The organism is Paractinoplanes globisporus DSM 43857, from assembly GCF_000379645.1.
Lineage (GTDB): Bacteria > Actinomycetota > Actinomycetes > Mycobacteriales > Micromonosporaceae > Actinoplanes > Actinoplanes globisporus.
The window spans coordinates 91,650-146,733 of sequence record NZ_KB903350.1; the positions used below are offsets into that span (position 1 = coordinate 91,650).

The 55,084-nt window shown below is 71.1% G+C and carries 57 protein-coding genes and 1 riboswitch (1 of these 58 running past the window's edge); of the genes, 11 read left to right on the forward strand and 46 right to left on the reverse strand.

What is annotated here, in order from left to right; translation table 11 throughout:
- Positions 1 to 433 precede the first annotated feature (433 nt).
- Together A3CQ_RS0144845 and A3CQ_RS0144850 are read right to left on the reverse strand one after the other, a co-directional pair.
- Positions 434 to 2,323 (reverse strand): FtsX-like permease family protein, encoded by a 1,890-nt coding sequence (locus A3CQ_RS0144845; RefSeq protein WP_245577652.1) that lies wholly within the window; start codon positions 2,321 to 2,323, stop codon positions 434 to 436.
- A gap of 5 nt (positions 2,324 to 2,328) precedes the next feature.
- On the reverse strand, positions 2,329 to 3,066 hold the full coding sequence (locus A3CQ_RS0144850) for an ABC transporter ATP-binding protein (protein ID WP_020517513.1): 738 nt from the start codon (positions 3,064 to 3,066) through the stop codon (positions 2,329 to 2,331).
- A 205-nt stretch (positions 3,067 to 3,271) separates the two neighbouring features.
- On the opposite strand from A3CQ_RS0144850, the gene A3CQ_RS56290 reads away from it, so the two are divergent.
- Positions 3,272 to 4,177: a helix-turn-helix domain-containing protein gene (locus A3CQ_RS56290; protein ID WP_020517514.1), complete on the forward strand. Its 906-nt coding sequence runs from the start codon at positions 3,272 to 3,274 to the stop codon at positions 4,175 to 4,177.
- 43 nt (positions 4,178 to 4,220) lie between these two features.
- Here the strand turns inward: A3CQ_RS56290 and A3CQ_RS0144860 are convergent, their stop codons facing one another.
- Together A3CQ_RS0144860 and A3CQ_RS0144865 are read right to left on the reverse strand one after the other, a co-directional pair.
- Entirely contained in the window at positions 4,221 to 5,225 is a 1,005-nt protein-coding gene (locus A3CQ_RS0144860; RefSeq protein WP_020517515.1) for an LLM class flavin-dependent oxidoreductase, read from the reverse strand.
- Positions 5,226 to 5,236: 11 nt separating this feature from the next.
- Entirely contained in the window at positions 5,237 to 5,926 is a 690-nt protein-coding gene (locus tag A3CQ_RS0144865) for a class I SAM-dependent methyltransferase (protein ID WP_020517516.1), read from the reverse strand.
- A gap of 35 nt (positions 5,927 to 5,961) precedes the next feature.
- On the opposite strand from A3CQ_RS0144865, the gene A3CQ_RS0144870 reads away from it, so the two are divergent.
- From A3CQ_RS0144870 to A3CQ_RS0144880, 3 genes are read left to right on the forward strand one after another with little or no spacing between them, the layout of a single operon-like run.
- On the forward strand, positions 5,962 to 6,708 hold the full coding sequence (locus tag A3CQ_RS0144870; protein ID WP_040434123.1) for an SDR family oxidoreductase: 747 nt from the start codon (positions 5,962 to 5,964) through the stop codon (positions 6,706 to 6,708).
- A gap of 13 nt (positions 6,709 to 6,721) precedes the next feature.
- Positions 6,722 to 7,048: a hypothetical protein gene (locus tag A3CQ_RS0144875; protein WP_020517518.1), complete on the forward strand. Its 327-nt coding sequence runs from the start codon at positions 6,722 to 6,724 to the stop codon at positions 7,046 to 7,048.
- Between the two features lie 10 nt (positions 7,049 to 7,058).
- Positions 7,059 to 7,427 (forward strand): MerR family transcriptional regulator, encoded by a 369-nt coding sequence (locus A3CQ_RS0144880; protein WP_020517519.1) that lies wholly within the window; start codon positions 7,059 to 7,061, stop codon positions 7,425 to 7,427.
- On the opposite strand, the gene A3CQ_RS0144885 is transcribed toward A3CQ_RS0144880, so the two are convergent.
- From A3CQ_RS0144885 to A3CQ_RS0144935, 11 genes are all read right to left on the reverse strand, one after another.
- Positions 7,403 to 7,615 (reverse strand): hypothetical protein, encoded by a 213-nt coding sequence (locus A3CQ_RS0144885; protein WP_020517520.1) that lies wholly within the window; start codon positions 7,613 to 7,615, stop codon positions 7,403 to 7,405. The two genes, A3CQ_RS0144880 and A3CQ_RS0144885, sit on opposite strands and share 25 nt — an antisense overlap.
- Positions 7,615 to 10,092, reverse strand: a complete 2,478-nt coding sequence (gene pheT, locus A3CQ_RS0144890) for a phenylalanine--tRNA ligase subunit beta (RefSeq protein ID WP_020517521.1) — start codon at positions 10,090 to 10,092, stop codon at positions 7,615 to 7,617. Before pheT ends, A3CQ_RS0144885 begins: the two co-directional genes overlap by 1 nt.
- 6 nt (positions 10,093 to 10,098) lie before the next feature.
- Positions 10,099 to 11,160 carry a phenylalanine--tRNA ligase subunit alpha gene (gene pheS / locus A3CQ_RS0144895; protein WP_020517522.1) on the reverse strand — a complete coding sequence of 354 codons (1,062 nt, stop codon included), beginning with the start codon at positions 11,158 to 11,160 and terminating at the stop codon, positions 10,099 to 10,101.
- 134 nt (positions 11,161 to 11,294) lie between these two features.
- Complete coding sequence (locus tag A3CQ_RS0144900) at positions 11,295 to 12,305, reverse strand: alcohol dehydrogenase catalytic domain-containing protein (RefSeq protein WP_020517523.1); 1,011 nt, start codon at positions 12,303 to 12,305, stop codon at positions 11,295 to 11,297.
- A 16-nt stretch (positions 12,306 to 12,321) separates the two neighbouring features.
- Complete coding sequence (locus A3CQ_RS0144905; protein WP_026206898.1) at positions 12,322 to 13,098, reverse strand: TrmH family RNA methyltransferase; 777 nt, start codon at positions 13,096 to 13,098, stop codon at positions 12,322 to 12,324.
- A 63-nt stretch (positions 13,099 to 13,161) separates the two neighbouring features.
- Positions 13,162 to 13,554, reverse strand: coding sequence for a 50S ribosomal protein L20 (rplT, locus tag A3CQ_RS0144910; protein ID WP_020517525.1), 393 nt, complete (start codon positions 13,552 to 13,554; stop codon positions 13,162 to 13,164).
- Positions 13,555 to 13,593: 39 nt separating this feature from the next.
- Positions 13,594 to 13,788, reverse strand: a complete 195-nt coding sequence (gene rpmI / locus A3CQ_RS0144915; RefSeq protein ID WP_020517526.1) for a 50S ribosomal protein L35 — start codon at positions 13,786 to 13,788, stop codon at positions 13,594 to 13,596.
- A gap of 55 nt (positions 13,789 to 13,843) precedes the next feature.
- Positions 13,844 to 14,434 (reverse strand): translation initiation factor IF-3, encoded by a 591-nt coding sequence (gene infC / locus A3CQ_RS0144920; protein ID WP_026206899.1) that lies wholly within the window; start codon positions 14,432 to 14,434, stop codon positions 13,844 to 13,846.
- A 324-nt stretch (positions 14,435 to 14,758) separates the two neighbouring features.
- The gene (locus A3CQ_RS0144925; protein WP_020517528.1) at positions 14,759 to 15,211 is read right to left on the reverse strand and encodes a PH domain-containing protein; all 453 of its coding nucleotides are present in this window, start codon (positions 15,209 to 15,211) and stop codon (positions 14,759 to 14,761) included.
- Position 15,212: 1 nt separating this feature from the next.
- Complete coding sequence (hisG, locus tag A3CQ_RS0144930; protein ID WP_020517529.1) at positions 15,213 to 16,055, reverse strand: ATP phosphoribosyltransferase; 843 nt, start codon at positions 16,053 to 16,055, stop codon at positions 15,213 to 15,215.
- Between the two features lie 45 nt (positions 16,056 to 16,100).
- Positions 16,101 to 16,364, reverse strand: a complete 264-nt coding sequence (locus A3CQ_RS0144935; RefSeq protein ID WP_026206900.1) for a phosphoribosyl-ATP diphosphatase — start codon at positions 16,362 to 16,364, stop codon at positions 16,101 to 16,103.
- Positions 16,365 to 16,441: 77 nt separating this feature from the next.
- Here A3CQ_RS0144935 and A3CQ_RS0144940 point away from each other — a divergent pair, with 77 nt between their 5' ends.
- From A3CQ_RS0144940 to A3CQ_RS0144950, 3 genes are read left to right on the forward strand one after another with little or no spacing between them, the layout of a single operon-like run.
- Positions 16,442 to 17,314 (forward strand): ABC transporter substrate-binding protein, encoded by an 873-nt coding sequence (locus A3CQ_RS0144940; protein ID WP_020517531.1) that lies wholly within the window; start codon positions 16,442 to 16,444, stop codon positions 17,312 to 17,314.
- The gene (locus A3CQ_RS0144945; protein ID WP_020517532.1) at positions 17,311 to 18,159 is read left to right on the forward strand and encodes an amino acid ABC transporter permease; all 849 of its coding nucleotides are present in this window, start codon (positions 17,311 to 17,313) and stop codon (positions 18,157 to 18,159) included. The genes A3CQ_RS0144940 and A3CQ_RS0144945 overlap by 4 nt, the downstream gene beginning before the upstream one ends.
- Entirely contained in the window at positions 18,159 to 18,899 is a 741-nt protein-coding gene (locus A3CQ_RS0144950) for an amino acid ABC transporter ATP-binding protein (protein ID WP_020517533.1), read from the forward strand. The genes A3CQ_RS0144945 and A3CQ_RS0144950 overlap by 1 nt, the downstream gene beginning before the upstream one ends.
- A gap of 601 nt (positions 18,900 to 19,500) precedes the next feature.
- On the opposite strand, the gene A3CQ_RS0144955 is transcribed toward A3CQ_RS0144950, so the two are convergent.
- Entirely contained in the window at positions 19,501 to 19,761 is a 261-nt protein-coding gene (locus A3CQ_RS0144955) for a hypothetical protein (RefSeq protein WP_157297114.1), read from the reverse strand.
- Between the two features lie 896 nt (positions 19,762 to 20,657).
- On the opposite strand from A3CQ_RS0144955, the gene A3CQ_RS0144960 reads away from it, so the two are divergent.
- Positions 20,658 to 20,921 (forward strand): hypothetical protein, encoded by a 264-nt coding sequence (locus A3CQ_RS0144960; protein WP_157297115.1) that lies wholly within the window; start codon positions 20,658 to 20,660, stop codon positions 20,919 to 20,921.
- Here the strand turns inward: A3CQ_RS0144960 and ribH are convergent.
- The 6 genes from ribH to rpe form a co-directional block, all read right to left on the reverse strand.
- Complete coding sequence (gene ribH / locus A3CQ_RS0144965) at positions 20,918 to 21,394, reverse strand: 6,7-dimethyl-8-ribityllumazine synthase (RefSeq protein ID WP_020517536.1); 477 nt, start codon at positions 21,392 to 21,394, stop codon at positions 20,918 to 20,920. The genes A3CQ_RS0144960 and ribH overlap by 4 nt on opposite strands.
- A 34-nt stretch (positions 21,395 to 21,428) precedes the next feature.
- Positions 21,429 to 22,634 (reverse strand): bifunctional 3,4-dihydroxy-2-butanone-4-phosphate synthase/GTP cyclohydrolase II, encoded by a 1,206-nt coding sequence (locus A3CQ_RS0144970; RefSeq protein WP_020517537.1) that lies wholly within the window; start codon positions 22,632 to 22,634, stop codon positions 21,429 to 21,431.
- On the reverse strand, positions 22,634 to 23,227 hold the full coding sequence (locus A3CQ_RS0144975) for a riboflavin synthase (protein WP_020517538.1): 594 nt from the start codon (positions 23,225 to 23,227) through the stop codon (positions 22,634 to 22,636). Before A3CQ_RS0144975 ends, A3CQ_RS0144970 begins: the two co-directional genes overlap by 1 nt.
- A complete protein-coding gene (gene ribD, locus A3CQ_RS0144980; RefSeq protein WP_020517539.1) occupies positions 23,227 to 24,282 on the reverse strand; it encodes a bifunctional diaminohydroxyphosphoribosylaminopyrimidine deaminase/5-amino-6-(5-phosphoribosylamino)uracil reductase RibD in 1,056 nt (351 codons plus the stop codon). The genes A3CQ_RS0144975 and ribD overlap by 1 nt, the downstream gene beginning before the upstream one ends.
- 133 nt (positions 24,283 to 24,415) lie before the next feature.
- A riboswitch (FMN riboswitch) is annotated at positions 24,416 to 24,605 on the reverse strand.
- A 91-nt stretch (positions 24,606 to 24,696) separates the two neighbouring features.
- Positions 24,697 to 25,707 carry a GGDEF domain-containing response regulator gene (locus A3CQ_RS0144985; protein ID WP_020517540.1) on the reverse strand — a complete coding sequence of 337 codons (1,011 nt, stop codon included), beginning with the start codon at positions 25,705 to 25,707 and terminating at the stop codon, positions 24,697 to 24,699.
- 46 nt (positions 25,708 to 25,753) lie between these two features.
- A complete protein-coding gene (rpe, locus tag A3CQ_RS0144990; protein ID WP_020517541.1) occupies positions 25,754 to 26,434 on the reverse strand; it encodes a ribulose-phosphate 3-epimerase in 681 nt (226 codons plus the stop codon).
- Between the two features lie 91 nt (positions 26,435 to 26,525).
- On the opposite strand from rpe, the gene A3CQ_RS0144995 reads away from it, so the two are divergent.
- A complete protein-coding gene (locus tag A3CQ_RS0144995; protein WP_020517542.1) occupies positions 26,526 to 27,374 on the forward strand; it encodes a septum formation family protein in 849 nt (282 codons plus the stop codon).
- Here A3CQ_RS0144995 and A3CQ_RS0145000 read toward each other — a convergent pair.
- The 19 genes from A3CQ_RS0145000 to pyrR all read right to left on the reverse strand — a co-directional run bounded on the left by A3CQ_RS0145000 (position 27,349) and on the right by pyrR (position 49,925).
- A complete protein-coding gene (locus A3CQ_RS0145000) occupies positions 27,349 to 27,996 on the reverse strand; it encodes a sulfotransferase family protein (RefSeq protein WP_020517543.1) in 648 nt (215 codons plus the stop codon). The genes A3CQ_RS0144995 and A3CQ_RS0145000 overlap by 26 nt on opposite strands.
- A 45-nt stretch (positions 27,997 to 28,041) precedes the next feature.
- On the reverse strand, positions 28,042 to 29,514 hold the full coding sequence (locus tag A3CQ_RS0145005; protein ID WP_020517544.1) for an RsmB/NOP family class I SAM-dependent RNA methyltransferase: 1,473 nt from the start codon (positions 29,512 to 29,514) through the stop codon (positions 28,042 to 28,044).
- Positions 29,515 to 29,599: 85 nt separating this feature from the next.
- Positions 29,600 to 30,526, reverse strand: coding sequence for a methionyl-tRNA formyltransferase (fmt, locus tag A3CQ_RS0145010; RefSeq protein WP_026206903.1), 927 nt, complete (start codon positions 30,524 to 30,526; stop codon positions 29,600 to 29,602).
- A 5-nt stretch (positions 30,527 to 30,531) separates the two neighbouring features.
- Entirely contained in the window at positions 30,532 to 31,089 is a 558-nt protein-coding gene (def, locus tag A3CQ_RS0145015; protein WP_020517546.1) for a peptide deformylase, read from the reverse strand.
- 63 nt (positions 31,090 to 31,152) lie between these two features.
- A complete protein-coding gene (locus A3CQ_RS56295) occupies positions 31,153 to 32,358 on the reverse strand; it encodes a cytochrome P450 (RefSeq protein WP_020517547.1) in 1,206 nt (401 codons plus the stop codon).
- A gap of 38 nt (positions 32,359 to 32,396) precedes the next feature.
- The gene (locus A3CQ_RS0145025; protein ID WP_026206904.1) at positions 32,397 to 34,619 is read right to left on the reverse strand and encodes a primosomal protein N'; all 2,223 of its coding nucleotides are present in this window, start codon (positions 34,617 to 34,619) and stop codon (positions 32,397 to 32,399) included.
- Positions 34,620 to 34,984: 365 nt separating this feature from the next.
- Positions 34,985 to 36,175, reverse strand: a complete 1,191-nt coding sequence (gene metK, locus A3CQ_RS0145030) for a methionine adenosyltransferase (protein ID WP_020517550.1) — start codon at positions 36,173 to 36,175, stop codon at positions 34,985 to 34,987.
- A 75-nt stretch (positions 36,176 to 36,250) separates the two neighbouring features.
- Positions 36,251 to 37,468, reverse strand: a complete 1,218-nt coding sequence (coaBC, locus tag A3CQ_RS0145035; RefSeq protein ID WP_020517551.1) for a bifunctional phosphopantothenoylcysteine decarboxylase/phosphopantothenate--cysteine ligase CoaBC — start codon at positions 37,466 to 37,468, stop codon at positions 36,251 to 36,253.
- Positions 37,469 to 37,680: 212 nt separating this feature from the next.
- Positions 37,681 to 37,944, reverse strand: coding sequence for a DNA-directed RNA polymerase subunit omega (gene rpoZ / locus A3CQ_RS0145040; protein WP_020517552.1), 264 nt, complete (start codon positions 37,942 to 37,944; stop codon positions 37,681 to 37,683).
- Between the two features lie 13 nt (positions 37,945 to 37,957).
- The gene (gmk, locus tag A3CQ_RS0145045) at positions 37,958 to 38,557 is read right to left on the reverse strand and encodes a guanylate kinase (RefSeq protein ID WP_040434126.1); all 600 of its coding nucleotides are present in this window, start codon (positions 38,555 to 38,557) and stop codon (positions 37,958 to 37,960) included.
- A gap of 32 nt (positions 38,558 to 38,589) precedes the next feature.
- The gene (gene mihF / locus A3CQ_RS0145050; protein WP_020517554.1) at positions 38,590 to 38,907 is read right to left on the reverse strand and encodes an integration host factor, actinobacterial type; all 318 of its coding nucleotides are present in this window, start codon (positions 38,905 to 38,907) and stop codon (positions 38,590 to 38,592) included.
- Between the two features lie 185 nt (positions 38,908 to 39,092).
- Positions 39,093 to 39,923 carry an orotidine-5'-phosphate decarboxylase gene (gene pyrF, locus A3CQ_RS0145055; RefSeq protein WP_020517555.1) on the reverse strand — a complete coding sequence of 277 codons (831 nt, stop codon included), beginning with the start codon at positions 39,921 to 39,923 and terminating at the stop codon, positions 39,093 to 39,095.
- A 223-nt stretch (positions 39,924 to 40,146) separates the two neighbouring features.
- The gene (locus tag A3CQ_RS0145060; RefSeq protein WP_020517556.1) at positions 40,147 to 41,556 is read right to left on the reverse strand and encodes an adenosylmethionine--8-amino-7-oxononanoate transaminase; all 1,410 of its coding nucleotides are present in this window, start codon (positions 41,554 to 41,556) and stop codon (positions 40,147 to 40,149) included.
- 25 nt (positions 41,557 to 41,581) lie between these two features.
- Positions 41,582 to 42,634 carry a quinone-dependent dihydroorotate dehydrogenase gene (locus tag A3CQ_RS0145065; protein WP_020517557.1) on the reverse strand — a complete coding sequence of 351 codons (1,053 nt, stop codon included), beginning with the start codon at positions 42,632 to 42,634 and terminating at the stop codon, positions 41,582 to 41,584.
- A 121-nt stretch (positions 42,635 to 42,755) separates the two neighbouring features.
- On the reverse strand, positions 42,756 to 46,070 hold the full coding sequence (gene carB, locus A3CQ_RS0145075; protein ID WP_020517558.1) for a carbamoyl-phosphate synthase large subunit: 3,315 nt from the start codon (positions 46,068 to 46,070) through the stop codon (positions 42,756 to 42,758).
- A 3-nt stretch (positions 46,071 to 46,073) separates the two neighbouring features.
- Complete coding sequence (gene carA, locus A3CQ_RS0145080; protein ID WP_020517559.1) at positions 46,074 to 47,180, reverse strand: glutamine-hydrolyzing carbamoyl-phosphate synthase small subunit; 1,107 nt, start codon at positions 47,178 to 47,180, stop codon at positions 46,074 to 46,076.
- Positions 47,177 to 48,439: a dihydroorotase gene (locus A3CQ_RS0145085; protein ID WP_020517560.1), complete on the reverse strand. Its 1,263-nt coding sequence runs from the start codon at positions 48,437 to 48,439 to the stop codon at positions 47,177 to 47,179. The genes carA and A3CQ_RS0145085 overlap by 4 nt, the downstream gene beginning before the upstream one ends.
- The gene (locus A3CQ_RS0145090; protein ID WP_020517561.1) at positions 48,436 to 49,359 is read right to left on the reverse strand and encodes an aspartate carbamoyltransferase catalytic subunit; all 924 of its coding nucleotides are present in this window, start codon (positions 49,357 to 49,359) and stop codon (positions 48,436 to 48,438) included. The genes A3CQ_RS0145085 and A3CQ_RS0145090 overlap by 4 nt, the downstream gene beginning before the upstream one ends.
- Complete coding sequence (gene pyrR / locus A3CQ_RS0145095) at positions 49,356 to 49,925, reverse strand: bifunctional pyr operon transcriptional regulator/uracil phosphoribosyltransferase PyrR (protein WP_020517562.1); 570 nt, start codon at positions 49,923 to 49,925, stop codon at positions 49,356 to 49,358. The genes A3CQ_RS0145090 and pyrR overlap by 4 nt, the downstream gene beginning before the upstream one ends.
- Positions 49,926 to 50,212: 287 nt before the next feature.
- Here pyrR and bldD point away from each other — a divergent pair, with 287 nt between their 5' ends.
- Positions 50,213 to 50,701: a transcriptional regulator BldD gene (bldD, locus tag A3CQ_RS0145100; protein WP_020517563.1), complete on the forward strand. Its 489-nt coding sequence runs from the start codon at positions 50,213 to 50,215 to the stop codon at positions 50,699 to 50,701.
- A 302-nt stretch (positions 50,702 to 51,003) separates the two neighbouring features.
- Here the strand turns inward: bldD and nusB are convergent, their stop codons facing one another.
- The 4 genes from nusB to aroB all read right to left on the reverse strand — a co-directional run bounded on the left by nusB (position 51,004) and on the right by aroB (position 53,559).
- Positions 51,004 to 51,414 carry a transcription antitermination factor NusB gene (gene nusB / locus A3CQ_RS0145105; protein WP_211216812.1) on the reverse strand — a complete coding sequence of 137 codons (411 nt, stop codon included), beginning with the start codon at positions 51,412 to 51,414 and terminating at the stop codon, positions 51,004 to 51,006.
- Positions 51,415 to 51,440: 26 nt separating this feature from the next.
- The gene (gene efp, locus A3CQ_RS0145110; protein ID WP_020517565.1) at positions 51,441 to 51,998 is read right to left on the reverse strand and encodes an elongation factor P; all 558 of its coding nucleotides are present in this window, start codon (positions 51,996 to 51,998) and stop codon (positions 51,441 to 51,443) included.
- A 68-nt stretch (positions 51,999 to 52,066) separates the two neighbouring features.
- A complete protein-coding gene (aroQ, locus tag A3CQ_RS0145115; protein WP_020517566.1) occupies positions 52,067 to 52,501 on the reverse strand; it encodes a type II 3-dehydroquinate dehydratase in 435 nt (144 codons plus the stop codon).
- On the reverse strand, positions 52,498 to 53,559 hold the full coding sequence (gene aroB / locus A3CQ_RS0145120) for a 3-dehydroquinate synthase (RefSeq protein ID WP_040434128.1): 1,062 nt from the start codon (positions 53,557 to 53,559) through the stop codon (positions 52,498 to 52,500). The genes aroQ and aroB overlap by 4 nt, the downstream gene beginning before the upstream one ends.
- A gap of 123 nt (positions 53,560 to 53,682) precedes the next feature.
- On the opposite strand from aroB, the gene A3CQ_RS0145125 reads away from it, so the two are divergent.
- Positions 53,683 to 54,528, forward strand: a complete 846-nt coding sequence (locus A3CQ_RS0145125; protein ID WP_020517568.1) for a Clp protease N-terminal domain-containing protein — start codon at positions 53,683 to 53,685, stop codon at positions 54,526 to 54,528.
- A 6-nt stretch (positions 54,529 to 54,534) separates the two neighbouring features.
- Here A3CQ_RS0145125 and A3CQ_RS0145130 read toward each other — a convergent pair whose 3' ends face one another.
- On the reverse strand, positions 54,535 to 55,084 hold the 3' portion of the coding sequence (locus A3CQ_RS0145130) for an NADP-dependent oxidoreductase (protein WP_020517569.1). Its footprint extends 407 nt past the window's final position; 550 of the gene's 957 nt are visible here — the last part of the coding sequence; its start codon lies beyond the right edge, outside the window — the gene reads right to left on this strand; the stop codon is at positions 54,535 to 54,537.

A 55,084-nucleotide genomic window follows, 5' to 3' on the forward strand; every position in this document is an offset into this window, starting at 1 on the left:
AACGGCTGAGCTGGCTCGCCATGGCCCAGCCCGTGCCTGGTCACGCACGCTGCGGCCCGTCACGGTCGGCGAACGGCTGAGCTGGCTCGCCATGGTCCGGCCCGTGCCTGGTCACGCACGCTGCGGCCGCACCCACCGCAACCACGCAGCGGCCCGGGCGGTGGCACGCCCAGCCCAGCCACCCACACCCCGCGACCGGCCGCACCCACCCGCGACCACGCAGCGACCCGGGCCGTGGCGCGCCTAGGCCAGCCACCCACCAAGCCGACGGCGCGCACCCTCGCTGCGGGCACGGGCGAAGCGACGCGAGGACCGGGCCGCGTGGGGAGTGCCGTGCGGCCCGCGGGGGCGTGCGGACCGCACGGCTGCCCCGCGCTGGGGGCGCGGGGCGGCTTGCGCAGCCGGGTCGGCAAGGGACCCCGGCCGCTGGTGGTTACTCGCGGGCCGCCAGGAGGGTGATGGGGGCGTGGCGGGTGGCGGACCAGGAGGTGATCAGGCTGGTGGCGCTTGTGACCAAGAGGGCTACGGCGCAGATCGCCAGCGTCAGGGGCCAGGGGATGGAAAGAGTGCCGTGGCCGGTTACCGCGGCGGTGGAGGTCAGGGCCGCGAGCAGGGCGCCGGCGGCGGCCACGCCGCCCAGGAGGATGCCGGCGGCGGTTACGGCGGAGGACTCCAGGAGGGCGGAGCGGATTACCTGGCGGCGGGTCAGGCCGGTTATGCGGGCCTCGGCGAACTCGCGGCGGCGGGCGGCGGCGCCTATCACGATGGAGTTGATTACGCCGATCAGGGCGTAGAGGCCGCCCAGGCCCATGATTACCAGCATGATTTTGTCGTTGGTGGAGGCTCGGACCTTGGCGTCCGCCTTCAGCCACTCATCCGTCGTGGAGACGGTGCCGAGGTGCGCGAGCGCGGCTCGGGCGGCGGCCTGATCGGTGCCGGGGCGCAGGGTGACGAAGGACAGGGTGTCGGCCTTGGCCAGCAGGGCGGCGGGGACCAGGCCGGGCGGGAGCAGGGCGTTGTCGCCGCCGGACATGGCGGCGGGGACCGAGGCGACCACGGGCACCTCGCCCAGGTCGAGGCCGGGGAGCTGGATCTTTACCGTGCCGTGGGAGGGGACGTCGCCGCCGGGGCCGACCGCGGCGGTGCGGCCGTGCAGGGCGGTGAGCGGGCCGGTGGAGTGGGCCGCGGCGTAGGCGGCCGGGTCGACCACGACGGCCGTGCCGGTCTCGGTTTCGGCGTCCTCGCCGTGGCCGGTGGTGAAGGTGGCGGGCAGCGAGGTCTCGGTGGAGGCGGAGGCCACGCCGGGGACCGCGGCGATCGCGGGGCCGGCCGGGCCGGTGGTCTCGACGACCAGGTCGGCGTGGGTCTGGCTGCGCATCTGGTCGATGCCGGCCGCGGTGAACGACGCGCCGGCGCCGGCCGTGCCGACCACGAGCGCGATCAGGACGATCAGCGGGGCGGCGACGGACGCGCTGCGGCGGCGGGCGTCCCACAGGTTGGCGCGGGCCAGTACGCCGGCGACGCCCGAGCCGGTCGGCAGCAGGCGGCCGAGTAGCGGGACCACCAGCGGGCTCAGCGCGGCTGCCGCGATGGCGGCGGGGAGCGGCACGTTCATCGCCATGGCGGGACCGCCGGCGGCGCCGCCGTGCGGGGCCACGATGATCAGAGCCAGGGCGCCGCCGAAGAAGATCAGGCCGGACAGCCAGCGGGTCACGGTCATCACGCGGGCCGCGTCGCCGGTCTCGCGCAGGGCCTCGAGCGGACGCACCCGGGCGGCGCGCCGCGCGGCGACCATGGCGCCGGCCACGGCGAGCACGATGCCGGTGCCGAACGAGACAGCCAGGATCCAGTCTTGCCACTCGCCGGTGAAGTTTTCCGGCACGAACCGCATGCGGCGCAGCATCCACGTCTGTGCGGACATCACCACCAGGCCGAGGGGGACGCCGGCGGCCGCGCCGAGGGCGCCGAGCAGCAGCGCCTCGCCGAGCAGGAGGCGGCGGACCTGGCCGCGGCCGGCGCCGACGAGCCGCAGCAGCGCGAGGTCGCGGCGGCGCTGGGCGACCGTGAACGCGAACGTCGAGCTGATGATGAAGCCGGCCAGGAAGGTGGCGATGCCCAGCACGATGCCGAGCATCGAGACGACGGCGGCGGTGCTGTCGGTGAACTCCATCCGCTCGGCGGCGCTCAGGCCGGCCGGCGGGTCGAAGGTGGCCGCCGAGATCAGCAGCAGGAGCGAGGACTGCACCAGCGCGACGCCGAGCGTCACGGAGAGGAAGGCGCCCACGAACAGCGGCCAGCGCTCGGCCAGCCCGGCGCGACTCATGCCCATCATCGCGCGGCCTCCCACGTGGCGAGGCGGTCGGCGACCTCGTGCGCGTTGGCCCCGGCCAGGTGGTCGACCACGCGGCCGTCCCGCAGGAAGACGACGGAGTCGGCCCGGGCGGCGGCCACCGGATCGTGGCTGACCATGACGATGCTCTGGCCCGCGTCGGCCATGTGGCGCAGCAGGTCGAGCACGACGCGCGCGGCCGAGGAGTCGAGCGCGCCGGTGGGCTCGTCGGCGAAGAGCACGTCGGGCCGGGTGACCATGGCGCGGGCGATCGCGACCCGCTGCTGCTGGCCGCCGGAGAGCTCGCGAGGGCGGTGCCGGGCGCGGTCGGCCAGGCCGACGGCGGCGAGGGTCTCGCGGACCTCGCTGCCGCGCGGGCGGCGGCCGGCCAGGCGGAGCGGGAGCGCCACGTTCTGCGCGGCGGTCAGCGAACCGATCAGGTTGAAGCTCTGAAAGACAAAACCGATGCGGGTACGCCGCAGCGCGGTGAGCTCGCCGTCGCGAGCGCGGGTGAGGTCGGTGTCGCCGAGCAGCACCTGGCCGGAGTCGACCCGCTCGAGGCCGGCCGCGCAGTGCAGCAGCGTGGACTTGCCGGAGCCGGAGGGACCCATCACGGCCGTCCAGCCGCCGCGCGGGAACGCGACGGTCACGTCGTCGACGGCGCGGACCGCGGCGCCGCCGCGGCCGTAGACCCGGCTCACCCCGCTGAGCGTGACGGCCGCGTCTGCCCTGGTCATGGTCGTTGTCGTCATGGGTTAAACGCTATTGAGCGCATCGGTGGAAGTCGCTACAGCGGGCCACCGTCTTCGGGGTAGTGCCAGCCCTACCCCGGCCCGCCTTGGTCCGAGACGTGACACCTGTCTGACTCCTCGCGCAGAGCACGTCACATTGCGTTGCCGAGGGTGCCCGGTGATACTTGGGGTCCCGCTATGAGGTGACTCCATGACGGACGATCTCTCCGGCCGGACAGCGTTTGCCGACGCCCTGGCCAGGCTCCGGACGAGCCGAGGACTGAACAAGAAGGCGCTGGCGCAGATGATGGGCTTCGACCCGTCCTACGTCAGCCACGTGGAGAGGGGCCGGCACCGGCCGACCCTGGAATTCGCCGCCCGCGCCGATGCCGTTCTGCACACGAACGGTGAACTCGCGGCGGCCTTCGAGGAATTCGTCGCCGATACCCAGTCGCCGGACAGCCCGACGCCGCGCACCACGCGCACGCCGGTGCACATCCCGCAGGGCCTGGTGGTACGCCGCGAGGAGGCGGCGCTCGACCTCGGCGACGACGGCTACTACCACATCCGCATCCTGCGGGACGTGCACAACGCGGGCGACCAGCCGGTCACCCGGTTCCCGGTGCGCATCGAGGCCGACGCGCACCCGGCCGACCCGCTGCGGTCCCGCACGTTCTACCGGGACAACCCGATCACGCTGGAGGAGCTCGACTTCCGGGCCACCTTCGACGGCGAGCCGGCCCGGTGGGAGCTCGTGAAGGACTGCGACGCCTACAAGAAGATCTACGTCTACTTCGAGCCGGCCGGGGTGCCGTCCCCGATCTATCCGGGACACTCCGCGACGATCGTCTGCGCCTACCGCGTGCACGCCACGAAGTGGGGCAACTGGTTCGAGCGGGAGATCCGCTGGCCCACCGAGGAGCTCTCGGTGCACCTGCGCTTCCCCGTACGGCTCGGGGTGAGCCTGACCGGGCGGGAGGTGACCTGGAGCGGCGACCGCAAGCTGCCCTCCGAGGTCACGTCCAGCACCCACGACGGCAGCACGCACTACACGTGGACCACGACCGTGCCGCCGCTGACCAACCAGTACCACTTCGACTGGCAGCTGGCGGCGTAAGAGCTCGCCGACACGGCCCACCCGCTGCCCGGCGGGTGGGCCACTAGCCTGCGCGCCCCAGGGCCGGGCCCAGCTTGGTGGCGACGTCGGTCAGGATCTGGACGTAATCGGCGTGGTCGAAGCTGAACGGGAGCGCGAAGGCCACCTCGTCCACCTCCCGGAACGCGGCGTGCGCGTGCAGCCGCTCGGCGATCTCGTCCGAGCTGCCCACGTAGTCGATCGAGAACAGCATGCGAGCCGGCCCCTGGGGCGCCGCCGTCCGCGGGGTGCGCTTCTCGACGTACGCCTCATATTTGGCTTTTTGTTCGTTGGTTGCCGAGTCAGTCGGTATGACCACCAGACCTTGGGATACGCGGGCCTCGGCGCCGGCCGGGTGGTGCGCGCGAAAGGTCTGAATGTGTGACAGCTGGATCTCCGCGAAGTCCGCCGCCTCCTCCGCCTTGACCACGCTGCTGGTCAGGAAGTTCATGCCGTGCTCGCCCGCCCATTGCGCGGAGCGGAGACTGGCGCCGCCGTACCACATCCGGTCGCCCAGGCCGGGCGAGAACGGCTCGACGCGGTTGGAGAACACCTCGAAGCCCTCGTCGCCGCTGAAGTCGGTGGCTTGCTCACCGCGTACGAAATCAAGAAGTCTTTGAACTCGGCGATAGGTGAAGTCCTCGGCGTCCGCCGTGTTGGGGTAGAGCGCGGCCTTCACCTTGTCGTAGTGCATCGGGGGGCCGATGCTCACGCCGGGATTGAGCCGGCCGCCGGAGAGGATGTCGACGGTGGCCAGGTCCTCGGCCAGGCGCAGCGGGTTCTCCCAGCCCAGCGGGATCACCGCGGTGCCCAGCTCGATCCTCGAGGTGCGCTGTGAGGCGGCGGCCAGCACGGCCATCGGGGAGGAGATGCCGTACTGGAGATGCCGGTGGCGCACCCAGGCGCTGTCGAAGCCCAGCTCCTCGCCCAGTTTGATGATCTCCAGGGTCGACTCGTGGCCGGGGCGCGGGTCGCCGCCGTCGAACAGGCCGATGGTGAGGAAGCCCAGCTTGCGCAGGGGTCGCGACATGGGGACGCCCTTCAGTTGATCGGCGACGCGGCGACCCACGTCCCGTCCGGGGTCAGGTAACGCTCGACGAACAGGCCGGCCTCGCGCAACGCCGTCTCGAACTGCGCGACCGTCAGCGGGCGGGAGCGGAACGTCTGAGTCCAGTGGGCGTCCGGGAAGTCGTACTCGACATGCACCTCGCGGACGCCGTCACCGACCTCCTCGGACGCGGTGACCCGGCTGTAGCCGTCGGCGATCGGGTTCTGGCGGGGGATCTTGGTGTGCCAGCCCGCGCCCTCGCGCTGGATGATCACCGTGCCGTCGGGTTCGACGTGTTCGCGGCAGACCCGCAGCATCCGCCGGCGGACCTCGACGTCGGGGGCGTGCACCAGGAACGAGCTGAGGAAGACGATGTCGAAGACCTTCTTGAGCGTCAGGTCCTCGATCGGGCTGAGGACCTTCCGCGCGCCGTCGACGGCGGCGAGCATGGCCGCGCTCTCGTCGACGGCGGTCACCTCGTACCCGAGCCGGGTCAGTGGCCCGGTCACCCGGCCGGTGCCGCACCCGAGCTCGAGCAGGGTGGCCGGCGGCGGGACCGCCGCCGCGATGATCTGCGGCTCGTCCCGTACGGGGAGCCGACGGTAGAGGTCGACGGCACAGCCGTCGGGGGTGAACTCGCCCGGACCGGTGCCCGTGTAGCCGGGCCGCTGTCGCTGCTGCACAAGATCTAGCGTGGCACGGATAGTACGGTTCGCGGGTGACGATCTTAGGCAGCGCTCTGGTGACGGGCGCCTCACGCGGCCTCGGCGCGCAGCTGGCCCGGCGACTCGCGGCCGACGGGTGGGCGGTCGCGGTGAACTTTCACTCGGACGAGTCCGGCGCGGCGCGGGTCGTTTCCGAGATCAAGGAGCTCGGCGGGCGGGCGCAGGCCTTTCGCGCCGACGTCACCGACGAGGGTGACGTGTCGCGGCTGGCCTCCGACGTCGCCGCCCGGCTGGGAACCATCCAGGTCGTGGTCGCGAACGCCACCGGGCCGCAGCCGCCGACCCCGGCCGACGAGGTCACCTGGCAGCAGCACCTCGACCAGCTGGTCTTCTTCGTGAAGAGCCCGACTCTGCTCCTGCAGGCCGCGCTGCCCGGCATGAAGACGCTCGGGACCGGCCGCTTCATCCACATCGGATCCGACATGTTCGAGCGGGCGCTGCCGGGCTGGTCGGCCTACAACGCCGCCAAGGGCGCGCAGATCGGCCTGGCCCGCACCTGGGCGCGTGAGCTGGGCCCGTTCGGCGTGACGACGAACGTCGTGGCGCCCGGCTGGATCCCGGTCGAGCGGCACGGCGAGATCACCGAGGCCAACAGCGGCGCCTACCGCGCCGAAATTCCCTTGCACAGGATGGGTACGCCCGCCGAGATCGCCGACGTTGTGGCCTTTGTCGCGTCCGACGCCTCTCGGTTCGTCAACGGCGAGCGGATTACCGTGAACGGCGGGCACACCATCGACTGAACGGGGTCCTGCAATGAGGCAGGCTTACGTGCACGGCGCGCTGCTCTCGAACGTGTCCGACGAGCGGGCCCCCGGCGGCGCGATCACCATGGCGCTCTGCGGGCGCGGGGAGCACGAGCCGCCCTGCCCGCTCGCCCCGCACCACACCGCCGTCACCCGCGAGGACGACTCCGTACGGCTGCGCATCCTCTTCGCGACCGAGCCCGACAAGGTCGACGAGGTGCGCGAACGCATCGACCACGCGCTGGCCGGCGGCGACTGGAGCCTGATCGAGTCGGGCTGCGCGAGGGTCGAGCCGGGCGATCGCGACCACGCCCGGCGCCTGCTGAAAACCCGCTAGCCTCGACGGCATGTCCTCCGCTACCTACACCCCCGGACAGGTCGTCGAGAAGACCGGTTTCAGCCTCGACACGCTGCGCTACTACGAGAAGATCGGGCTGCTCGAGAGCGTCGGGCGCACCTCGGGCGGCCGCCGGCAGTACCGCGACGACGACGTGGGCTGGCTCGAGATGCTGCGCTGCCTGCGCGACACCGGCATGCCGATCGCCCGGATGCTGGAGTTCGCCGAGCTCACCCGCGACGACGCGACGATCGCCGACCGGATTGCGCTGCTCGAGGAGCACGACCGGGACGTCGAGGAGCGGATCCAGACGCTGTTGCGGCAGCGCGAGCACGTCCGCAACAAGATCGCGTACTACCGGAGCGAGCTCCAGCGGTAGATCTGCCCGTCGCGGAGCTCGTAGCTGTCCGGTTCGGTCAATTCTTCTAGATGGGCGAAGACCTTGTTGCGGCCCCGGATCGTCCGGCCGCCCGAGGTCCAATGCAGGTAGGGATGCAGGAGCTGGACGAGCGCCGCCCGGTCGTCCCGGGCGGCGGCGTCCAGCACCTCGGCGATGATGGGATCCATCAGGCCCCGCGCAGCGTCGCCCCGAACTTCGACGCGACGGCAGCGACCGCCGCGTCCCGGGCGGCGAGGGCCTCCTCCGAGGTCAGCGTCCGGTCCGGCGCGCGGAAGGTCAGCTTGTACGCGAGCGACCGCTTGCCCGCCCCCAGCTGGTCCGACTCGTACACGTCGAAGAGCGCGACCGACTCGAGCAGCTCCCCCGCTCCCTCGGCCAGCGCCGCCTCGACCCGCGCGGCCGGCACGGCCCGGTCGAGCACCAGCGCCACGTCGATCAGCGCGGGCGGGAACGACGAGATCCGTACGCCCTGCACGACCGGCGCGGCCGGGATCGCGGTGAGGTCGAGCTCGGTCGCCACGGTCCGCTTCGGCAGCTCCAGCGCCGAGATCACGGCCGGGTGCAGCTCGCCCGCGTGCCCGATCACGACGCCGTCCACGGAGATCGCGGCGCACCGGCCCGGGTGCCACGGCGCGAGCTCCGCGGCCGCCACCGAGACCCGGTCGGCGGTCATCCCGGCCGCCTCCAGCGCGATGCGTGCCGCCTCGACCGCGTCCGACCAGGTCGCGGTCCGGCCCGGACCCCACCAGCCGGACGGCTCGATCTCGCCGGTCAGGACGGCGGCGAGGTGCCACGGCTGCGCCGGGAGGAACGCGTTGGCGGCCGCCCAGTCCGCGTCGCTGGGCCGCCGGTCGACGCCCATCGCCGGCGGCGGCGTGGTGGACCCGCCCGGCAGGAAGACCGAGCCGATCTCGTACAGCGCCAGGTCGCGCTGCCCGCGGCCGAGGTTGCGCTTGAGCGTGCCGAGCAGCGGCGCCAGCAGCGACGTGCGCAGCAGCGGCTCCTCCTCCGACAACGGGTTGGTCAGCCGCACGGCGCTGCGCCGCGGGTCGTCCTCGGGGTAGCCGAGCGCGTCGAACAGCCCCGGCGCCACGAACGGGTAGGACAGCACCTCGACGTACCCGTTCTCGGCCAGGGCCCGGCCGATTGTGCGCCGGCGGCGTTGCGCGGGGGTGACGCCGCTGCCACCGCGCGCGGGCGGCAGCAGGCTGGGGATGTCGTTGTACCCGCCGAGGCGGGCCACCTCCTCCACCAGGTCGATCGGGGCCAGCAGGTCGGGACGCCAGGTCGGCGGGGTGACCTCGAGCGGCTCGACCCCGGCGACCGTGCAGCCGATCCTCGTGAGCAGCTCGACGACCCGGTCGGCCGGGTAGGGCAGGCCGATCCGCTGCGCCGGCAGAGCCGGGTCGAGCAGGATCACCTCGGGCTCGCGCACGTGGTCGAGGTCGAGCACCCGCTCGTCGACGGTGCCGCCGGCGTGGGTCGTCAGGATCTGGACCGCCCGCTCCAGTGCGGCCAGCGTCAGGCTCGGGTCGACGCCGCGCTCCCACCGCTTGGCGGCCTCGCTGAACAGCTTGTGCCGGCGCGCGGTGCGCCCGACCATGACCGGGTCCCAGTGCGCGGCCTCGAGCAGCACGTCGACCGTGTCGGGCTGCCACTCGCTGGTCTCGCCGCCCATGACCGCGGCGAGCGAGATCGGGCCGGTGTCGTCGCAGATCACCATGTCCTCGGCGTCGAGCACGCGGGCCACGCCGTCCAGGGTGGTCAGCTTCTCGCCCGGCCGGGCCCGGCGCACCACGAGCGGGCCGCTGAGCCGGTTGAGGTCGAAGACGTGCATCGGCTGGCCGAGCTCGAGCATCAGGTAGTTGGTGATGTCGACCGGCAGCGAGATCGTGCGGATGCCCGCGGCGACCAGGCGGCGCTGCATCCATGCGGGCGAGGAGGCGTGCGGGTCGATGCCGCGCACGACCCGGGCCGAGAAGCGGTCGCAGCCGACGGTGTCCTCGACGGTCACGCCGTGCGGGGGCTCGGCCGTGCCGCCCGGGGCGGGAACGAGAGCCGGGTCGGTGAAGGCGGCCTCGAACGCGTACGAGAGCTCGCGGGCCAGGCCGCGCAGGCTCATCTCGTAGCCCCGATCGGGGGTGATCTCGACCTCGACCAGGATGTCGTCGAGCCCGACGGCCGGACGGGCGTCGGCGCCCGGAACGGCCGAGCCCGCGGGCAGCACGATGATGCCCGAGTGGTCGGTGCCGAGGCCGAGCTCGGCGGCCGAGCAGATCATCCCGTTGGAGTTGTGGCCGTACGTCTTCCGCGCGCCGATCTTGAAGCCGCCCGGCAGTTCGCCGCCGGGCAGGATCACCGCGACCAGGTCGCCCACGGCGAAGTTTCGGGCGCCGCAGACGATCTCCTGCGGGACGGCCTTGCCGACGTCCACGGTGCAGAAGCGGATGGGCTTCTTGAAGCCGGTCAGCTCCTCGATGGTCAGCACCTTGCCGACCACGAGATCGCCCTTGACCGTGGCGGCCTGGTCGACGATCGACTCGACCTCCATGCCCAGGTTGGTGAGCGCGTCGTCCAGCTGCTCGACGGTGAGGTCGGCGGGCAGCTCGACGTAGTCCCGCAGCCACGAAAGTGACGTCTTCATCGCGGCTCAGACCTCCATGCCGAAGTTCGCGGTGAACCGCACGTCGCCCTCGACGAGATCGTGCATGTCGCCGACGCCGTTGCGGAACATCAGGGTGCGGTCGACGCCCATGCCGAAGGCGAAGCCCGAGTACCGGTCGGGGTCGATGCCGCAGGCGACCAACACCCGCGGGTTGACCATGCCGCAGCCGCCCCACTCGACCCAGCGCGGCCCGTCCCGGTGCTGCGCGAACCAGACGTCGAACTCGGCGCTCGGCTCGGTGAACGGGAAGTAGTGCGGCCGCCAGCGGGTGCGCGCGTCGGGGCCGAACATCGCCCTCGCGAAGTGGTCGAGCGTGCCGCGCAGGTGGGCCATCGTGATGCCCTCGTCGACGACCAGCCCCTCGATCTGGTGGAAGACCGGGCTGTGCGTGGCGTCCAGCTCGTCGGAGCGGTAGACCCGGCCCGGGCAGACCACGTAGATCGGCGGCTGCCGGGTGAGCATCGAGCGCACCTGGCCGGGCGAGGTGTGCGTGCGCATCACGAGGCCGGGCAGGTCGACGTAGAAGGTGTCCATCGCGCCGCGCACGGGGTTGTCGGGCCCGATGTTGAGCGCGTCGAAGTTGGCCCACTCGAGCTCGAGCTCCGGGCCCTCGACCACGTCGTAGCCCATGCCGGCGAACAGGTCGCCCATGTGCTCCATGAGCGTGGTGATCGGGTGCCGGGCGCCGCGCGGCCGCCGATCCCACGGGAGGGTGACGTCGACCCGCTCCTCGACCAGCACCTTGGCGGCCCGCTCGACCTCGAGCGCGGCGTGCCGCTCGTCGAACGCGGCCTGGATCTCCTGCCTGACGAGATTCACCCGCTTACCGGCGTCGGCCTTGGCGGCCGGCGGCAGCGAGCCGATCTCCCGGCGGGCGAGCGAGACCGGCGAGCGGTCGCCCAGGTGGGCCGGCTTCAGCGCGCCGAGGGCGTCCAGGTCGGACGCGGCGGCGAAGTCCTCGCCGGCCCTTTCCACGGCCGACGAGAGAGCGTCGGGCGAAAGCAGGGCGGCCTGCTTGGGATCGTATGGATCATTGCGGTACGACATGGTCTCCCTCACACGGGCAGCACAGGCCGAATTTGGGCCTTCGGCAGTCTACGGAGAGGCGGCTGAGCCGCAGCCCGCCGGTCAGGGAGTCAAACGCGCAGAGTCAGATCCGGCGCCCGCGACCAGCGGGCCGGCTAAACAGCATCATCGGTTCCGACACGCTTGTCATGGTACCCGTTGATCGCGACGACCATGCCCCCGCCCCGCGCGGCCGGCTCGTCCATCGCCATCAGCGCGTTTCCGGCCTCCGCCAGCGGGATCACGGAGCCCACCAGGCGTCCCGGGTCGAGCCGGCCGTCGGCGACCATCGCCAGCATCGGCGGATAGTCGACCGCCGCCATCCCGTGCGAGCCGACGATCTCCAGCTCCCGCGAGACGACCAGGTCCCACGGCAGCGGCGCGCGGGCGTCGTCACCGAGCATCAGGCCGATCTGTACGTGCCGGCCGCCCCGGCGGAGACTGCACACCGCGGCCATCGCCGTGGCCGCGGAGCCGTAGGCGTCGACCGCGACGTCCACATCGACCGGCCGTTCGGCGACCGCGCCGAGCTCGACGGCCGCGGCCAGGGCGGCCGGCGACGGGTCGACGGCCACCACGCGGGCGCCGAGGGCGACCGCGATCATCACGACCGAGAGCCCGACGCCGCCGCAGCCGAAGACGGCCACCGTTCCCAGCGGCCCCCGCAGTGCCCGGAACGCGGTCGCGAACCGGCAGCCCAGGGCGGCCGCCGCGACGAAGTCGAGCTCGTCCGGCAGGTGCACCAGGTTGGTCGCGGCCGCCCGCACCACCACGCGCTCGGCGAACGACCCGTGATGGGTGAAACCGGGCTGCGTCTGCCGCGGGCAGACCTGCGCGTTGCCGGACCGGCAGTAGTCGCACGCCCCGCACCCGTTGACGAACGGCGCGGTTACCCGGTCACCGGCCGCGAAGCCGTCGGCGTCACTGGCGAGCACCACCCCGGCGAACTCGTGGCCGGGCACGTGCGGCAGCGCGACCGGGTCGTGCCCGCGCCACGCGTGCCAGTCCGATCGGCACACCCCGGTGGCGCGCACCTCGATCACGGCGCCGCCCGGCGGGCACTCCGGCTCGTCGAGATCCCGCAGCGCGACCGGCCCGCCGACCGAGTCGTAGACCAGAGCCTTCATCGGTACACCGGGGCCTTCATCGGTGCGCCCGGGCCGAGGCGTAGAGGCAGACGGCGGCGGCCGCGGCGAGGTTCAGGCTCTCCGCCCCGCCGTAGATCGGCACCCGCACCCGCCGGTCGGCCGCGTCCAGCAGCTCCCGCGGCAGCCCGTGCGCCTCCGATCCGAAGATCCACGCGGTCGGCGCCGCCAGCACGCCCTCGTCCAGCAGCGTGTCGAGGTCGTCGGCGCCGTAGCCACTGGTCGCGAGCACGAGCAGGCCGGCATCTTGAAGATCGCCGACCAGATCCAGCCCGGTGCGGACCACGTCGACGTGGAAGATCGATCCGGCGGAGGCGCGCACGCATTTCCCGTTGTACGGGTCCACCGCCTCGCCCGCGAAGATCACCGCACCGGCACCGGCGGCGTCCGCGGTCCGCAGCACCGTCCCCGCGTTCCCGGGGTCCCTGATCTCGGCCGCGACCGCCACCAGGCGTGGCCTCTTCGCCAGGGCCGCACCGAGCGTCACGTCGATCTGCTCGCAGACCGCGACCAGCCCCTGCGGATGCACCGTCTCGGTGAGCGCGGCGAGCGCCTCCTCGTCGACCGGCGACACCTGCGGCGCGAGCAGCGCGAGATCACCGTGCCGGGTCAGCGCGTCGCCGGTGCCGAACAGCTCCAGCACCACCCCCGCCGCGAGGGCCTCCCGGACGGCCTGCGGCCCCTCGGCCAGGAACCGGCCACTCTGATCGCGATCCCTGCGCCTCTGCAGGCGCCGGGCCGCGACAACCCGGGGCGTACGCGTCGTAAAAGTCATGACCTCTCGCAAAAGATCAGGCGCCCCCCGGATCCGGGAGGCGCCTGTCGGGTGACGCGTAGATCAGGCGGCCTGGGCGGCGGCGCCGCCGGTGCCCTCGGCCGCGACGGCGGCCCGCGCGACCTCGACGATCGCCGCGAACGCCGCGGCGTCGTTGACGGCCAGGTCGGCCAGGATCTTGCGGTCCACCTCGACCTCGGCCAGCTTGAGGCCCTGGATGAGGCGGTTGTAGGTCATGCCGTTGGCGCGAGCGCCCGCGTTGATGCGCGTGATCCACAGCTGGCGGAAGTCGCCCTTGCGGTCACGGCGGTCGCGGTACGCGTACTGCATCGAGTGCAGCACCTGCTCCTTGGCCTTGCGGTACAGCCGCGAGCGCTGCCCGCGGTAGCCGCTCGCGGTCTCGAGCAGGGTACGGCGCTTCTTCTGGGCGTTGACAGAACGCTTGACGCGTGCCATTTCGGTACTCCTAACAGGGGAACGTGTGTGGCGCGCGCGTCAGCGGCCCAGCAGCTTCTTGACTCGCTTGGTGTCGGCCTTGGCCACGGTGACCGTGCCGGTCATCCGGCGAGTGACCTTGGAGGACTTGCCCTCGAGCAGGTGGCGCTTGCCGGCCTGCTCGATAAGCAGCTTGCCCTTGCCGGTGACCTTGACCCGCTTGCCGGTACCGGTGTGGGGCTTGAACTTAGGCACGTAAAGCCTCTTTCTGATCTTTCCGCGCGACCGGCGGGACGGGCGGAAAAGCTGATTACTCTGCGGTGGTGTCTGGAGCGGCCGGCGTCGCGCCGGCACCATCGCCCTCGCGCGGCTCCCGGGCGGGCTTGCCCGCGACGGCAGCGGCCTTGGTCGCCCGATGCGGGGCGAGCACCATGATCATGTTTCGGCCGTCCTGCTTCGGACTGGCCTCGACGAAGCCCAGCTCCGAGATCTCCTCGCTGAGCCGGCGCAGGAGCCGGAAACCCAGCTCGGGGCGGCTCTGCTCACGACCGCGGAACATGATCGTCACCTTGACCTTGTCGCCCGCCTTGAGGAACCGGACGACGTGACCCTTCTTGGTCTCGTAGTCGTGCGGGTCGATCTTCGGACGGAGCTTCATTTCCTTGATGACGGTCTGCTGCTGGTTGCGCCGCGCCTCGCGGGCCTTCAGTGCGCTCTCGTACTTGAACTTCCCGAAGTCCATGAGCTTGCACACCGGCGGCCGCGCCATCGGAGCAACCTCGACCAGATCCAGATCTACGTCCGCGGCCAGCTGCAGGGCGCGCTCGAGCGGCACGATGCCGACCTGCTCACCCTCGGGACCGACCAGACGGACCTCACGTGCCCGGATCTGTTCGTTAATACGTGGTTCGACGCTGATGGGGCCTCCTCAGAACGTTTTGATCACGCCCCCGCGGTCCCCTACCGCGCGGGCGCTGCCAATGTCGGTCGGCCTCGTGCGCTCCCTGGTGCGGAACGCCGAGAAAGCAGAAGGCCCCGGCGCATGCCAGGGCCCGCTCGACCGGTCATCGGCGTCCTTGAGGACGCTCCCCGATCCTCGGTTATTCCCCAACCGAGGATCAGGTGACCGGACCCGGTCGCCTCAGGGGCGTCGGGTGGGAACCAGCGGGCTCCTCTTTCGCGCCCATCTCACAAGAAACGGGCGTGGTCGACTGCGGCAAGTCTATCAGGCGTTCACGGCGGCCGAATGCAGGGCCCGCAAAGAGCGCACCCCGTCGACCGCGTAGTCCTTGTCGGCCGCCTGCAGGGCGTGGATCGACACCTGCTCGTCGTTGGTCAGCTCGAGCTGCGCCCACGGCGAGTTGCGGTCGAATCGCACCGCCCGCACCACCGACCAGGGCAGGTCGTAGCCGCCCACCACGTTCCGGATCTTGACGTGCTCGGCGTCGGCGATCACCCGCGGCCGGCAGAACGCGAGGATGCCCAGGGCGATCAGGATGCCCAGTCCGATCATCGCGGTCTGGTCGCCCCGCTCGAACTGGCCCGAGTTGTCGAAGCCCTTCGAGCCGTGCAGGCCGAAGCTGATCGCGGTGAACAGCACCACGATCAGGCCGGCCGTGATCCCGGCGACCCAGCGAATCTTGTGCGGCCGATATGTCACCGTCTCCACGACCTTCACGCTACAGCCGGCAGTTCGCAATGTCCGTGACCAGGATGGCCCGGGCACCCAATTCGTACAGCTCGTCCATGATCCGGTGCACATCGCCCCGCTGGACCATGGCCTGCACGGCGACCCACCCCTCCCGGTGCAGCGGCGAGACCGTCGGCGATTCGATCCCCGGCGTCAGCGCGGTCGCATTTTCCAACAAATCCGCCCGTACGTCGTAAGCGAGCATCACGTAGGTGCGAGCGACGAGCACGCCCTGCAGCCGGCGGATCAGCTGGGCGGTGCCCGCGGGGGCGTGACCCGGACGGCCGATCAGGATCGCCGACGAGCGCAGCAGCGGCTCGCCGATCGTGACCAGGCCGGCCTGGCGCAGCGTGGCGCCGGTCTCCACCACGTCGGCGATGAGGTCGGCGACGCCGAGGCGGACCGCGTTCTCCACCGCGCCGTCGAGCCGCACCACGTCGGCCTTCAGGTCACGCTCGGCGAGATAGCGCTCCACCACGCCGGGGTACGCGGTGGCGATCCGCCGCCCGCCGATCCCGTCGGCCGAGGTCAGCGTCCCGGCCGGGGCGGCCCAGCGGAACGTGGCCCCGCCGAACGCGAGATCGACCAGTTCCTCCGCGGTGACGCCGGAGTCGACGAGCAGGTCGCGGCCGGTGATGCCGAGGTCGAGGTCGCCGCTTCCCACGTACGTGGCGATGTCACGCGGCCGCAGGTAGAAGAACTCGACGTTGTTCGGCTCGTCCCGGCAGATCAGGTCCTTGGGGTCGGTGCGCTGGCGGTACCCGGCATCGCGCAGCATCTGCGAGGCCGGCTGGGAGAGGGTGCCCTTGTTCGGAATGGCGATACGCAGCATGGACGTGCTCCTTCAGCTGTTGAGAAAGGACTGATGAAAGGCACGTCACAGATGTCGGTACACGTCCTCGAGGTCGAGACCGGTCGCGATCATCAGGACCTGGGCCTGGTAGAGCAGCTGGGAAATCTCCTCGGCGGCCCGTTCGGGGCCCTCGTGCTCGGCGGCCATCCAGGACTCGGCCGCCTCCTCGACGACCTTCTTCCCGATGAAGTGGACTCCGCGCTCCAGGGCCGCGACGGTGGACGAACCCTCCGGGCGCGTCTCCGCCTTCTCCCGCAGCTCGGCGAACAGCTCTTCGAACGTCTTCACGGCCGCCATTGTGACAACTCATCACGGGATCGATACGAACGACCCCAGCAGGTGAGACGTGCCCTAGGCTGCCGGTCATGGTCAGCCGAAACACCCTCACGACCGCGGGCGGCGCGGTCCTGATGCTCGCCGCCCTCGCGGCCTGCGCTCCCGCCGACGACGGCACTGCCGCCTCCCCCACCGCCTCGGCGTCCTCGGACTCCTGCCCCAAGGGTGCGCTGCAGACGAAGGCCGCCGGCAAGCTCACGATCGGCACCGACAACCCGGCCTACGAGCCGTGGTTCAGCGACAACAAGCCGAGCAACGGCAAGGGCTTCGAGTCCGCGGTGGCGTACCAGGTGGCCGAGCGTCTGGGCTATTCGGCCGCGAACGTGACGTGGGTCTCTGTGACGTTCAACAACGCGATCGCGCCCGGCCCGAAATCGTTCGACTTCGACATCAACGAGTTCTCGATCACCGACGACCGGAAGAAGGCCGTCGATTTCTCCTCGCCGTACTACCTGGTCCGGCAGACCGTGATCACGACCAAGGGCTCGAAGATCGCGAGCGCCAAGTCGATCGCCGATCTCCAGTCGGCCAAGCTCGGCGCCCAGGTCGGCACCACGAGCTACCAGGCCATCACCGACGTGATCAAGCCCAGCGCCAAGCCGTCGGTCTTCAACAACAACGACGACGCCAAGGCCGCGCTGGTCAACGGCACGGTCGACGGCATCGTGGTCGACCTGCCGACCGCGTTCTACATGACCGGGGCCGAGCTCAAGGACGGCGTGATCGTCGGCCAGCTGCCGCAGGTCGGGGTGCCCGAGCAGTTCGGCGTCGTCCTCGACAAGGACTCGCCGCTGACCGGCTGCGTGAGCGGCGCGGTCGACGAACTGCGTCAGGACGGCACTCTCGCCGTACTGGAGAAGACCTGGCTGGCCCAGACCGGCGGAGCCCCCGAGCTCCAGTGAGCGCGGAAATCCACCGGCCGAGCGACCTGCAGCTGGGACGGATCGCCTACCGGCGTGGGCAGGCGATCCGTTCCGTGCTGCTCGCGGCCCTGTCCACGGCGGTGCTCGGCACCCTGCTCGGCGTGCTGATCACCGGCGCGCCGGGCTGGGCGCGCGTCAAGCAGTCGTTCTTCGACTGGCCGATCGCCCGCGAGTACCTGCCCGAGATCCTCGAGGGGCTCTGGCTCAACATCCGGCTGTTCGTGGTCTGCGCCGTCTGCGCGCTCGCGCTCGGCCTGGTCGCGGCGGTGCTGCGCACGCTGCGCGGGCCGGTCTTCTTCCCGGTGCGGGCGCTCGCGACGGTCTACACGTACACGTTCCGCGGCCTTCCGCTGATCATCACGATCTACCTGTTCGCGTTCGGCGTCCCCGGCCTGCGGCTGCAGGGAACGCCGAACGTGGTTGTGCTCGGCGGCGCGGCCATCACGATCACCTACGGGTCGTACATCGCCGAGGTGCTGCGGGCCGGCATCGAGTCCGTGCATCCGAGCCAGACCGCGGCCGCCCGCTCGCTCGGGCTCAGCTACCGCCAGTCGATGCGCCACGTGGTGCTCCCACAGGCGGTGCGCCGGGCCGCCCCCGCCCTGCTCAACGACGTCGTGTCGATGCAGAAGGACGTGGGGCTGATCTCGCTGGCCGGTCCGATCGACGCGATCCGGGCCGCTCAGATCGCGTCGGCCGAGACGGCGAACTTCACCCCGTACGTCGTCGCGGGTGTGCTCTTTGTGCTTTTCGCCCTGCCGCTGATCGGGGTCACCGACGTCGTCACGCTGCGCGCCGCCCGACGCCAGAACGCGGGGAACTGATGCTGCTGACCTGCGCGGACGTCCGGAAGACGTTCGGTTCGGCCGTGGTGCTCGACGGGCTGGACCTATCGGTCGACGAGCACGAGGTGGTGGCCCTGATCGGCGCCTCGGGCTCGGGCAAGTCGACCCTGCTGCGCTGCATCAACCTCCTCACCGAGGTCGACGACGGCACGATCACGCTGGACGGCGAGGACATCACCAACCCAAAGATCAATCCCGATGTCGTACGGCGGAAGATCGGTCTAGTTTTTCAGTCGTACAACCTGTTCCCGCACATGACCGTGCTCGACAACATCACCCTCGCCCCCGTCAAGGTGCACGGAAAGCCACCCGCCGCGGCCCGCGAGCTGGCGATGGAGTGGCTGAACCGCGTCGGGCTGGCGGACAAATCGGGCAGTTACCCCGATGGTCTCTCCGGCGGCCAGCAGCAGCGAGTGGCGATCGTGCGCGCGCTCGTCAACTCCCCGAGGCTGCTGCTGCTGGACGAGGTGACCTCCGCCCTGGACCCGGAGCTGGTCGGCGAGGTGCTGACAATGATCCGCGACCTCAAGGGCGACGGCATGACCATGATCCTCGCCACCCACGAGATGGGCTTCGCCCGCCAGGTCGCCGACCGGGTGGCGTTCCTCGACAACGGCCGTGTGCTCGAGCAGGGCCCACCGGCGCAGGTGCTCGGCGATCCGGTAGAGGCCCGCACCCGCCAGTTCCTGGCCCGCATCATCGAGGCCGGCCGCCTCTGAGCCGCGGTCGCGCCGGCTTGCCATGGCCCGGCGCCCGCCTCGTCCCGGTGAGCGCCCTCCCTCACCGCCACCTCTGCGTCGCACCGGCTTGTCCGGCCCGGCACCTGCCCCGTCGCGGTCGGCTTGCCACGGCCCGGCACCTGCCCCGTCGCGGTCGGCTTGCCACGGCCCGGCACCTGCCCGGTCCCGGTCGGCTTGCCATGGCCCGGCACCTGCCGGGTCCCGGTGAGCGCCGCCCCTCACCGCCACTCTTGGCTGCGCTCGGCTTGCCATGGCCCGGCACCTGCCCGGTCCCGGTGAGCGCCGCCTGTCGCGCCTGGTTGCTTCGGTCAGCAATTTCCAAAGGGAGCGGGAATTGCCTGGATCGTATTATTGGCGGCCGGGGAATTGGCATGATCGAATACTTACCACCGCATTCTCGGGGCTGAAATAATTTAGGGGTGGGACAGCTGAGCTTCTTCACCCGGACCCAACTTGCCGTAATGCGCGATCGCACCCGGTCACGCCGCTATTCTCCCGCGGCCGAGCAATTTCGCCGCGAGCACGCCCGGCATCGCGCGTGGGGCCTTGCTCAGCGGCATGCTCGGAAGTGGCGTCGCCTTCATGGCAGTGACGCCGAGATGCCGAGCCTCGCGGTGGCGCAACCCATCCCCGCCGAGCGGCCGACCCGATCCACCGGCGAGCAGGCATCCCGGCCCACCACCGCCGAGCCGATCGCAAGCCCCGCCAACAGCCCGGCAGCCCAGCCCACACCCACCGCCCACGCCGCGAACGGCCAGACGGCCCAGCCCACTCCCACCGACGCGCACCCCGGCAACAGCCAGGCGCCCCAGCCCACTCCCACCGCGGACGCCGCGGGCAAGCAGTCGTCCCACCCCGCCGAAAAGTCCACGTTATATGCGGGCCGCGACACGTTCTTTTCGGGCGCTCGGCGGAGCCGGGCCATTCCCTCCCGGCATCACTCCACGAATTATTCTGGATCCCACGAAAGCATCTTGTGCAGCGTCCCTACGGGCCCGATGTCACATTCCCGTCGCCACCGAAAAATGGTATTTCGGGGCGTGCTGCCGCCGCAGAACGGCCCACCCCGCCGCGAATAATGCACGCGACGTCGAGGTCCCGAATAGCGCACGACAGGACGACGACGTCGGGCCGAGGTGTTGCGGCGCGCGTGCCGGCAACCGCATTCCACCGCGGCGCGCGTGCCGGCAACCGCATTCCACCGCGGCGCGCGTGCCGGCAACCGCATCCCACCGCGGCGCGCGTGCCGGCAACCGCATCCCACCGCGGCGCACGAGCCGGCAACCGCATCCCACCGCGGCGCGCGGGCCGGCAACCGCATCCCGCCGCGGCGCGCGAGCCGGCAACCGCATCCCGCCGCGGCGCGCGAGCCGGCAACCGCATCCCGGCGCGGCGTGCGGGGCGGCGACTACGTTGGGCCGGGGCGTTGCGGCGGGCCCGGGCGGTCGACACGGCCTCGGCGGCGCCGGGTGGCCGGCGGGGTTGCGGGGTCGGATCACGGACCGACACGGGCGTGGGCGCTCGGGTGGGTGGCACTCTGCATCGGCGGGCACGGGGGTTCTACCGCCACCGGGGGGAGGCGGCTCCCGAGCCGTGTCTCCGGGGGGCACCGCCATGCTTCAGTTAGTCGTTGCCGCGTGCTTAACGGCCGCGTCCGCTGGATTTGGGCCGGTGGGCGCGGCTGATCCGCTTGATTTTGATCTGCGGTCGGCGACCGTGGCCGGTCAGGGCGTTGCCGTGCGTTACACGGCCGACTGCCCGGCCGGGGTCACGGGGAGTTACTCGCTGGGGATCTCAGTCGCGCAGCGGACGGGGGCGCACGTGGCCGCCGCCACCGGCACTATCCGGGAGCCGTGTGGCCGCCGGTCGCGGGACATGGTGCTGCCGGCCGGCGGCGTGCCGTTCCGCCCCGGCGTCGCGTACGCCCAGGTGTGGGCCTGCGCCGGGGCGGGGTGCTTTCAGGTCGACCCGCTGGTGGTCGTCCCGATCGAACTCGCCTAGGGCTTCGACAGCTCGCGCAGGACCAGGGCGGCGTCCAGCGCGGCCACCGTGCTCTGCCAGCCCTTGTCCTCGATCGAGTCCTCGAGGCCGGCGCGGTCGCGGGCCTGGCCGAGGCTGTGGACCGTGAGCACGCCGTGGGCGACGGGGGTGTGCTCGTCGAGCGCGATCCTCGTCAGGCCCGTGGTGACGGAGTCGCAGACGTACTCGAAATGCTCGGTCTCGCCCTTGATCACGACGCCGATCGCGACGACCGCGTCGCATTGTCTCGCCAGGGCCTGCGCCACCACCGGAAGCTCGACGGCGCCCGCGACGCGGTGCACCACCACGTCCGATACGCCGCAGGCCTCGGCCGCCGCCTTGGCCCGCTCGATCATGTGATCGATCAGGTCGGCGTGCCAGCGCGCGCCGACGATGCCGAGCCGCAGCCCGGCCGCGTCGACCGTCTGCATGTGCGGATCACCGAAGCCGGCCATCTCTGCCCCCTTTTTCCGACAATTTCATCCTACGTCAGCCCAGGGCCTCAAACAGGTGGCCCATGCGGTCCCGCTTGGTCCGCAGGTAGCGCACGTTCTCCGGGTGCAGGCGCACGGGCAGCGCCTCGCGACCGGTCACGGTGAGCCCGTAGCCCTCCAGGCCGGCCCGCTTCGCCGGGTTGTTGGTGAGCAGCCGCATCGAGCGCACGCCCAGGTCGTACAGGATCTGCGCGCCCGTCCCGTAGTCCCGGGCGTCGGCCGGCAGACCGAGCTCGAGGTTCGCGTCCACCGTGTCGAAGCCGCGGTCCTGCAGCTGGTAGGCCTGCAGCTTGTGCAGCAGGCCGATCCCCCGGCCCTCGTGCCCGCGCATGTAGAGCACCACGCCCCGGCCGGCCTCGGCGACCCGCTGCAGCGCCGCGTCCAGCTGCGGTCCGCAGTCGCAGCGCTTCGAGCCGAAGACGTCCCCGGTCAGGCACTCCGAGTGCACCCGGACCAGCACGTCCTCGCCGTCGCCGATCTCGCCGAAGACCAGCGCCACGTGCTCGCCGTCGTCGACCAGGGCGCGGTAGCCGACCGCGGTGAACTCGCCGTGCTCGGTCGGCAGCCGGGTCTCGACGACCCGCTCGACCTGCTTCTCGTGCAGGCGCCGGTACGCCACCAGGTCGGCGATCGTGATCAGCGCGAGGTCGTGCTCCTTCGCGAACCGCTCCAGGTCGGGCCGGCGCTGCATGGTGCCGTCGTCGTTGACCATCTCGCAGAGCACCCCGGCCGGGCGCAACCCGGCCAGCACGGCGAGGTCGATCGCGGCCTCGGTGTGACCCGGGCGGCGCAGCACCCCGCCCGCCTTGGCCCGCAACGGGACCACGTGGCCGGGCCGCGAGAGGTCGGTCGGGCGGGTCTCCGGGGAGGAGAGCAACCGCAGGGTACGGGCCCGGTCGGCGGCCGAGATGCCGGTGCTGACCCCCTCGCTCGCGTCGACGGTCACGGCGTACGCCGTACCGCGCCGGTCCTGGTTGGTGTGGAACATCGGGGGGAGGTCGAGGCGGTCGGCCTCGGCCTCGGTGATCGGCGCGCAGATGTACCCGGAGGTGTAGCGCACCATGAACGCGACCAGTTCCGGCGTGGCCTTCTCGGCCGCGAAGATCAGGTCGCCCTCGTTCTCCCGGTCCTCGTCGTCGACCACGATCACCGGGCGGCCCGCCGCAATGTCGGCGATCGCCCGCTCAACGTCTTCGAACATCATCGGCTCCCCAGCATCTTTTCCACGTACTTTGCGATCACGTCGACCTCGAGGTTCACGGGGTCACCGGCACTCTTGGACCCCAGGACGGTCAGCTTGAGGGTGGTCGGGATCAGTCCGACGCTGAACGACTCGTCGTCCACCGCCATGACGGTCAGCGACACCCCGTCGACGGTGATCGAGCCCTTCTCCACCACGTACTTCGAGAGAGCCGGCGGCAGCGAGAACCGCAGCACCTCCCACTCCGACTCGGGCGTGCGGTCGAGGATCTGGGCGACCCCGTCCACGTGACCCTGCACCAGGTGACCGCCGAGGCGGCTGCCCACGGTCGCCGCGCGCTCCAGGTTGACCTGGCTGCCCACCCGCAGCGCGCCCAGCGACGAGCGGCGTAACGTCTCGCCCATCACGTCGGCGGTGAAGATGCCGTCCTCGTTCTCGATCACGGTGAGACAGACCCCGTTTACCGAGATCGAGTCGCCGTGCCGCGCGTCGCTGGTGACGACGGGCCCGCGTACCGCGATGACCGCGGAGTCGCCGCCCGCGTCGACGAGGCGGACGACCTCACCCAATTCTTCGACGATGCCGGTGAACATCAGCTCTCCTTTTGCCGGAGCGATGCGATGAAGCGCAGGTCGGGGCCGATCTGCGCGATGTCGGTGAGATCGAGTTCGATGGCGTCGGCGATGGTGCCGACGCCCGCGTCGACCAGCGCGGGCTTGCCGGCACCGAGCAGTTTCGGCGCGACGTAGCCGATCACCTGGTCGACCAGCCCGGCGGCCAGGAACGAGCCGGCCAGCGTCGGCCCGCCCTCCAGCAGCACCGAGCGGATACCGCGCCCGAACAGGGCGGCGAGCAGGGAGTTCAGGTCGACGCGGCCGTCCGGCCCGGCGCCGACCTCGGCGGTGGTGACGATCCAGGTGGGCGCCGCGACGTCGCGGACCCGAGCTTTTCTGGGCGTACGCCCCTGCGAGTCGACGACCACGCGCAGCGGCTGTTTGATGGCGAGTGTGCCGTCGCGCAGGTCGCGGACGGTCAGCTGCGGGTCGTCGGCGACCACCGTCCCGGCCCCCACCATGATCGCGTCCATCGTGCTGCGGAGCACGTGCACGTCGCTGCGGGCGGGCGCCGAGGTGATCCACTGGCTGGTGTTGTCGGCGGCGGCCGAGCGGCCGTCCAGGGTGGCGGCGAACTTCCAGGTCACGTACGGCCGGCCGCGCCGCACCGCGGTGAGCCAGGCGACGTTGCCCTGCTCCGCCTCCTTGCGGCGAACCCCGGTCTCGACCTGCACCCCCGCGGCCCGCAGCGTGGTGGCGCCACCGGCCGCGACCGGCGTCGGGTCGTCCACGGCGATCACCACGCGCCGGACGCCCGCGTTGATCAGCGCATGGCTGCACGGACCGGTGCGCCCGGTGTGGTTGCAGGGTTCGAGGGTGACCACGGCGGTGCCGCCCCGGGCCCGCTCACCGGCCTGGGCGAGCGCGACGATCTCGGCGTGCGGCCCGCCGGCGTACGCGTGGAAGCCCTCCCCGACGACCTCGCCCTCGGCGTCGAGCAGCAGGCAGCCGACGACCGGGTTGGGGCTGGTCGTGCCGAGGCCACGGGCGGCCAGCGCGATCGCGCGGCGCATCGCCTCGTCCTCGGTCACCATTCCGCTTACGTCCTCTCAGCGCGGTGCGGTCACGCGCCGAAGGAAGCGGGAGATAACGCCAGGAATCGGACAGCCGGGTACGCTTCGCGCACCCCGGTCGACGGCACGACACGCGCGCCCTCGGTCCGATCCAGCGCGCTGTCTCCCATCCGGACTGTCTGACCGTGTGGCTCCGCTTTCGCAGTGCCACTCGATCAACCGTCGGCCCTGGATTTTCACCAGGTCCACCGTCCGTCGATGACGACGTCCGGGTCGCGGGCTTACCGATGCATGCGCATCGGATCACCGCCGGTTCGGAATTTCACCGAGTCCCGCCAGCGCGTGGTGGGTCACCCACGAGTGTTGCACGGGCGGACGTTTTTGCCACCCTGTGCGCGAGCCATCTCACATCGCGGCCGGAAACCGCAGGTCAGCCTATTCGTCCGCCTCGGCCTCGCTGCGGCGGCGGTCGATCGCCACGTACGACCCGGGCTGCGACTTGGCCACCTTCTTCATCTCGGAGGCCACCGCGATCACCACCCGGGGGTCGGTGAACTTCCGGCCGTCGATCGTGGCCTGGGCGACGCCGATCGAGAGCGTCACGAGGGCCGCCCTGTTCTTGTTGCCGCGGCGGTCGGGGACCTCGATGTAGCCGCGCTCGGCGTCGGACGAGTCGTACAGCTGGTCGGCGGCCTGCTCGAAGTCGGTCACCGTGCGCTTCGTCAGCGGCAGGACCTGATCGGGCGTGCAGATGAAGACGAAGTCGTCGCCGCCGATGTGGCCCAGGAAGATCGAGGGCGGCCCGATCGAGGTCACCGCCTTGTGCAGGCTGCGGGCGAGCGCCGTGATGAACTCGTCGCCGCGGTCGAACCCGTACACGTCGTTGACGCTCTTGAACCGGTCGATGTCGATGTAGCCGACCGAGTACTCGCCGCCGGCCTTCATCCGGTCGGAGATCTCGCGCCGCACCCGGGCGTTGCCGGGCAGCCCGGTCAGCGGGGAGACCTCCCGGAACTCCTTGTTGCGCCGCAGCGTGGAGGCCACCCGGGCGATCAGTTCGGCGGTGTCGAACGGCTTGACCAGGTAGTCGTCGACGCCGGTGGTCAGGCCCACCACCTTGTCGACGGTCATGCTCTTGGCGGTCAGCATGATCACCGGGAGGGCGGAGGTCAGCGGCTCGGCGCGCAGCCGGCGGGTCAGCTCGACGCCGTCCATGCGGGGCATCATCCAGTCGACGACGGCCAGGTCGGGGCGGTTGTCCTGCATGACCTCGAGGGCGTGCTCACCGTCCCGGGCGCGGATCACGTCGTACCCCTGGATCTTGAGGTTGAACTCGACGAAGCCCGCGATGTCCTGATCGTCGTCGACGACCAGGATGAGATCGGGCCGCTCCTCCGGTTCCGGGCCCAGCTCGTCGACGTCGTCGCGCACCGCGCCGGTGCTCATCCGCTCTCCCCGCTGCAGGTCCCCGTTAAGGCCGACTTAAATCGGCTCAATCATGCGACGGACGGGCCTGTTCGGCCAGTGCGCGAAGGCGTCGAACCGCCTCGGCCGGGTCGGACGCGCCGTAGACCGCGGTGCCGGCCACAAATGCATCGGCGCCGGCCGCCGCCGCCTCCTCGATCGTGTCGGCAGCGATGCCGCCGTCGACCTCGAGCCGCACCTCGAGGTTCTTCGCGGAGATGCGTCGGCGCACGTCGCGCACCTTGTCGAGCATCTCGGGCAGGAATTTCTGGCCGCCGAAACCGGCCTTGATCGTCATGATCAGCAGCGTGTCGAGGTACGGCAGGAGCTCGAGGTAGGGCTCGACGGGGGTGTCCCGGTCGATCGCGAGCCCGGCTTTCGACCCGGCGGCGCGCAGCGTCTTGGCCAGGGCCACCGGGTTCTCGCAGGCCTCGGCGTGGAAGGTCACGTTGTATGCCCCGGCCTCCGCGTACCCCGGCGCCCAGCGCTCGGGGTCGGTGATCATCAGGTGCACGTCGAACGGGATGCTGACCGACTTGCGCAGGCTCTGCACCACGGGCAGCCCGATGGTCAGGTTGGGCACGAAGTGGTTGTCCATGACATCGACGTGCACCCAGTCGGCCGCGCCCTCGATCGCACCCACCTCGTCGGCGAGACGGGCGAAGTCGGCGGCCAGGATGCTCGGGGCGATGATCGGCTTAGCGTCCACGGGGGCAGTCTAGAGCGCGCGGACCGCCCTCCTCCGCCTCCTGTGGACAACCGATAGAGTGACCCGTCCGAGTGACCCGGGGAGGCGATCGATGCGGCGGCGGTGGCTGGTGGCCGTGGCGGGGGTCGCCGCTCTCGCCGGCTGCAGCGCCACGCCGAGCGGGGTCGACGGCGACATCACCGACGACTGGAAGCCGATGGCGGCGGCCACCCAGTTCAAGCCGCAGGGCGGCACCTGTCACTCCGACCTCGTGCAGAACGCGACCGCCGACAACGACGACCCGGTGCCGTGCTCCTCGTCGCACCTGGCCGAGACCGTGGCCGTGCCGGCGCTGGCCCAGCGGAGCGCCGCCCAGGCCTTCGCCGCGTGCTCGAAGGCGGCGACGGCGTTCCTGGGCGGCGACTGGCGCACCGGGTGGGTGGTGCTCCAGCCGGTGCTGCCCAGCAAGGCGGCCTGGACCGGCGGCGCCCGGTGGGTGCGCTGCGACGTCGCCGAGACGTCCCCGGTCGACGGGGCCCTGGTCCACCGCACGGGCAGCATGAAGGGCAGCGTCCGGGCCGGCGGCAAGCTGCGGATGGGCTGCGCCAACCCGACCATCGCCGGCGACACGGTCAGCCAGATGCACCCGGTCGCCTGCGCGAGCAGTCACACCGCCGAGTTCGCGGGGTTGTTCGCCACCAAGCGCGCCAAGTCGTCCGACCTCTCCGGCGAGGAACTGGCGAAGGGCTGCGACTCGGCGATCGCGAAGTTCACCGGCCTCGCCGACGACGACTCGCTGCCGAGCCGCATCGGCTGGCTGGGCTTCCCGCCCGACGACACGGCGTGGCAGATGGGCGACCGGGCGATCCGCTGCTTCCTGTGGCTCAACGGCGAGCGGATGACCGGTTCCTACCGCAACGCCGGTCCCGGGAAACTCAAGATCCACTACGCGCGGCGGTGAGCGTCATCCGTTCCTGAAGGTTCTGGTGGAACGCCGACTCGTCGTTGAGGCGCGGGAACGGAGTGGCCGGCGCGGGCACACCGAGGAACTCGCAGAGCGGCCCCCAGCCCTCGCCGACCGTGAACTCCAGCAGGCGGTCGGGGGCGATCTCGGCGCGTACGGCCGCATTGTGATCTTGGAAAAGCTGGATCGTCGCCTCGCGGTCGGCGAACCGCCCACCGAAAGTCCCGTCCCAGACCGTCTTCTCGGCCATCTCGCGGCCGGCGGCCATGGACGGCGGGAGCGACCCGTCCGTGGTCGCGGCGGTATAGATAGTCTTGAATGCGCTGTCGTACCACCGGTCGGGGTCGCGAACGGTCAGGATCACGCGCGCCCGCGGATGACGCGCGGTCAGCTCGCGCCAGAAATAGGCGCCCGGCCAATCGACAGTAGATCGATAATCGTCAAAGGCCGCATCGAGGCACGCCATATCGCCGTCCGCCGCGTGGGACAGCAGTGTGGCCCGCCACGGGTCGTCCAGCAGCGGCAACATGTGCATGCAGGGCCCGAATCCGAGCTGCTCGAGCGCCACCTTGAGGCTGAGTGTTCCGGTCCGGCCGAAGCCCACGCCGATCACATCCATGGCCCGGTTATACCCGAACCATCTCGATCCATTCGACAAAAATCGTCAAGAAGTACGGCGAAGGACCGCCAGGAACATCGCGTCGGTACCGTGCCGGTGCGGCCACAATTGCACCGTCGGACCGGCGCCGAGGCCGGGCATTCCCGGCGGCAGCAGGGGGCGCGCGTCGACGAAATCGACCTCCACGCCGCTGCGCCGCGCGCCCTCGGTCACCGTCACCTGCGTCTCCACCATGTGCGGCGAGCAGGTCACGTACGCGACCAGGCCGCCCGGGCGCACCGCGCGCAACGCCGCCACCAGCAGTTCCCGCTGCAGCTTCGTGAGCGCCGGAAGGTCGGACGGCTGCCGACGCCAGCGTGACTCGGGCCGGCGGCGCAGCGAGCCCAGCCCGGTGCACGGCGCGTCGACCAGGACCCGGTCGAAGGACTCCTCCGGCAGGTCGGGGTCGCGGCCGACCGAGCGCCCGTCCATCGGCAGGACCGTCACCGGCATGCCCTCGGTGGCGTGCTCGACCAGGCGCGCCCGGTGCTCGGCCACCTCGACCGCGGTGACCTCGGCGCCACGCAGCGCGGCGATCGAGCCTAGCAGCCCGGCCTTACCGCCCGGGCCCGCGCACAGGTCGAGCCAGCGCGTGTCCCGGCCCTCGATCGGGGCGGCGAGCAGCGCGGCCGCCACCAACTGCGAGCCCTCGTCCTGGACGTGGGCGCGGCCGTCGGCGATCGCGGCCAGCTCGCGCGGGGAGCCGCCGTTCAGGTAGACGGCGTACGGCGAGAAGGCCCCCGGCACGCCGCCGACCTCGTCGGCCAGCTCGATCGCGTCGGCCCGGCCCGGGCGCGCGCACAGGTGCACGACCGGGGCCTGGTTGTCCTCGATCAGCAGGCGGGCGGTCTCCTCGAGGTCGCCGCCGAGCGCCTCGGCGAACGCCCGCACGATCCACTGCGGGTGGTTGTGCAGGACGGCGAGGTTGCCGACCGGGTCGACGTCGTAGGCGGGGGCGAGCCGCTTGAGCCAGTCGTCCAGCGGCGTCTCGGTGATCGCGCGCATGACCGCGTTCGCGAAGCCGGTCGCGCCCGGGGCGACCGAGCGCACCAGGTCGACGGTCTGGTTGACCGCCGCGTGGGCCGGCACCCGGGTGTAGAGCAGCTGGTAGGCGCCCAGGCGGAGCGCGTCGCGGGCGGGCGGGTCGATGCGGGCCACGTCCCGCCCGGCGGCCGCCCCGACGATCAGGTCGAGGGTGCCGAGGGCGCGCAGCGTGCCGTAGGTGAGCTCGGTGGCGAAGGCGGCGTCGCGCCCGCTCAGCGCCATGCCCCGGAGGATGTCGGCGAGCACGAGGTTCGCGTACGCGTCATCCCGGTGCACCGCGGCGATCGCCTCGTACGCGGCCTGGCGGGCCGGATCGGACGGCGGCCGGCCGCCCCGGGGAGCGCGGCCGGTGCGGGAGTCCCGGCTGTAACCCGGACCCGCGGTGCCCTTGGGACGACCCGACCCGTGCGGGCGCCCCGCGCGATGGTCGCTCACGCTGTGCCCTCCTCGGGCATGCCCTTCCGGCCCTCGCCGGAAATGCCGTCGTCTGGTGCGGCTGAGTGCCGCTCGGTGCAGGCGGTCATACCAGCCGCTCCCCCGGCTGGATCCGCAGGCCGCGGGCCCAGTCGGTGGCCGGCATCGCCTTCTTTCCCGCCGCGCGCACCTCGCCCAGCGCGACGGCGGTGGTGGCCGTGCCGACCAGCACCTGGTTCTTTTCCACGAGCAGGTCACCATTCTTGAGATCGGGACCGTTGGCGATCGGGCGCACCGGGCCCAGCTTCACCCGCTCGTCGCGGAAGGTCGTCCACGCGCCCGGCGCCGGCGTGCAGGCCCGGATACGCCGGTCGACCGCGAAGCCGGGGTCGTTCCATCGCACCCGGGCGTCCTCGACGGTCACCTTCGGCGCGAAGGTCACGCCGTCGGCCGGCTGCGGATGAGCCACCGCCGTGCCGGCCTCGATCGCGTCCAGCACGGCCACGAGCAGGCCCGCGCCGTTCACCGCGAGCCGTTCGAGCAGGTCACCCGAGGTGTCGGACGGACGAATCTCCTCGGTCAGCGTGCCGTAGATCGGGCCGGTGTCGAGGCCCGCCTCGAGCTCGAAGACGGCCGCGCCGGTCACCTCGTCGCCGTGCAGCACCGCGTGCTGCACGGGCGCTGCCCCACGCCAGGCCGGCAAAAGGGAGAAATGAAGATTTATCCATCCATGCCGCGGGATTTCCAGGGCGCTCGGAGGCACCAGTGCGCCATAGGCCACCACCGGCACGCAATCCGGGGCGATCTCCGCCAGCCTCGCCAGAAACGAGGGCTCCCGCGGCTTCAGCGGCGTCAGCACCTCGATGCCGCGCTCGTCGGCCCAGGCGCCGGCGGGCGATCGCACCAGGTGACGGCCGCGGCCGGCGGGCGCGTCGGGACGGGTGACGACGGCGACGAGCTCGTGACGGGAGGCCGCGATCGCGTCGAGGCTGGGCAGGGTGACGGCCGGCGTGCCGGCGAAGACGAGGCGCAAGCCGGTCACCGCCCCAGCCCGAAGATGCCCCGGCCGTGCGGGCTCTCCTTGATCAGCGGAGGTTTCGCGGCGTCGTACCACTCGGCGGCGCGGATCTGCTTCATCGCGTCCTTGCGGGAGGCGGCGTCGAGCCGGTCGAGGAAGAGCACGCCGTCGAGGTGGTCGGTCTCGTGCTGCACGCAGCGGGACATCAGGCCGGTGCCGACCAGCTGGATCGGGTCGCCGTGCTCGTTGAAGCCGTTGGCCACGACGTTCTGCCGGCGCTTGGTGTCGATGTAGATGCCCGGGATCGACAGGCAGCCCTCCGGCCCGTCCTGCTCCTCCTCGTCGGGGAACGACAGAACCGGGTTCACGATGTGGCCCACCACGTCGTCCACGTCGAAGGTGAACACGCGCAGCCCGACGCCGAGCTGCGGGGCGGCCAGGCCGGCGCCGCCCTCGTCCTGCATGGTCTCGACCAGGTCGCGCACGAGGTTGCGCAGTTCCTTGTCGAAGTCCACGACGGGGTCGGCCGGCGTGCGCAGCACGGGATCGCCGAAGAGACGGATGGGCTGAACGGTCACGCGGCGGTACTCCTGACATTCCGGGGCGGCACCCGACCAGTCTACGGAGTGCCGATCCGGTCATCACGCCAGCGTGACCGCCACCTCGCGCCATCCGCGCAGGTTCATCCGCGGGCGCCGCCGCGGCCGGGCGATCAGCTCCATCCGCGGGAAGCGCCGCAGCAGGGCGGGCAGGGCGACCTGCGCTTCCAGCCGGGCGAGCGGCGCGCCGAGGCAGTAGTGCGCGCCGGCGCCGAACGACAGCGGCGAGGGTCCGGCGCGTCCCGGCTCGAAGACGTCCGGCCGTTCGTAGCGGGCCGGGTCCCGGTTGGCCGCGCCGAGCAGCAGGAGCAGCTCGGCGCCGGCCGGAACGCGCAGGCCGCCGATCTCGCATTCGGCGCCGGCATGCCGCGAGGTGAGCTGCACCGGTGAATCAATGCGCAAAACCTCTTCCACGTACGCGGGTGCCAGCCCCGGATCCTCGCGGAGCTTCCCGGCGTACGCGGGGTGGTCGAGCAGCAGGACGATGCCATTGCCGATCAGGTTCGTGGTCGTCTCGAAGCCCGCGACCAGCAGAAGCGCGAGATTGGCGAGCAGCTCGTCGGCCGTGAGCCGCTCGCCGTCCGCCTCGTGCGCCGCCGCGAGGGCGGTGACCAGGTCGTCCCGCGGATCGTCCCGGCGCAGCGCGACGAGATGCGCGAAATACTCGGTCAGCTCGTCGGCGGCCGCGTCGGCCAGCTGCCGGTCCTGCTCGTTCCAGTTCAGCTCGAGCACCCCCGTGAGCGCCGCCGCGAGCCGCCGGAACTGCCCGCGGTCCGCCTTGGGCACCCCGAGCAGAGCGGTGATCACCCCGATCGGCAACGGATAGGCCAGCCGACCCACAAGATCCACCCCTTGCGCGTACGCGCCGAGCGCGTCCAGCGCCTCGTCGACCTGCTCGGCGATGACCGCCCGCAGCGACTCCACCCGCCGCGCCGTGAACACGCCCGAGGCCAGCCGCCGCATCCGCGTGTGCCGAGGCGGGTTGGCCCGCAGCATCGAGTCGGCGAACAGCGCCACGGCCCGATACTCCCGCCACCCCGGCCAGACGGCGTCGAGCCGCTCCCCGTCATAGGTCACCATGCCGGTGTCCCGAAGCGTGCGATCCACCGCGTCGTACCCACCGACGAGAAACGCCCGATCGGCGAACTGCAGCACCGGCCCGTGCCCGTGCAGCGCCGCGTAGGCCTCGTTCGGGTCGAACTCCCCGGCCCGGGTCAACAACGCGTCAGCGGCCTCAAAGGCGTCCATCCCCCGATCCTCCACCGTTGCCGCAACCGCTCCCTGCCTCAGAAGATCGTCGCGGGATCCACCTCCATCCGCACCGCGAGGGTCGCTTTCTTGGCGCTGCGGACGGCGGCGGCCTCGTGCAGCGCGTGTGCCATCGCGGCGGCCTGCGAGCGCGACGTCCGGACCAGCATCCGCTCCTGGTCGTCGTCGGCCGGGACCGGCCCGAGCACCTCGGCCCCCGCGGGCAGCCGGGCCGCCGCGAGCAGCTCGGCCACCGCCTCGGGCTTGCCGGTGAGGCTCGCCATCCGCGCCGCTGGCGGAAAGCCCAGCTCCCGCCGCTCGGCCAGCTCCCGCGCCGCGAACCATCCCGGCTCCCAGCGGATCAGCGCCTGCACGGTGGCCAGCGAACCGTCGGCCACCACGACCACCCGGCCGCCCTGCCCGGCCGGCCGGGCCAGGGCCGACGCGTTCAGCCACCGGCGCATCGTCTCCTCGGCCGCGCGCAGGTCGGACCTGGTCAGCAACGCCCACGTGTCGAGCAGCAGCACCGCGCCGTAGCCGCCCTCGGCATGCGGCTCGGCCCCCGGCGTCGCCACCACCACGGCCGGCGCCTCCGGGACGGTGCCGAGGATCTCGTCGCGCCCGGAGGTGCGCACCGTCACCCCGGGAAAGGCTCGCCCGAGCTCCTCCGCGGTCCGCCGCGCCCCGGTCACCGAGGCTCGCAGCCGCCGGCCGCCGCAGGCCGGGCACTCATAGGCCGCGGAGACCCGCCCGCACCATCGGCAGGCCGGCACGTCCCGCGCCCCGGCCAGCGCGAGTGGGCCGGAGCAGTGTGGGCAGCGGGCGGGGGTGCGGCAGTCAGCGCAGGCGACGGAGGGCAGATAACCCCGCCGGGGCACCTGCACCAGGACGGGGGTTCCCGCTTGCAGCGCCTTGCGTGCCGTTTCCCACGCGAGGCTGGGCAGGCGCGCGGTGGCGGCGCCCGGGTCGCGGGCCAGCTGCGGATCGTCGCCCGTGGGCGCCACCGCCGGGGCCCGGGCTCGCAGCACCTCGCGGGTCGCTGTGATCTCCTTGGCCCAGCCAGTTTCCAGTAGTAGCTGGGCCTCGCCGGTTCGGGCGTGGCCTGCGACCAGCGCTGCGCAGTCGGCCAGGCTGGCCCGGGTCAGGAGCACCTCCCGGGCGTGTGGATAGGGCGCTCGCGGCTCGGCGTGCAGGTCGTCGCCGTCGTCCCAGATGACGACCAGCCCTAGTTTCTCGACCGGGGCCCACATCGCGGCCCGGGTGCCGACGACGACGGATACCCGATGCCGGCTGGCGGCTAGAAATCGTCGATAGCGCTCGGCGGGGCCTAGTGCGGCGTTCAGCGCTACGTGCCGCCCCTCGCCTAGCACCGTCCCGAGCGCCCGGTCGACTCGCTCCAGGTCGCGGGCGTCGGCCACGACGATGATTACTCCGCGGCCGGCGCGGACGGTGGCGGCTGCTGCTTCGGCTATCCGGGTGGGCCAGTCCTCGCCGGGCAGTGCGGCCCAGACGGCTCGTGCGGGCCGGCCGTCCTCCAGCGCGCGCAGGAAGGCGGGTCCGGCCGCATACGAATTCCACCCAGTCGGGTCGGGTGGGCGCATCTCGCCGGGCGTCGCGGAGGGATTTGAACCTGGGACCCCTTGACCCCCAGTCAGGATCGCGCGGGCGTCGTTGTCGCTGGCGCCGTCGTGACCGGCAGTTTCACGGCCACCGGGAATGTCATCGCCGCCAGCAGCATCATCGTGACCGGCAACGTCATCGCCGCCTACAACCTCGTCGCCGTCGGCCGCGTCATCGTGACCGGCTACGTCATCACCGCCGGCAACGTTGTCGCGATCGGCCGTCACTTCGGGAGGTGGCTCCGCACCCTTTGCTGCCTGCGTCTCGACTCGGGCGTGCCGGGGTGGCACCGCCAATCGCAGGACATCGCACAGATTTCCGGCATAGCGGTCGGCTACCGCCCGGGCTAGGCGCGCCACCTCTGGGTCGAGGACCCGCTCGGCGGAGACCACCTTGTCCACATAGGCCAGCTTGCCTTCGTGCGGGGAGGACTCGGCTCGCTCCAGCAGGAAGCCCGCCACCAGCTGGCCGGCGAACCGCACCTTTACCCGTACGCCTGGTTGAGCGGCCTCGTCGTCGGAGGTGGCGACCAGATAGTCGAAGGGGCGATCCAGGTGGGGCAGGGGTACGTCCACGCACACTCGGGCCACCGGCAACCGTTCGGCCGGTGTCCTGTCGCTGCGTGCGCTCTTGCTCGTCATCGCCCCATATTCTGCCCGGGTCGTATGACAGTTCCCGGCTCGGTCGGGAGGGGGTAAGACCGCGGGGCTCTGCCCCACACCCCGGCCATCACAAGAAGATCAGCCTGGCGGTTTGCTTGCGGTGGGTGGGGTGATCTCCTCGCGGCGGCTGCCGTAGGGGATCGCAAGAGTGGGTGGGACGCAAACACACCCCGTTTGCGTCCCACCCACTCTTGCGATTTGGCTTGGCTGCCGTCGCGAGGAGATCACCCCCGGGTTCCTCTGGGCGGCATTCGCCGCCAATCAAGAACAGCCAAGTCGTGACGTAAGGGACGCCTGTGGCAAAAAAGACGCCCCGGGGAGTCCCCGGGGCGCCTTTATGGCCGTCAGGCGGCGGCGTTCTTCAGGTCCTGTGCGCGGTCGGTGTTCTCCCAGAGCAGGTCGGGCAGCTCGCGGCCGAAGTGGCCGTAGGCGGCGGTCTGCTGGTAGATCGGGCGCAGCAGGTCGAGGTCGCGGATGATGGCGGCGGGGCGGAGGTCGAAGACCTCGCCGATCGCCTTTTCGATGCGCTCGACGGGGACGTTCTCGGTGCCGAACGTCTCGACGAACAGGGACACGGGGTGCGCCTTGCCGATCGCGTAGGCGACCTGGGCCTCGCAGCGCTCGGCCAGGCCGGCGGCCACGACGTTCTTGGCCACCCAGCGCATCGCGTACGCGGCGGAACGGTCCACCTTGGACGGGTCCTTGCCGGAGAAGGCGCCGCCGCCGTGGCGGGCGTAGCCGCCGTACGTGTCGACGATGATTTTGCGGCCGGTGAGGCCGGCGTCGCCCATGGGGCCGCCGATCTCGAAGCGGCCGGTCGGGTTGACCAGCAGGCGGTAACCCTCGGTGTCGAGGCCCAGGCCCTCGAGCTCGGGCGCGATCACGTGCTCGCGGATGTCGGGGGTCAGCAGGCTCTCGAGCGAGATGTCGGCGGCGTGCTGCGACGAGACCACGACCGTGTTGAGCCGGACCGGCTTGAGGCCGTCGTACTCGATGGTGACCTGGGTCTTGCCGTCGGGACGCAGGTACGGAATGGTGCCGTCCTTGCGGGCCGTGGCCAGGCGGCGGGCGAGCCGGTGGGCCAGCGCGATCGGCAGCGGCATCAGCTCGGGGGTCTCCGAGCAGGCGAAGCCGAACATCATGCCCTGGTCGCCGGCGCCCTGCGAGTCCAGGACGTGCTCGGAGTCACCCTCGCGCAGCTCGAGGGCGCTGTCGACGCCCTGGGCGATGTCGGGGGACTGCGCCCCGATCGAGACGCTCACGCCGCAGGACGCGCCGTCGAAGCCCTTCTTGGACGAGTCGTACCCGATACCCAGGATGGTCTCGCGCACGATGCTCGGGATATCGGCGTACGCCTGGGTCGTAACCTCACCCGCCACGTGGACCTGGCCGGTGGTGATGAGCGTCTCCACCGCCACCCGGCTACGCGGATCCTGGGTGAGCAGGGCGTCGAGAATGCCGTCGCTGATCTGGTCAGCGATCTTGTCCGGGTGGCCTTCCGTGACCGACTCGGAGGTGAACAGGCGGCGTGCCACGGTGCTCCTCAGCTGTTGGAAGTTCAACGTATCGCGAGAGTGTAGTCACCACGCTCGGACGCGGTCACCCAGGTGTTAGGTCACCTCGCCGTCGCCGACCAGGGACTTGTGGACGGCGATCGCACGATCCCAAATCATATCGGCCACATCGGCTTTCGGAAGTTCACCGAGAGTCGAGGTACTTCCGTCCGATCCGAGGATGGTCACGTCATTGTGATCGGCGCCGAACACCCGGTCGGCGCCCACCTCGTTCACCACGATCAGGTCGGCACGCTTCCTGGTCAACTTAGCTCTCGCGTTCTCCAAAGCATCCTGCGTCTCCGCGGCGAATGCCACGAGTACCTGACCGGGTCGTTTGTTCGCACCGAGTTCGGCGGCGATGTCGGGGTTCGTCACGAGGACGATCGGTTCGGGCGTACCGGAATCGGTTTTTTTGATCTTCTGGGGTGCCACGGCGGCCGGCCGGAAGTCGGCGGGCGCGGCCGCCATGACCACGATATCGGCGTCGGCCGCCGCCTTGACCACGGCCGCACGCAGGTCTTCCGTCGTACCCACTCGGGTGATCTCGACACCCGCCGGGTCGGGCAGGGTGACGTTCGCAGCGATGAGCGTCACTTTCGCGCCGCGCGCGGCCGCCGCCTTCGCGAGCGCGTAACCCTGCTTGCCCGATGACCGGTTTCCGAGGAATCGCACGGGATCGAGCGGTTCGCGCGTCCCGCCGGCGGTCACCACGACGTGCCGTCCTGCAAGATCGAATTCAAGACCACGATGGCGTACGCGGAGAGCAAGCTCATAGATCGACTCGGGCTCGGGCAGCCGCCCCTTGCCGGTGTCAGCGCCCGTGAGACGCCCCACGGCGGGCTCGATGACGATCGCACCGCGCTCACGCAAGGTAGCCACGTTGGCACGCGTCGCGGGGTTCTCCCACATCTCGGTGTGCATCGCGGGCGCGTACACGATCGGACACGTCGCCGTGAGCAGCGTGTTGGTGAGCAGGTCGTCGGCGATGCCGTGGGCCGCCTTGGCGAGCAGGTCGGCCGTGGCCGGCGCCACCACGACCAAGTCGGCTTTCCGACCGATCCGCACGTGCGGCACCTCGTGCGCGTCGTCCCACACCTCGGTGGCGACCGGCCGCCCCGACAGCGCGGCCCAGGTGGGCGCGCCCACGAACTTCAGGGCCGAGGCGGTCGGCACGACCCGCACGCCATGCCCCGACTCGGTGAACAGCCGCAGCAGCTCACACGCCTTGTACGCGGCGATACCACCGCAAACGCCCAGGACGACCTCAGTCATAAACGCAATGATCCCGCGCCCCGAACCGGGACGCGGGATCACCCGCAGCTTCTGTGACGGAGCAGGTTTGACGCGGGCGAGTCGAAAGCGGAAGACATCGCCCTGCGCGACCACCGCACCGCGGGGTTTCCGGGGGCTCGGCCCCCGGAGCAGGAATCAATCCGTAGCGCCGTCAGGTTCGCGCTTTTCGCGAACACACGGCACCCGAAGACTTACGGATTGTCGGTAGCCTCGGCGGTCAGGAGACCGGCGTTGATCTCGCGCATGGCGATCGAGAGCGGCTTCTCCTGCGGAGTGGTCTCGACCAGGGGGCCGACGTACTCGAGGAGGCCCTCACCGAGCTGGCTGTAGTAGGCGTTGACCTGGCGGGCGCGCTTGGCCGCGAAGATCACCAGCGAGTACTTCGACGAGGTCTTGTCGAGCAACTCGTCGATCGGCGGGTTGGTGATGCCTTCGGGGTTGGCTACGGTTCCCACTGTTCAGAGATCCTTAATGATCGGGAGCTTGCGCGGGGGTCAGAAATGACGAACCGAGCAATCCTACCAGCTCGTCCGCCGCACGCTCGACGAAGTCGTTGACCACCGTTCGGTCGAATTCCTTCTCGGCGGCCAGTTCCTCGTCGGCGTGGGCCAGGCGACGGCGGATCGTGTCCTCGTCGTCCGTGCCCCGGCCGACCAGGCGCCGCTTGAGCTCCTCGACGCTCGGCGGCGCGAGGAACACCAGCTGCGCCTCGGGCATCGCGGCCCGGACCTGGCGCGCGCCCTGCAGATCGATCTTGAGCAGGACCGGCTGGCCCTGGCTCAGCCAGCCCTCGACCTGGGCCCGGGGCGTGCCGTAGAGGTTACCGGCGAACTCGGCCCACTCGAGCAGCTGACCGCCGTCGATCAGCCGCTGGAACTCCGAACGGGTCACGAAATGGTAGTGCTCGCCGTCGGTCTCGTAGTCGCGCTTCTTCCGGGTCGTGACCGACACGGACAGCTTGATCCAAGGCGAGCGCGCCCGGATCAGCTCGATCACACTGTCTTTCCCGACCCCTGACGGGCCGGAGAGGACGGTGAGGCGTGCTGCCGGGCGCGCGTCGTCATCCATGCTCACAGGCTCATTCAACACGAGCCGGTGAGTCAGTTCGCAGCGAACTCCCCCAGGAGGGCCTTGCGCTGCTGGTCGCCGAGACCGCGCAGCCGGCGGCTGTCAGCGATCTTCAGCTTCTCCATGATCTGCGTCGCGCGGATCTTGCCGATGCCCGGCAGCGCCTGAAGCACGGCCGAGACCTTCAGCTTGCCGACGACCTCGTCCTCTTCCGCGCGGTCGAGCACGGCGGCGAGGGTGGTCTTGCCGGACTTGAGCTGTTCCTTCAGCTCAGCCCGAGCCTTGCGAACTTCCGCGGCCTTCTCCAGCGCTGCAGCGCGCTGCTCGGGGCTCAGTGACGGGAGCGGCACCAGTTCTCCTCAGGTCCCTATCGCGGCGGTAAGCGAATACCGGCGCTTCTGTGAAACGTGGTGTGCCAGGGAACCAAAGGGGCATGTGGTTCCCGGCGCGGGGAAAACTAGCGGTCAACGGCGCTTTCGGCAACGTGGGGGTACCCCCGTCCCGGTTGTCCGCCGGCCTGGTAAGCAGGCTCGAGTCACCCGAGAGCGGCCCGGCAGGCATCGACCGCGCGCTCCGCGGCGTCCCTCAGGGCCGACACGGAAGGTCCCGCGTTGAGAACTTCCCGTGAGTACGACGGCAGCACGTTACGCAGGCTTTCGCCGAAGACGGAGCGCAGGTCGGAGGGGGTCGCGCCCTGCGCGCCGAGCCCCGGAGCGAGCAACGGACCGTTCACTTGGGACAGGTCGTGACCGGTCCGTCCGATCGTCGCGCCGACCACGAGACCGAGGTTGCCGAGCGGCTGGGCACCCGCGTTGACCTGGGAAATCTCATCGATCACGGTCTGCGCCACGGTTCGGCCGTCCGGATTGACGGCATGCTGGACGCTCGCTCCCTCCGGGTTGGACGTCAGCGCGAGGACGAAGACGCCGGCGCCGTTGGCGGCCGCGAGGTCGAATGCCGGCTGCAACGACCCCACTCCGAGATAGGGACTCACAGTAATCGCGTCGGCACTCAGCGAACTTGAAGGATCAAGGTACGCGGAGGCGTACGCGGCCATCGTCGAGCCGATGTCGCCGCGCTTCACGTCCAGCAGGACAAGGGCCCCGGCCTCGCGTAACTGTCGGATAGTTGACTCAAGAATGCCGATGCCACGTGACCCAAATCTCTCGAAAAACGCGGACTGAGGCTTCACCACGGCTACCCGATCGGCCAGGGCGTCGACCACCGTACGGGCGAAGCGTTCCAGGCCGGCGACGTCATCGCCGAGCCCCCACCGGGTCAGCAGAGCCGCGTGCGGGTCGATGCCGACACAGAGCGGCCCCCGCTTCCCGATGGCGTCCGTGAGCCGCTGTCCGAAGGTCTCCATCGCTGCCATACCTCTTCCGTGTCGGATAGCCGCCACCGCGGCGGCGAGTCACGCGGTAATGCGAGCCGGTTCCATGTCTGTGGGTCGTCCCGGGGCGGTGCGGTTGGCGGGCCGCCGCCGCGGCGACGTCCCGGATGGTGTGAGTCGGGCCGCCCCCAACGGCGACGTCCCCCGGTGGTGTGAGTCGGGCCGCCCCCACGGCGACGTCGCCCGGTGGTGTGAGTCAGGTGACCGCGACCGCGGCGGCGATGCCGGCGGCGATGCGGGCCACGTCGTCGGCGGATGCCACGTAGGGCGGCATCGTGTAGATCAGGTCCCGGAACGGGCGCAGCCACACGCCGGCATCGACGGCGGCGGCGGTCGCCTTCGGCATGTCCACCGGGTGGTCGAGCTGGACCACGCCGATCGCGCCCAGGACCCGGACGTCGGCGACGCCGGGCGCCCCCCGCAGCGGCTCCAGGCCGTCCCGGAGACCGCTTTCGATCACCCGGACGAGTGATCGCCAGTTCGTGTCGCGCAGCAGCCCCAGGGAGGCGTTGGCGACCGCGCAGGCGAGCGGGTTGCCCATGAAGGTCGGCCCGTGCGCGAGCCCGCCGCCCTCGCCGGCCGAGATCGACTCGGCGACCGCCCGGGTGCACAGCGCCGCGGCCAGCGTCAGGTAGCCGCCCGTGAGCGCCTTGCCCACGCACATGATGTCGGGGCTCACCCCGGCGTGCTCCGCCGCGAAGAACTCCCCCGTCCGCCCGAAGCCGGTCGCGATCTCATCAAAGATCAAGAGGATTCCGTACGCCTCCGTCACCTCCCGGAGGACGCGGAGGTACTCCGGATGGTGGAAGCGCATCCCGCCCGCGCCCTGCACGACCGGCTCGACGATCACGGCCGCGACCTCGTGCGCGTGCTCCGCGACCAGCGCCCGGAGCGAATCGGCGTAGACCGGGTCGAACTCGGCCGGCGGCAGGTCGGCGAAGACCTGCACCGGCAGCACCCCGGTCCAGAGCGAGTGCATACCGCCGACCGGGTCGCACACGGTCATCGGGTGGAACGTGTCACCGTGATAGCCACCGCGCCAGGTGAGCAGCCGGCGCCGCCCGGCGTGCCCGCGCGCGAGCTGGGCCTGCAGCGCCATCTTGATCGCCACCTCGACGCTGACCGACCCCGAGTCGGCGAGGAAGACGTGCTCGAGCCCGTCCGGCGCCAGGTCGACCAGCGTGGTGGCCAGCTCGATCGCCGGCTCGTGCGTCAACCCGCCGAACATGACGTGGCTCATCCGCCCCGCCTGCTCGGCCAGCGCCCCGTCCAGCACCGGGTGCCGATACCCGTGGATCGCCGCCCACCACGACGACATCCCGTCGACCAGCTCCCGCCCATCGGCGAGCTTCAGGCGCACGCCCTCCGCGCTCTCAACGAGATAGGGCTCGCTCCGGCCCGGCATCGGCCCGTAGGGATGCCAGACGTGCGCCCGGTCCAGCCCGAGCAGCGTGCGCTCATCCCGGCCCGACGCGAGAGTGCGCTCGCCCCGGCCCGACGCAAGCGTGCGCTCATCCCGGCCCGACGCAAGCGTGCGCTCATCCCGGCCCGACGCAAGCGTGCGCTCATCCCGGCCCGACGCAAGCGTGCGCTCGTCCCCGCCCATCGCCCCCCTTCCCGACATTTCCGATTTATCTGGCGCGGCCGTCGCGGGCATCGGCGTGCTGGGGGCCGGCTTGCCGGGCCGCTGCTCGCGCCGCGCCTCGCACCAGGGCCGGACCGTGGTAGATGAAGCCGCTGTAGAGCTGCACCAGCGAGGCGCCGGCGTCGAGCAAGCGGGTCGCGTCGTCGGCGCACATGATCCCGCCGACGCCGATGATCGGCAGGCGGCCGTCCGTCTCGGTGTGCACGAAATGGACGACCTTGCGGGCCTTCTCGGTGAGCGGCCCACCGGAGAGCCCACCGGCCTCGGCGGCCCGGGCCTGGTCGGTCGCGGCCAGTCCGTCCCGGGCGAGCGTGGTGTTCGTGGCGATCACCCCGGCCGCGCCGTGGCTCAGGCAGACCTCGAGCAGCTCGGCGATGGCCGGCTCGGCGAGGTCGGGCGCGATCTTCACCAGCACCGGAACCTTGCCGACCAGCGCGGCGAGCAGGCCGGCGATCGCCGACTTGTCCTGCAGGGTGCGCAGGCCCGGCGTGTTGGGCGAGGAGACATTGACCGCGATGTAGTCGGCGTATTTGTGCAGCAGGCGGTACGAGGTCAGGTAGTCCTCGACCGCCTCCTCCAGCGGCGTCACCTTGGACTTGCCGAGCGAGACGCCCAGCGGCACCCCGACCGGACCCAGCGCCTCGAGGCGGGCCGCCAGCGCGGCCGCCCCGGCGTTGTTGAAGCCCATCCGGTTGATGATCGCCTCGCTGTCCCGCAGCCGGAACAGCCGTGGCTTGTCGTTGCCCGGCTGTGCGTGCGCGGTGACCGTCCCGACCTCGACGAACCCGAACCCGAGCGCCGGCCAGGCTCGCAGCGCCACGCCGTTCTTGTCCATCCCCGCCGCCAGCCCGACGGCGTTCGGAAACCGCACACCGAACACCTCGACCGGCGCATCGGTCGCATATCGCGAGGTCAGGAGACTCCGGGTCCGCTCCCCCAGCCGGGAGAGGCGCCCGAGCGTGAACTCGTGCGCCTTCTCCGCATCACCCCCACCGAGGCGGAAGAGAACCGGCCGGACCGTCCGCTCGAAGGCCGTCACGCCGCGCCCCCAAGCCGCGCCGCGCCCCCAAGCCGGGCCGCGCCCCCAAGCCGGGCCGCGCCGCCCGGACGCGCCGCTGCCGCGGCGGCGGGATACACCGTCGCGGTGGCGCGGGGCGAGGTCACTCGGAGCCCCGGAGGGCGGCGTGCAGCTCCTGCAGCGGGCGGACCGTCATGTCGCCGCGCATCAGGGCCTCGATGCCCATCACCGCGGCCGCCGCGCCCTGGGTGGTGGTGATGCTCGGGATGTCGGCGGTGACCGCCGCGCTGCGGATCTCGTAGCCGTCGGAGCGGGCGCTCGCGCCCGACCCCTGCGGCGTGTTGATGATCATGGCGATCTCGCCGGCCAGGATCAGGGCCACCGCGTTCTGGCCGGTCTCCTCGTAGTGCTTCGGGACGACCTCGCAGTCGATGCCGTGCCGCCGCAGCACCTCGCCGGTGCCGGCCGTGGTGACGATCGTGAAGCCGAGGTCGGCGAGCCGCTTGACCGGAAAGATCATCGAGCGCTTGTCCCGGTTGGCGACCGAGACGAAGATCTTGCCGCCGGTCGGCAGCGAGCCGTACGCGGCGGCCTGCGATTTCGCGAACGCCTGGCCGAAGCCGGCGTCGATGCCCATCACCTCGCCGGTCGACTTCATCTCCGGGCCGAGCAGGCTGTCCACGCCCTTGCCGGAGGGGGTACGGAACCGCTTGAACGGCAGCACCGCCTCCTTGATCGCGATCGGCGCGTTGGCCGGCGTCGTGCCGCCGTCGCCGTGGGGCAGCAGCACGCCCTCGGCCCGCAGCTCAGCGATGGTCGCGCCGAGCATGATGCGGGCAGCGGCCTTGGCCAGCGGGACCGCGGTCGCCTTCGAGACGAACGGGACGGTCCGGGACGCGCGCGGGTTCGCCTCCAGCACGTAGAGGGAGTCGTCCTTCAGCGCGTACTGGACGTTGAGCAGGCCGCGCACCCCGACGCCGTGGGCGATCGCCTCGGTGTAGCGGCGCACCTCGGCCAGGTGCGAGCCCGCGAGGGTGACCGGCGGCAGCGAGCAGGACGAGTCGCCGGAGTGGATGCCGGCCTCCTCGATGTGCTCCATCACGCCGCCCAGGTAGACCTCGCCGGTGGCGTCGCAGAGCGCGTCGACGTCGATCTCGATGGCGTCGTCGAGGAACCGGTCGACCAGCACCGGGTGGTCGGGCGAGATCTGGGTGGCCCGCTCGATGTACCCGGCGAGTGTCGGCTCGTCGTACACGATCTCCATGCCCCGGCCGCCGAGCACGTACGAGGGCCGCACCAGCACGGGGTAGCCGATCGTGTCGGCGATCGCCTTGGCCTCCTCGAAGCTGGTGGCGGTGCCGTGGTCGGGCGAGCGCAGCCCGGCCTTGCCGAGCACGTGGCCGAACAGCCCGCGATCCTCGGCCAGGTCGATCGACTCGGGCGAGGTGCCGACGATCGGGACGCCGGCCCTCTTGAGCCGCTTGGCCAGGCCGAGCGGGGTCTGGCCGCCGAGCTGCACGATCACGCCGACGACGCCAGGGCCGCCGGCCGCCTTGCCGGACGAGTCCTCGGAGTGGAACACCTCCAGGACGTCCTCGAACGTCAGCGGCTCGAAGTAGAGCCGGTCGGCGGTGTCGTAGTCGGTCGACACGGTCTCGGGGTTGCAGTTGACCATGACGGTCTCGTAGTCGACGCCGCGCAGCGCCATCACCGCGTGCACGCACGAGTAGTCGAACTCGATGCCCTGGCCGATGCGGTTCGGCCCCGAGCCGAGGATCAGCACCTTGGGCCGGGCGCTGGGGGCGACCTCGGTCTCCTCGTCGTAGGACGAGTAGTGGTACGGCGTGTTCGCCTCGAACTCGGCCGCGCAGGTGTCCACGGTCTTGTAGACCGGGCGGATCCCGAGCCGGTGCCGCAGCGTGCGCACGCCGTTTTCCCCGGCGAGCTCGGGCCGCAGCGCGGCGAGCTGCCGGTCGGAGAGCCCGGCGCGCTTGGCCCGGCGCAGCAGTTCCTCGTCGAGCACGGCGGCGTCCGAGATGTCCGTACGCAGGTCGACCAGCGCCTTGATCTCCTCGAGGAACCAGGGGTCGATCCCGCCGCTGGCCTCGAAGACCTGCTCGACCGAGGCGCCCAGCCGCAGCGCCCGCTCGACCGTGTAGAGCCGGCCGTCGTGCGGAATGCGCAGGTCCGACAGGGCCGACTCGACGGAGTCCGACGGATCCGCCACGGTCCAGAATCCGGCCGCCGGGGTCTCCATCGAGCGCATCGCCTTGTTGAGCGCCTCGGCGAAGTTCCGGCCCAGGCTCATCGCCTCGCCGACCGACTTCATCGTGGTGGTGAGCTCGGGGTCGGCGCCCGGGAACTTCTCGAACGCGAACCGCGGGATCTTCACGACCACGTAGTCGAGGGCCGGCTCGAAGGCGGCCGGCGTCTTCAGCGTGATGTCGTTCGGGATCTCGTCGAGCGTGTAGCCGATGGCCAGCTTCGCCGCGATCTTGGCGATCGGGAAGCCGGTGGCCTTCGAGGCCAGCGCCGAGGAGCGGGAGACGCGCGGGTTCATCTCGATGACGACCAGGCGGCCGTCCTGCGGGTTGACCGCGAACTGGATGTTGCAGCCGCCGGTGTCGACGCCGACCTCGCGCAGCACGGCGATGCCGAGGTCGCGCAGTTTCTGGTACTCCCGGTCGGTCAGGGTCATGGCCGGCGCGACGGTGACCGAGTCGCCGGTGTGCACGCCCATCGGGTCGACGTTCTCGATCGAGCAGACGACCACGACGTTGTCGTGCTTGTCGCGCATCAGCTCGAGCTCGTACTCCTTCCAGCCGAGCACGCTCTCCTCGATGAGCACCTCGTGCACCGGGGAGGCGGCCAGGCCGTCGCCCGCGATCCGCGCGAGGTCCTCCTGCGTGTGCGCCATGCCCGAGCCGAGACCGCCCATGGTGAACGACGGCCGGATGACCACCGGGAGCCCGAGCTCCTCGACGGTGGCGCGGACCTCGTCCATGGAGTGGCAGACCCGCGAGCGCGGGGTCTCCCCGCCGGCCTTCGCGACGATGTCCTTGAACAGCTGCCGGTCCTCGCCGCGGCGGATCGCGTCGATGTTGGCGCCGATCAGCTCGACGCCGTACTTCTCGAGCACGCCGCTCTCGTGCAGCGCGACCGCGGTGTTCAGCGCGGTCTGGCCGCCCAGCGTGGGCAGGATGGCGTCGGGCCGTTCCCGGGCGATGACCAGCTCGACGAACTCCGGGGTGATCGGCTCGACGTAGGTGGCGTCGGCGAACTCGGGGTCGGTCATGATCGTGGCCGGGTTGGAGTTGACCAGCGAGACGCGCAGCCCCTCGGCCCGCAGCACCCGGCAGGCCTGGGTACCGGAGTAGTCGAACTCGCAGGCCTGCCCGATGACGATCGGCCCCGAGCCGATCACCATCACATGCTTCAAATCGGAGCGCTTCGGCATGAGTCAGCCCTTCTTTTCCACGAGCTCGACGAAGCGATCGAAGAGGTAGTCCGCGTCGTGCGGCCCGGCCGCCGCCTCGGGGTGGTACTGGACGGTGAACGCGGGGACGTCCAGGCCCCGCAGGCCCTCGACCACGTTGTCGTTGAGGCAGACGTGCGACACCTCGACGCCGCCGAACGCGGTGTCGATCACCGCGTCGAGCGGGGCGTCGACCGCGAAACCGTGGTTGTGCGAGGTGACCTCGACCTTGCCGGTGGTCTTGTCGAGCACCGGCTGGTTGATGCCGCGGTGGCCGTAGCCGAGCTTGTACGTGCCGAAGCCGAGCGCCCGGCCGAGGATCTGGCTGCCGAAGCAGATGCCGAACAGCGGCTTGCGGATCCGCATCACCTCGCGGGCCAGCGCGACCGGCCCGTCCGCGGTGGCCGGGTCGCCCGGGCCGGGCGAGAAGAAGACCGCGTCGGGGCCGACCGCGAGCAGGTCCTCGATCGACGACGAGGCCGGGAAGATGTGCGTGGTCACGCCGCGTGCCGCGAGCCGGCGGGCCACGTTGCGCTTGATGCCGAGGTCGAGCGCGGCCACCGTGTACCGGTGCTCGCCCTCCGCCGAAACCGTATATTTCTCCGGAGTCGTCACTTCGGCCGACAAGTCGGCGCCAACCATCTGCGGCGAGGCCTGCACCCGCGACAGCAACGAGGCCGGATCAAGATCCACGCTGGACACGCCCACCCGCATGGCGCCTCGCGACCGGAGATGGCGGGTCAGCGCCCGGGTGTCGATCCCGCTGGTCCCGACGATGCCCTCGGCGGCAAGCCGATCACCCAGATCCCCGGTGGAGCGCCAGTTCGAGGGGCGCCGCGCCGGATCGCGCACGACGTATCCGGCGACCCAGATGCGGGAAGACTCGTCGTCCTCGTCGTTGACGCCGGTGTTGCCGATCATCGGGGCGGTCTGCACGACCACCTGCCGGTGATACGACGGGTCGGTCAGCGTCTCCTGGTAACCGGTCATGCCGGTCGTGAAGACCGCCTCGCCGAACGTCTCCCCCAGGGCACCGTACGCGGTGCCCCAGAACGTCCGCCCATCCTCGAGCACGAGGATCGCTTTACTCATTTCACAGCCTTCCCGTCGAGGACCGTCGGCTCTCCCCGGAGGAAGGTCGCGACGATGCGACCCGGCAGGGTGGTGCCCGAGTACGGCGTGTTGCGGCTGCGGCTCGCCAGCTCGGCCGGGTCGACGACCCGGCGGGCCGACGGGTCCACCAGCGTGAGGTTGGCCGGCGAGCCGACCGCGAGGTCGGTGCCGTGCCCGGCCAACCCGGCGATCCGGGCCGGCGTGCGGGACATCCGGTCGGCGATCAGGTCCCAGCGCTCGCCGAGGACGCTGATCACGATCGAGAGGGCGGTCTCCAGACCCAGCATGCCGGGCCGGGCGTACGCCCACTCGCATTCCTTGTCCTCCACCGCGTGCGGCGCGTGGTCGGTGGCCACCACGTCGATGACACCCTCGACGAGCGCCTCGCGCAGGGCGGCGACGTCCGACGACGTACGCAATGGGGGATTGACCTTGAAAACCGGGTCGTAGGACGCGGCCAGCTCGTCCGTGAGCAGCAGGTGATGCGGGGTCACCTCGGCGGTGACCCGCACGCCCCGGGCCTTGGCCTGGCGCAGCACCTCGACCGAGCCGGCGGTGGAGACGTGGCAGACGTGCAGGCGGCTGCCCACGTGCTCGGCGAGCAGCACGTCGCGGGCGATGATCGCCTCCTCGGCGACGGCCGGCCACCCGGTGAGGCCGAGTCGGGTGCTGACCTCGCCCTCGTGCATCTGCGCGCCCTCGGTGAGGCGCGGTTCCTCGGCGTGCTGGGCGATGATGCCGTCGAACGCCTTCACGTACTCCAGGGCGCGGCGCATCAGGCGCGGGTCGGCGACGCAGAAGCCGTCGTCCGAGAAGATCCGCACGTTGGCGGCGCTGGTGGCCATGGCGCCGACCTCGGCCAGCTGCTTGCCGGCCAGCCCGACGGTCACCGCGCCGATCGGCTGCACGTCGACCAGCCCGGCCTCGCGGCCCAGCCGCCAGACCTGCTCCACGACGCCGGCCGTGTCGGCGACCGGCGACGTGTTCGCCATCGCGCAGACCGCGGTGTAACCGCCCAGGGCGGCGGCCCGCGAGCCGGTCTCGACCGTCTCGGCGTCCTCCCGGCCGGGCTCGCGCAGGTGAGTGTGCAGGTCGACGAGCCCGGGCAGCGCCACCAGGCCCGCCGCGTCGATGACCTCAGCGCCGGATTTGTCCGCGGAGATCACGCCATCGCGGATGACCAGGTCGGTCGGCGCGCCCCCGACGACGGAGACGCCCTTGAGAAGAAACCCGCTCACGCCTTGCCCCCCAGCAGCAGATAGAGAACCGCCATGCGGGCCGAAACCCCGTTGGCGACCTGTTCAACGATCGTGGATCGGGACGAATCAGCCACCTCGGGCGTGATCTCCATGCCCCGGTTCATCGGGCCCGGGTGCATGACGATCGCGTGCTCGGGCAGCTTGCGCATGCGCGCGAGGTCGAGACCGTAGCGCCGGCTGTACTCCCGCGCGGAGGGGAAGTACGAGTCCTGCATGCGCTCGGTCTGCACCCGCAGCATCATCACGACGTCCATGTCGGGCAGGACGCTATCGAGGTCGTACGACACTTTTGTTTTTGGTTCGAGTGCCGCCGCGATGTCGACCGGAATCAGGGTGGGCGGCCCGACCAGAGTGACCTGGGCCCCCAGCGTCGAGAGCAGCAGCACATTGGACCGGGCGACCCGGCTGTGCAGCACGTCGCCGACAATGGCCACCTTCAGGCCGTCGAGACGGCCGAGCCGCGACCTCATCGTGTACGCGTCGAGGAGCGCCTGGGTCGGGTGCTCGTGGGTCCCGTCGCCCGCGTTGATCACCGAGCCGTCCACCCACGACGCGAGCCGGTGCGGCGCGCCGCTCGCCGAGTGCCGGATCACGACCGCGTCCGCGCCCATCGCCTGCAATGTGAGAGCGGTGTCCTTCAGGCTCTCACCCTTCGAGACGCTCGAGCCTTTTGCGGAAAAATTGATGACGTCGGCCGAGAGCCGCTTGGCCGCCGCCTCGAAGGAGATCCGCGTCCGGGTCGAGTCCTCGTAGAAGAGATTCACCACGGTGCGCCCGCGCAGCGTCGGCAGCTTCTTGACCTCGCGGCCGGCGAGCGCCGCCATCTCGGCGGCGGTGTCCAGGATCAGGGTGGCGGTGGCCGCGTCCAGATCGGCGGCCGATCGCAGGTGCTTGATCATGCTTCCCCTCCAGGAGCGCCGGTCAGGTTGACCTCGTCCAGGCCGTCGGTCTCGGTCAGCGAGACGCGCACGCTCTCGGACAGCGCTGTCGGGATGTTCTTGCCCACGTAGTCGGCGCGGATCGGCAGCTGCCGGTGCCCGCGGTCGACCAGAACGGCGAGCTGCACCGAGCTCGGCCGGCCGACGTCGTTCAGCGCGTCCAGCGCGGCCCGCACGGTGCGGCCGGAGAACAGCACGTCGTCGACCAGAATGACGCGACGACCGTCGATGCCTCCGCCCGGCAGCTCGGTCTTCCCGAGGGCCCGGGTGGCGTGCAGCCGAAGGTCGTCGCGGTAGAGGGTGATGTCGAGCGAGCCCACCGGCACGTCGATGTCCTCGAAGGCGTGGATGCGGGCGGCCAGCCGCTGGGCGAGCGGGACGCCTCGGGTGGGAATTCCGAGAAGCACGGTGCCGGTGGCGCCCGACGTCTTCTCGAGAATCTGATGAGCGATCCGGTCGACGACCCGATGCAGGTCGGACCCGCTCAAGATGATCTTGCTGGTCGTGTCTGCGCGCGGCGAAGCCACGGCGGACCTCCTTCCCCGCCTCACGGGACGGGTCGTTAAAGGACGTCTGACGGGAAGCCCGGAGAGGGATTCCCGATGGCTGACGCTACGTTACCAGCGGCCCGGGCGTTGACCATGGTGACCTGCCTGACCCGCGGGACTAGTGGGACGAATCCGACACTTCCACCGTGGGCTGCGCGACTCATCGGTAACCAACACTTGACCGGCGGTCTCACACTGCGTACCGTCACGCTGCGTAGCGATCGCGGAGGAAGAACCCTCCGGGCAAGCACATGGGAGTGTTCCGAATGCCGTCTGAGTACGCCAAGTCGTTGGGCGCCCGCCTGCGCTCCATCCGCCAGCAGCAGGGCCTGTCCCTGCAGGGTGTGGAAGAGAAGTCGAACGGCCGGTGGAAGGCCGTCGTGGTGGGCTCGTACGAGCGTGGTGACCGGGCCGTTACCGTGTCCCGCCTCGCCGAGCTGGCCGACTTCTACCGCGTGCCCGTCTCGGAGCTGCTGCCCGACGGCAGCGGCGTCCGCCTCGAGGCCACCAACAAGATCGTGCTCGACCTGGAAAAGCTGTACGACACCACCGGCGAGGACCTCGCCTACGTCGCACGCTATGCCCGGGCCATCCAGCAGCAGCGCGGCGACTACAACGGCCGCGTCCTCTCCATCCGAGCCGACGACCTGCGCGCGCTCGCCATCGTCTACGACATCTCTCCCTCGGGCCTCATCGAGCGCCTCACGGAGCAGGGTGTCCTGGTGGCCGACCCCCGCGCGTTCTTCGCCAGCTGACCCCCCGTATCCCCTCTCTTCCTGAAAGGCCCGCAGACCTCCTGCGGGCCTTTCGCGTACGCCGGCCACGCCCCGTCACGTCGTCCCGCGCCACCATCCCGCTCGATATCACCCATCGTGCAAACCGGCGTTCCGACCCTCACACCACAGCCCGTTTTCGCACATGAAGCGAACGCAATTCCCCGTGCCCGGACCCACCCCGCGCGTGCCCGATTGCTCTCCGCCAACGCCCGATCTTGTGGCTTTGGGGTAGACACGCGGAAGCCGCCCGGGAATGTCCCCGAGCGGCTTCGTGTGGAGATCTAGCGCGTGGCGAACTCGGAGATGCGGCCGAGGATGCCGTTGAGGAAACGCGGGCTGTCGTCCGTCGACATCTGCTTGGCGAGCTCCACCGCCTCGGTGATCGCGACCGGATCGTCGATCTCCGGCACATAGAGCAGCTCATACACCGCGATCCGCGCCAGATTACGGTCGATCACCGGCATGCGCTCGAGGGTCCAGCCCTCGGCGTAGCTGGAGATCAGCTCATCGATGCGGTCCAGGTTGCGAGCCACGCCCTCGACCAGGCTGATCGCGTAGTCCAGGTGGTCGGGGCGGGGTTTCTCGATGCGGTCGACATAGGTGCGCAGCACCTCGCTCGGCGGCAGATCGCGCATGTCGGCCTCGTAGAGGACGTCGAGCGCCCGCTTCCGTGCCTTGCGGCGCGCGGGCATCTGCGCCTTCGGGGCTTCCGCCATTGTCAGGAACGACCGAGGTAGCGGCCGTCGCGGGTGTCGACCTTGATCTTCTCGCCGGTGGTGATGAAGAGCGGGACGTTGACCGTCGCGCCGGTCTCGACCGTGGCCGGCTTGGTGCCGCCGGTCGACCGGTCGCCCTGCAGGCCGGGCTCGGTGTAGGTGACCTCGAGGAAGACGCTGGTCGGCAGCTCGATGTAGAGCGGGACGCCCTCGTGCGTGGCGACCGTGGCCTCGGCCTCGGGGAGCAGGTAGTTCGCGTTCTCGCCGACGGTGCCGGCGGGCACGGTGATCTGGTCGAAGGTGTCCAGATCCATGAAGACGAAGTCCTCGCCGTCCAGGTAGAGGTACTGCATCGTGCGCTTGTCGACGGTCGCGGTGTCGACCTTGGTGCCGGCGTTGAACGTCTTGTCGACGACCTTTCCGGAGAGCACGTTTTTCAGCGTGGTGCGCACGAAGGCCCCACCCTTACCCGGCTTGACGTGCTGGAACTCCACGACGGACCACAGATCGCCGTCGAGGTTGAGTACCAGGCCGTTCTTCAGGTCGTTCGTGGTAGCCATGTTTTCTCTAGAACCCCGTCTTTGTTTTTGGGTCTTGTACTTAGGTGACCGAACGAGTTTACCGGCGCTTACGCCCCGCCGCCCACCTGGGCCAGGTGCTCCAGCGCCAGCCGGTAACCGTCGACACCCAGCCCGGCGATCACCCCGGTCGCGACACCCGTGATGACCGATTTGTGGCGGAACTCCTCGCGCTTGTGGATGTTCGAGATGTGCACCTCGATCAGCCGCCCGCCGAGCAGCGCGCAGGCGTCGCGCACCGCGATGTTGTAATGCGTCCAGCCGCCCGGGTTGAGCACCACGTCGGCACCCTCGTCGACGGCCTCGTGCAGCCAGCGGATCATCTCGAACTCCGCGTCGGTCTGCCGCACCTGCACCTCGAGGTCGAGCCGTTTCGCCGTGTCCCGGCAGATCTGGACGAGATCGGCATAGGTGGTCGAACCGTAGATGCTCGGCTCCCGCGTGCCGAGCCGCCCGAGGTTCGGCCCGTTCAGCACAAAGATCATCTCGCCACCTCCGCATAGGCCGCACGCAGCAGGTCCTCGTCGGGGCCGGTCAGGATGCCCGGTTTCGCCAGGCCATCGAGAACCACGAACCGCAAGGTGTCTGCCCGCGCCTTCTTGTCGACGCGCATCGCGCTCAGCAGCTCGTCCCAAAATTCTTGCCCGTACGCCGTGGGGAGCCCCACCATTTCCAGTACGGCCCGGTGCCGGGCCGAGGTCGCGTCGTCCAGACGCCCGGAGAGCCGGGAGAGGGCCGCCGCGAAGATGAGCCCGACCGAGATCGCGTGCCCGTGCTTCCAGGTGTACCGCTCGCGTTTCTCGATCGCGTGCCCGAGCGTGTGCCCGTAGTTGAGGATCTCGCGCAGCCCCGACTCCTTGAGGTCGACGCTGACCACCTCGGCCTTGACCCGGACGGCCCGCTCGACCAGCTCACGCAGCACGTCGCCGCCGGGGTCGGCCGCCGCTTTCGGATCCCCCTCGATCAGCGACAGGATCGCCGGGTCGGCGATGAACCCGCACTTGATCACCTCGGCCAGTCCCGCGGTGAGGTCGTCGGCCGGCAGCGTCGCGAGGGCGTCGAGGTCGCAGAGCACCCCGGCCGGCGGATGGAACGCGCCGACCAGGTTTTTCCCGGCCGCGATGTTCACACCGGTCTTGCCGCCCACCGACGCGTCGACCATGCCGAGCAGTGACGTCGACACCGGCACCCAGCGCACCCCGCGCAGCCAGGACGCGGCGACGAACCCGGCGAGGTCGGTGACCGCTCCCCCGCCGACGCCGACCACCACGTCGGTGCGGGTGAACCCGGCGGCGCCCAGCTCGTCCCAGCAGCGGGCGGCCACCTCCACGGTCTTGCCGCGCTCGGCGTCGGGCACCTCGATCGGCGTGACCCGCGCGCCGGAGACCTCGGCAATCCGCTCGGCCCGCGAACGCAGGGGCGCCGAGTAGAGCACCGCGACCCGCGCCGCGTCCCCGATCAGCCCCGGCAGCTCGCCGGCCAGGTCGCGGCCGACCAGCACGTCGTACGGCCGATCACCACCCACGTGTATGCGCGTCACCACGGCCGCAACCCTATCCGCGGCCCACCCGGCGGCCCTGCCCCACCCGCCGGGGTTCCATCCCTCGGACACCGGAGCCGCCATGGGGTTATATTTTTCTAACCCCAGACGGGTTATAACTGCCCCATGCCGAAAATCAACGTCTACCTGCCCGACGAACTCGCCGATGCGGTCCGCGAGGCCGGCCTGCCCGTCTCGTCGATCTGTCAGCGCGCCCTGGAGCAGGCCGTCCGCCGCACCACGGCGATCCGCCAGGCCACGCTCGACGACATCCGGCCCGACCTGCTGGCCGCCCGCCTGCCCAGCTTCACGGCTCGGCTGGTCACCACGGTGACCCTGGCCGCCGACCGGGCCAAGGCCGCCGGCTCGCCCCACGTCACCACCGGCGACCTGCTGGCCGGCATGATCGCCGAGGGCGGCAACCTGGCCCTGCAGATCCTGACCGCACTGGAGATCGAGCCGGGCACGCTGCTGCCCGCCGCCCAGCCGAGCCCGCCCCCGCCCGGACCAGCCGGGGCCGGACCAGCCGGGGCCCGACCAGCCGGGGCCGGACCAGCCGGGGCCGGACCGGCCGCGGAAGGGCCGGCCGGGGCCCGACCGGCCGAGGCCCGACCGGCCGAGGCCGGTCCGGCCGGGCCCGGGCTTCGGTTCAGCTCGCCGGCCGCGGTCGCCGTCGAGCTGGCCGTCGGCGAGGCGATCGGGCTCGGTCACAACTACGTGGGGTGCGAGCACCTGCTGATCGCCCTCGCCGCCGAGACCGACGGCACGGCCGGTGAGCTGCTGCGGGCCCGCGGGGCGGACGGCCGCGCCGTCCGCCGGGCCGTGGCCGCCGCGATAGCCGGGTACGCCCACCTGCGCGCCTCGGTCGCCGCGGCGCCCACCGCCCCGCCCGCCGGCATCCTCACCGCCGTGCGTGCCGAGCTGGCTCCCCTCATCGAGCGCATCGAGCGCCTGGAGAACCGCCTGAACTGATCGATCTCAGGCGGCGGGCAGGCGGCCGGCGTTCGAGGGGAGCTCGGTCGAGAGGACGATCTTGCCGCGGGTGTGCCGGGGCGCCAGCTCGGCGTACGCCTCGCGGACGGCCTCGAGCGGGTAGACGGCGGCGACCGGCATCACGACCCGGCCCCACGCCACCTCCTCGGCCAGGAACGCGAGGATCTCGGCGTCGCTGGCGGTGGAGCTGCCTTCCATCTTGGCGCCGGCCTTCTGCGCGGCCGCGTAGTCGGCGACCGTGTTGATCCGGGCCGGGTCGACCCCCAGCTCGACGGCCAGGTCGACGTACCCACCCCCGTACGTGTCCATAAATGCGTCGATGCCGGACGGGACCACCTTGCGCAACCGCTCGGCGAGATCGTCGCCGTAGGCGACGGGGATGACCCCCACGGAGCGCAACCAGGCCGCGTTGCTCTCGCTCGCGATGCCGATCACCGTGGCGCCGGTGTTGCGGGCGAGCTGCACGGTGAGCGAGCCGACGCCGCCGGCCGCGCCGCTGACCACGACGACCTCGCCGGCCACCGGCTGCACGGCG

What these genes read in the sequence shown, in the direction of transcription:
- A3CQ_RS0144845 (WP_245577652.1), bottom strand. Translation starts at nt 2,323, where the DNA reads ATGAGTCGCGCCGGGCTGGCCGAGCGCTGGCCGCTGTTCGTGGGCGCC.
- A3CQ_RS0144850 (WP_020517513.1), bottom strand. Translation starts at nt 3,066, where the DNA reads ATGACCAGGGCAGACGCGGCCGTCACGCTCAGCGGGGTGAGCCGGGTC.
- A3CQ_RS56290 (WP_020517514.1), top strand. Translation starts at nt 3,272, where the DNA reads ATGACGGACGATCTCTCCGGCCGGACAGCGTTTGCCGACGCCCTGGCC.
- A3CQ_RS0144860 (WP_020517515.1), bottom strand. Translation starts at nt 5,225, where the DNA reads ATGTCGCGACCCCTGCGCAAGCTGGGCTTCCTCACCATCGGCCTGTTC.
- A3CQ_RS0144875 (WP_020517518.1), top strand. Translation starts at nt 6,722, where the DNA reads ATGAGGCAGGCTTACGTGCACGGCGCGCTGCTCTCGAACGTGTCCGAC.
- A3CQ_RS0144880 (WP_020517519.1), top strand. Translation starts at nt 7,059, where the DNA reads ATGTCCTCCGCTACCTACACCCCCGGACAGGTCGTCGAGAAGACCGGT.
- A3CQ_RS0144885 (WP_020517520.1), bottom strand. Translation starts at nt 7,615, where the DNA reads ATGGATCCCATCATCGCCGAGGTGCTGGACGCCGCCGCCCGGGACGAC.
- pheT (WP_020517521.1), bottom strand. Translation starts at nt 10,092, where the DNA reads ATGAAGACGTCACTTTCGTGGCTGCGGGACTACGTCGAGCTGCCCGCC.
- pheS (WP_020517522.1), bottom strand. Translation starts at nt 11,160, where the DNA reads ATGTCGTACCGCAATGATCCATACGATCCCAAGCAGGCCGCCCTGCTT.
- A3CQ_RS0144900 (WP_020517523.1), bottom strand. Translation starts at nt 12,305, where the DNA reads ATGAAGGCTCTGGTCTACGACTCGGTCGGCGGGCCGGTCGCGCTGCGG.
- A3CQ_RS0144905 (WP_026206898.1), bottom strand. Translation starts at nt 13,098, where the DNA reads ATGACTTTTACGACGCGTACGCCCCGGGTTGTCGCGGCCCGGCGCCTG.
- rplT (WP_020517525.1), bottom strand. Translation starts at nt 13,554, where the DNA reads ATGGCACGCGTCAAGCGTTCTGTCAACGCCCAGAAGAAGCGCCGTACC.
- hisG (WP_020517529.1), bottom strand. Translation starts at nt 16,055, where the DNA reads ATGCTGCGTATCGCCATTCCGAACAAGGGCACCCTCTCCCAGCCGGCC.
- A3CQ_RS0144940 (WP_020517531.1), top strand. Translation starts at nt 16,442, where the DNA reads ATGGTCAGCCGAAACACCCTCACGACCGCGGGCGGCGCGGTCCTGATG.
- A3CQ_RS0144950 (WP_020517533.1), top strand. Translation starts at nt 18,159, where the DNA reads ATGCTGCTGACCTGCGCGGACGTCCGGAAGACGTTCGGTTCGGCCGTG.
- ribH (WP_020517536.1), bottom strand. Translation starts at nt 21,394, where the DNA reads ATGGCCGGCTTCGGTGATCCGCACATGCAGACGGTCGACGCGGCCGGG.
- A3CQ_RS0144970 (WP_020517537.1), bottom strand. Translation starts at nt 22,634, where the DNA reads ATGTTCGAAGACGTTGAGCGGGCGATCGCCGACATTGCGGCGGGCCGC.
- A3CQ_RS0144975 (WP_020517538.1), bottom strand. Translation starts at nt 23,227, where the DNA reads ATGTTCACCGGCATCGTCGAAGAATTGGGTGAGGTCGTCCGCCTCGTC.
- ribD (WP_020517539.1), bottom strand. Translation starts at nt 24,282, where the DNA reads ATGGTGACCGAGGACGAGGCGATGCGCCGCGCGATCGCGCTGGCCGCC.
- A3CQ_RS0144985 (WP_020517540.1), bottom strand. Translation starts at nt 25,707, where the DNA reads ATGAGCACCGGCGCGGTGCGCGACGACGTCGACGAGCTGGGCCCGGAA.
- A3CQ_RS0144995 (WP_020517542.1), top strand. Translation starts at nt 26,526, where the DNA reads ATGCGGCGGCGGTGGCTGGTGGCCGTGGCGGGGGTCGCCGCTCTCGCC.
- A3CQ_RS0145000 (WP_020517543.1), bottom strand. Translation starts at nt 27,996, where the DNA reads ATGGATGTGATCGGCGTGGGCTTCGGCCGGACCGGAACACTCAGCCTC.
- A3CQ_RS56295 (WP_020517547.1), bottom strand. Translation starts at nt 32,358, where the DNA reads ATGGACGCCTTTGAGGCCGCTGACGCGTTGTTGACCCGGGCCGGGGAG.
- A3CQ_RS0145025 (WP_026206904.1), bottom strand. Translation starts at nt 34,619, where the DNA reads ATGACGAGCAAGAGCGCACGCAGCGACAGGACACCGGCCGAACGGTTG.
- coaBC (WP_020517551.1), bottom strand. Translation starts at nt 37,468, where the DNA reads ATGACTGAGGTCGTCCTGGGCGTTTGCGGTGGTATCGCCGCGTACAAG.
- gmk (WP_040434126.1), bottom strand. Translation starts at nt 38,557, where the DNA reads ATGGATGACGACGCGCGCCCGGCAGCACGCCTCACCGTCCTCTCCGGC.
- pyrF (WP_020517555.1), bottom strand. Translation starts at nt 39,923, where the DNA reads ATGGAGACCTTCGGACAGCGGCTCACGGACGCCATCGGGAAGCGGGGG.
- A3CQ_RS0145060 (WP_020517556.1), bottom strand. Translation starts at nt 41,556, where the DNA reads ATGGGCGGGGACGAGCGCACGCTTGCGTCGGGCCGGGATGAGCGCACG.
- carB (WP_020517558.1), bottom strand. Translation starts at nt 46,070, where the DNA reads ATGCCGAAGCGCTCCGATTTGAAGCATGTGATGGTGATCGGCTCGGGG.
- carA (WP_020517559.1), bottom strand. Translation starts at nt 47,180, where the DNA reads ATGAGTAAAGCGATCCTCGTGCTCGAGGATGGGCGGACGTTCTGGGGC.
- A3CQ_RS0145090 (WP_020517561.1), bottom strand. Translation starts at nt 49,359, where the DNA reads ATGATCAAGCACCTGCGATCGGCCGCCGATCTGGACGCGGCCACCGCC.
- bldD (WP_020517563.1), top strand. Translation starts at nt 50,213, where the DNA reads ATGCCGTCTGAGTACGCCAAGTCGTTGGGCGCCCGCCTGCGCTCCATC.
- nusB (WP_211216812.1), bottom strand. Translation starts at nt 51,414, where the DNA reads ATGCCCGCGCGCCGCAAGGCACGGAAGCGGGCGCTCGACGTCCTCTAC.
- efp (WP_020517565.1), bottom strand. Translation starts at nt 51,998, where the DNA reads ATGGCTACCACGAACGACCTGAAGAACGGCCTGGTACTCAACCTCGAC.
- aroQ (WP_020517566.1), bottom strand. Translation starts at nt 52,501, where the DNA reads ATGATCTTTGTGCTGAACGGGCCGAACCTCGGGCGGCTCGGCACGCGG.
- A3CQ_RS0145125 (WP_020517568.1), top strand. Translation starts at nt 53,683, where the DNA reads ATGCCGAAAATCAACGTCTACCTGCCCGACGAACTCGCCGATGCGGTC.